Origin of the sequence: Polyangium mundeleinium (genome assembly GCF_028369105.1) — a bacterium.
GTDB lineage: Bacteria > Myxococcota_A > Polyangia > Polyangiales > Polyangiaceae > Polyangium > Polyangium mundeleinium.
In genome coordinates this window covers 1,900,459-1,958,129 of sequence record NZ_JAQNDO010000001.1, presented here as the reverse complement: position 1 = coordinate 1,958,129, position 57,671 = coordinate 1,900,459, and the positions used below count along the sequence as shown (strand labels likewise).

The window sequence follows — 57,671 nt, the reverse complement described above, 5'->3', positions numbered from 1 at the left end:
AAATGGCTCCCCGATTTCACCGGCGACGACCGCGAGCGCGTCACCCTCACCCACCTCCTGCTCCACACCTCCGGCCTCCCTGCCGGGGATGCGATCTCCTCGTACGCGGACGGCGAAGCCCGCGCCCTCGCTCGCATTCAAAAAACCAAGCTCCTCCACACCCCCGGCGAGGCCCACGTCTACAGCGACCTCGGGTACATCCTCCTCGGCGAAATCGTCCGTCGCGCCGCGGGCGAGCCCCTCGACGTGTTCGCCACGAAAAACCTCTTCGAGCCCCTCGGCATGAAGGACACCACCTTCCGCCCCGGGCCTCGGCTCGCCGCGCGCGCGGCCCCCACCGAACGGGCCCAGGACAAACTGCTCGTCGGTGAGGTCCACGATCCGCGGGCCCGCGCGCTCGGCGGCGTGGCCGGACATGCGGGGCTCTTCTCCACCGCCGACGACCTCGGCCGCTTCGTCCGCATGCTCCTCGGCGGCGGCGAATTCGAGGGCCGCCGTGTCCTCTCGAAAACGTCCGTCCGCGCGATGACCGAACTCCTCCCCTTGCCCCTCCCTGAAGGCAGCCCCGACAAACCTTCATCGCGTAGCCTCGCCCTCGGCTCGCTCTTCGGCGGGATCGGGCATACCGGGTTCACGGGCACCGCGTTCTGGCTCGACGTCCGACGCGGCGACGCCGTCATCCTGCTCGCGAGCCGCCTCCATCCCGACGGCAAAGGCGACGCCGCGCGCCTCCGCCGCGACGTGGCGAATGCCGCGGCAGCGATCCCCCAAAACCCGCCCGCGGCCCGCGTCCGCGTGGGCCTCGACGTCCTCGCCGCGCGCGGGTTCGACGTCCTCGCGGGCCGCAAGATCGGCCTCATCACGAACCACACGGGCAAGGACGCGCGCGGCGAGCGCACGATCGACGTCCTCGCCGCCTCGAAATCGTTCGAGCTCAAAGCCATCTTCAGCCCCGAGCACGGCCTCGGCGCCGACAAGGACGCCCTCGTCCCCGGCGGAAAAGACGCCCGCACCGGCTTGCCCATCCATAGCCTCTACGGCGCGGATCGCCGCCCCACGGACGCCATGCTCGCCGGCCTCGACACCCTCGTCTTCGACGTGCAGGACGCGGGCACCCGGTTTTACACGTACATCAGCACGATGGGATATGCCCTCGAAGAGGCAGCGAAACGCCGCCTCCGCTTCGTCGTCCTCGATCGACCGAACCCGCTCGGCGGAATGGCGCTGGAGGGCCCGCTCCTCGATCCCGGGCGCGCTTCGTTCGTCGCGTACCATTCGATCCCCGTGCGCCACGGCATGACCGTCGGCGAGCTCGCGCGGCTCTTCGACGCGGAGAAAAAGCTCGGCGCCGATCTCCACGTCGTGCCGCTCGAAGGCTGGGATCGTACCTTCCGATTCGACAAAACCGGCCTCCCCTGGGTGAACCCCTCGCCCAATCTGCGCAGCGTGACCGAGGCACTCCTGTATCCCGGCGTGGGCGTGCTCGAATTGACGAACGTCAGCGTCGGGCGCGGCACCGACAGGCCCTTCGAGCGCGTGGGCGCGCCGTTCCTCTCCGGCGCGCGCCTCGCCGCCGAGCTCGCGCGTTTTGGCCTCCCCGGCGTGCGCTTCTCCCCCGTGCGCTTCACCCCCGCGTCGAGCACGCACGCCGGCGTGCCTTGCGAAGGCGTCGCGCTCGACGTCACCGATCCCGCGAAGATCGAGCCCGTCCGCGTGGGCCTCGCGATTGCGGTCGTTTTGCGCAGGCTCCACCCCGAGGAATGGAAACCCTCCGGCCTCTTGACCCTGCTTGGAAACGCCCGTGTCCACGAGGCGCTCATCCGCGGCGAAGACCTGCCACGCCTCGTCGCGCTTTACGAGCAGGATCTCAAGGCATTTTCGGATCGACGCAGACCACACCTGCTCTACCCCGTGTTCGAGCAGGACAATCGGTAGGACATTTCTCAACCGCCCGATCGGTCGGACATTGTTCATCACGTCATAAGATGAAAAACCGTGACGGACGGAGGTTCCGTGTTATCATCTGGAAACGACACGGACGGCGCGCGACGGTGAATGGCCGGCGCGCCTCCGCGACCGAGGAGGAACCGATGGACAAGGTCTCGCTGACGTACTTCGTCGATTTCGTGCTGAAGTCCGGGACGCCCAAGCTCACCGGCGTGCGCGAGTACAAAGAGCGCAAGGACGAGCTCAGCACGGACTTTTATCGTCCGATCCGGGAGGCCATCGTCGAGATGCACAAGTTGGGCCTGCCGGCCTCCACGCTGGCCGAGGTCGCGCGCGCGCAGGACGACGAGAAGCGGCAGAAGCATTATCCGCTCGTCATCGCGGGATATCGCTCGTTCCTCGCCGAAGGCCCGATGAATTTCTTCGAGCCCCCGCGTGCGGGCCTCTCGCTCGGCGCGCTCGAGATCGACGTGAACCCCGAGCTCGGGCTCGTCCTCTCGGGCAAACCGCACCTGATCAAGCTTTATTTCCGCAGCGAGCCGCTCACGCCGCGCCGCACCGCCGTGATCCTCGCGCTTCTCTCGCGCGGCCTCTGCGAGGGCCACCCCGAATACGTGCCCGCTGTGCTCGACGTGCGCAATGGCAAGCTGCACACCTACGCGAACACGAGCTCGCGCATCGACGTCCTCTTGCGGGGCGAAGCCGCTGCGTTTGCCGCGATGTACGGATCCGTTTGACCTTCAACGAACTCCCTCCGCGCGCCGGATCCACACCGGCCCCTGCGGACGGAGCTCGAGCCCTTGTTTTCCCTCGCGAAGCACGAGCGCCCCATCCGGCAGCGCCTCCCCCTTCTCGGGGCGCTCGTGGATCGGGCGCATCGGAATCTTCCGCGTGTCCCACACGACGTAGGTCCACGGCAGCGTGGCCGACGAGAAGATCGCGCTCTTCTCCGCCCAGATCAGCGCCGCGTTGCAGCTCTGCTCAGGCTCCACGCCCCAGCGCTCCGACGGAGCGATCGCCTGGCTTTCGCCCGCGAACACGACCCCCGAACCGGCGACCTTGCCCCCGAACATCTCGGGCCGGAGCCGGCTCGGATCCGCGAGCACGGCATCACAATCGAGCCGCGCGATCGGCTCCCGGAGGAGCACGTGCATCTCCGGCTCGTCGGAAGGCACGTGGAGGAACACGTCCGCGAGGACCTTCGCGCGTGGCCCGGTCACGCGCACTTGATGCAGCCGCGCCACCGACGTCGCCATACAGAACACGAGGCCCACGGCCGCCGCAGCGATCTCGATCGGCCGCAGCGCGCGCCGCGGTTTGTCAGATCGAACCTCCCGCATCGAAGGCGTGAGCACCCGGTAGCCGAGCGCCACGAAAGGAAGCGCCAGCAGATCCGTCGGATCCGCCCAGGTTTGGAAAGGCAAACCGAGCGCCACGAGCGCCGCGTCCCACGCCGCGGCGAGTCCCTCCGAAAGCTCGAGCGCCGAGAACACCACTGCCGCGGCCACGTGGCAGCCGATCACGGCGCGCCGCCCTCGCGCGCGGACGAGCATCGCGAGCAGCGCGGGCGCGAGGAACAGGCCCGCCGCGTCGCTCAGCTTGCCCGTCACGAGCCCGGGAACGAGGCCGCTGCCCTTGAAAACGTGATCATTGCACGCGAGCACGGCGAGCGCCGTCCACCACGCGGGATGCGCGAGCGCGCGCGCCGGATGCCACGCGGCCTCGTCGTTTCGGGCTTCGTGCATTTTCATTCGAGCGGGAAGATTACGCGGAATCGCGACCTCCGAAAACCACCCATCGCGTACCTCGACATGTGTGCCCGCTCTCTGCAACAATGCCCACCACCATGCGACGCGCGACCTTCTCCCCTCGCCTCCTCGGGCCCGCGGCCCTCGTGCTCCTCGCAGCTTGCAGCAAAGATCCTGCGCCTCCGGCGCCCGCCGCTACGAGCGCCGCGCCCGCCGCCGCGCCTGCGCCGAGCGAGGCCGCGCCCACGCCGGGCGAGGCCGCGCCCGCGCCGGAGACGACCGCGGCGGCCGAGACTGAAAGGCCCAAAAATATCGTCCGCTCGTCGCGCCCCACGCCCCTTGAATGGTGCCAGGCCCCGGTGGCGAGGCTCGGCTGGGAGGGCTACGAGGACGGCGAGTTCATCCAGGCGTGCAAAATGCTCGAGGTCCGCGAGTGGGTGCTGATCGGCTGCCCGACGAGCGGCCAGCGCGAATACAACAAGAACCTCGGCGGCTACAACGGCGCCAGCCCCGGCGGCGGCAGCATGGCGACCCAAGAAGAGATCTTCGCGGCGAATTACGGCTGGGCCGACGCCGTGGTCATCTCGCTCCGCCCGGGGACGAAGGCCAAGCCCGCCTTCAACTACCGGCCGTACGAGCATCCCGAGTGGAGCAAGGACGAGTCGTTCTCCTTCGAACTGCCCGAAAACGCGAGTGGCCTCGAAGATCGGATCTTCAATGGCGGCAGGTGGCCCGCGTTCAAGGAGCGCGACACCTCGCGCTGCGAGGAAATGGCCGCCTCCGCGAAGGCCGAGGCCGCCGCAAAGGCCGAGGCTGATGCAAAGGCGCAAGCCGAGGAAGACGCGAAGATCCTGCCCGACGTCGAGGGCCTCGCCGCGGCGCCCGCGGACGAGGCGTTCGCCGCCGAGAAAGAGGTGCTCGTGACGGGCTCGGGCGCGGTCGGGTGCAAGACGAAGATCGTCGAGAGCTGGTTCTGGATGCGCTGCGAGGACAAGGTGAAGCTCACCGCCCTCGACATCGAGAAAGGGCGCAGGCAAACACAGACGAAAGCGAGCGCAGAGGGGGGCGTGGGCAAGCTCCTCGTGCCTTACGTCGAGGGCACGGATCTCCGCGCGAAGATCACGTTCGAAGGCGGCGAGAAGTTCCTGAAGCTCCGCTGGCCCAAGGGCAAACGGCCGTTCCAGGTCGGCACGATCGGCGAGACGCGCTGACGCTCAGAGATACATGCCGATCGCGTGCACGCGCTCCTTCGCGCCCTCCGCGATGACCTCGCCGTGCGCCATGATCAGCCGATCGAAATCGAACGCGAGCACCTCGCGCACCGACGCGTTCCACGCCGCGCGATCCTTGGCGAGGACGTGCCATTCGCGGCTCCGCCCGAGCTTGCCGCGCGTGCCCGCCACCGTGAGCACGAGCTTGGTGAAGAAGTTTTCGGGCTTTTCGACGTTGAACAGGAGATCGGAGACGACGAGCGTCCGGCTCGGCTTGTGAAGGAACACGACCTCCGCGATCGACGGCGCGCCCTCGACGAGGCGGTGATCGATCACGCCGGCCCACGCGTCGATCGGCGTCGCCGAGAGCGTTTCATCAACGCGGACCTTGGGGTACTTCTTCTGAAACCCCGGCGGCGCGAAGACACGCGCGTCGGGGAAACGCGCCGACGCTGGGCCGACGAACAGGTTGTGATAGAGGTTCGGCGCGACGAGGAAAGAGACCTTTCCGAGCTTCGTGAGCGCGGCGGCGAGCGCATCATCCATCGGAATGGGCGAATGTACCCATAGGGCTTCGTCCGGCAGGCGCGCCACGGTCATCCGCGTGTTCAAGCGAAAGCCGCCGGGCAACCGCAGCGGGTGCTCCGCGGCCCACAGGTCTTCGGCGAGGGAGATAAGCTCGGCCATGGCGGGGATTTCCTTTTTGCTCACTCGTTCACGACGGCCATGAACATGTTCGTGATGTGCGGGGGGGTTCGGGCTGCGATAGCACGGCGCGGCGGGGTTGTCGTTCTCGAAGCCGTGTCCGCAGAAATCTTCGAGCAGCAAAATTTCATCGGCGGAGGGGGGCGGCGGCGTGCCGACCGTGGTGGAGTCGCCGACGAAAACGACGGCTCGACGCCCGTGATGTCCTGGTGGTTCGTCCTCATGCAATGGGATCCGATCGTAGATCGAATTGGGCATACTCGGGGCCGTTGCTCTGCGAGTTGACGAATTGTCGGCGAAACACTTGACCGCGGTGCGTTCTCCGTCTCCGGTCGATCATTTTTGCGACGTTGGAATGGCGCAGCCCCACGCCCTCGTGGTAGACAACGGCCCCCATGCTGCCCGCATCCGCACCTGACCAGCTCGCCGCCACCAAGGGCGCGGGGATCGTGCGCCCCGCGCGCCGCCCCGCCGGCTGGGTCGCCCCGGGCCCGCAGCCGCGGACGCCCGATCGCGAGGACGTCTGGCCCGGCCCCGGCGAGGACCTCTGCTACCTGGCCGGTGATTTCCGCATTCTCCAGCGCGTCGATGGCCACCGCTGGTCGGCCGACGACCTCGTCACGGCCTGGTACGCAATCGAGCAGCTCCGCCACGCGCCCCCGCGCCGCGCCGTCGACCTCGGCTGCGGCATCGGCACCGTGCTCCTGTTCGTCACGTGGGCCTTCCAGGAGGCGCGCGTGACCGGCGTCGAGGCGCAGGACGTGAGCGCCGGCCTCGCGCGCCGCTCGCTCGCCTGGAACGGCGTCGACGATCGGTGCGCTGTGCGTTTCGGCGATCTGCGCGATCCGTTGACGACCGAGGGCCTCGAAGGCGCGGAGCTCGTGACGGGCACGCCGCCGTATCTGCCGAAGGGAACGGGGATCGAGTCGAGCAAGGTGCAATGCGGCCCGTGCCGCTTCGAATGGCGTGGCGGCGTGGAGGACTACGCCCTCGCCGCAGCGCGCCTGCTCGCCGAGGACGCGCCGTTCGTGGGCTGCGCCGCCTCGCGCCAGCGCCCGCGCGTCGAGGCCGCGGCCGTGGGCGCCGGGCTCGTGCTCGAGCGGTACCGCGACGTCATCCCGCGCGAGGGCAAGGACCCGCTGTTTTCCGTCTATGTGATGCGCCGCCCTGCCGCGGCTCGCGCCCCGGAAATCGAGCCGCCTCTCGTGTTACGCGGCAAGGATGGACGCTTCACGGCCGCGTTCGACGAGGTGCGCCGGGCGATGGGAATGCCCGTCGAGCGTTAAAAAAGTAGCAGTCGCCGCCCACTGCGAGAAAATCGAACTCCGAGCGGAACCGCACACAGGGAAAGCGGTTTTTCGTCCTTGATGCGTCCGGCCGAGGGCTGTAAGAATGTATTCTTCTTCGGTCCTCGGCGCGCGGCGCGGCGACAAGCCCTCGCACCGTGGACCGCTCGTGGAGGTCTCATGCGCAGGAACGTTTTGCTTGGGCTCGTCATTTCTTCCGGGCTTTCCGTCCTCGCGGCCGGCGCCGGTTGCGGGGATGGCGGGTCGAACACCACCGGCAGCGGCGGCACGGGCGGCAGCGGCGGCGCTTCGAGTTCGAGCTCGAGTTCGAGTTCGTCGAGCGTCGCGCAATCGGGCTCCGGCGGCTCGACGGCCGATTCGAACGTGAGTTGCGATACCGCGGCGGAGCTTTTCCTCGACGATCCTGGTTTGCAGGATACGCTCGATCCGATCGATACGGACGCGGATTTCTACAAGTTCAAGGGCGCGAAGGGCCAAGCCATTCTTCTCTCGACGGACGCAAAGCCCTCGCAGGACGAATTCGACAACACGTACCCGGATCTCGTCCTCACGCTTTACAAGAAGCAGGGCGCGCAATGGGTGCAGATCGCGGAGAACGACGATCCGTTCCCGCGTTCGAGCAACGACAGCTCGCTCTACACGATCCTCCCGGCGTCGGACGACGACGAGTACTGCATGCGGGTCACCGAGTGCAACGTGTGGGTGGGCGGGGCGCCGGGCTGCGCGCCTTCGGCCGACATCACCACGTACGACTATGCGGTCGGCGCGGGCATCCTCGACGCGAGCCTCGATAGCATCGCGGCCGAGGTGGAGCCGAACGACGCGGCCGAACAGGCGATAGCCGTCGAGTATTCGAAGAATCCGCAGAGCGGCAACTATTACCTCTCGCTCCAGTGGGGCGGCTACAACAGCGCGACGGACGTCGACATCTGGAAGTTCAACGTCCCGGCGGACGCCGTGACGGTGATGGGCGATCGCTCCGTCTGCAACTTCGACTTCTATCCGGGCGGCGACGTGGGCAGCGGCTCGACGGCCACGTCGGGCGTGATTGCGTACGTGACGACGGCCGCGGATCCCACGAAGAAGATCGCGCAGGTCGACGTGACGACGGGCCAGACGCCCGCGCAGATCGCCGTGCCCTGCGAGCTCGGGACCGATTACCTGTTCTTCATGACGCGCAAGGCTGGCTCGACGGCCGGGGAGAACGATTTCTACTTCGTGAACCACGGCGGCTCGGGCTCGAACCCGCTCGAAGCGGCGACGAACGACTCCGTCGACATGCCCGAGGCCCTGAAGGCCACGCCGAACGGCACGACGACGAGCTTCTTCGTCGACGGCGACATCGACACGGCTCCGACGGACATCGATTACTACTCGGTCGAGGTGCCCGCCGGCTCCGCCACGATCAGCGTCGCCTGCGGCGGCCAGCGCTCGGGCTCGGGCCTGCGCGGCCTCAAGGTCTCGGTGCTCGGCGCGAACAACATGGCGATCGCCGGCGGCGTCGCCACGGAGACCGAGGCGAAGGACCTCTTCCTCCAGGACGTGGCCGTGCCGAGCGGCGTCACCAGCCTGAAGCTCAAGATCGAGGCGGCCTCGCAAGATGCCGAGGTCTCGAGCACGTTCTACCGTTGCGGCGTCCACGTCTCGCCGCCGGCCGCGCCGTAGTTTTACAGGACGCACCTCCCCTCCCCGCCCTCCCGGCCCGCGTGATGCGCGCGCCGGGGGGCGCCTCCCACGAACCCAGCAGGAATTCGACGCGCGTCACGAGAACCGCCCTTTCGTGGGGATGGACCGCGCCGAACTTTGCGCGGATACTTGGCGCCCCATGCTCCCGGGCCAGGTGGTCGACGGACGGTTCGTCGTCGAAGGGGTCGTCGGCCAAGGCGGCATGGCCCGCGTGTTCCGCGCGACAGACCACACGACGGGCGAGGTCGTCGCGCTCAAGGTCCTCCTCGAAGAAGAAGCGGCGAACATCGAGCGCTTCGAGCGCGAGGCGGAGATCATGGCCGCGCTCGTGCATCCGGGCATCGTGCAGTACGTCGCGCACGGCCGCGACGGGAGCTTCCCCTATATCGCGATGGAGTGGGCCTCGGGCCAGAGCCTCGACCGGCGCATCCAGCGACAAACCTTGCCGATCGACGGCGCCGTGCGGCTGCTCCGTCACCTCGCGGAGGCGCTCGCGATCGCGCACACGCGAGGGATCGTGCACCGGGACCTGAAGCCCGGGAACGTGATCCTGCTCGACGGCGATCTGGAGCGGCCGAAGATCATCGATTTCGGGATCGCGCGCCTCGGCGGCGCCACGAAGGAGCTCACGCAGAAGGGCGTCTTGCTCGGGTCGATGGGGTACATGGCGCCGGAGCAGGCGCGCGGGGCGCAGAACCTCGACGCGCGCGCGGACGTGTTCGCCCTCGGCTGCCTGATGCTGCACGCGCTCACGGGCAAACGGCTCTTCGAGGGCGGCGACGCGCTCGCGTACCTCGTGCGCGTGGTCGTCGAGGACGCGCCGAGGCTGCGCACGCTCCGGCCCGACGCGCCGCCATGGCTCGAAGCGCTCCTCGCGCGGATGCTCGCGCGCGCGCCTGACGAGCGGCCGGCGAACGCAGGCGCGCTCGCGCTGGAGATCGAGCGGGCGCTCGAAGCGGACCTCGACGAGACCACGGTCGAGGCCGTCTCGCTGCCGGGCGGCGCGCTCGGGGCGCACGAGCGGCGTGTCCGCTGCGTGCTCATCGTGCGGCTGCCGGAAGGGCCGGGCGCGGGTTCCGAAGGAAAAACCGCGCTCGAACAGGTCGCCGCAGGGTTCGGCGGGGCGGTCGACGAGCTGCTCGACGGGCACCTGCTCGTGACGTTCCACGGCTCGGGGGCCGCGACGGACGAGGCGTCGCGGGCCGCGAAATGCGCGCTCGCGTTCGGGGATCATGTGGACGGCGAACACGCGGCGATCGTCGCGGCCGAGAGCGCGGGCGAGGCGCCGGCCTCGGCGACGATCGAGCCCTTCCTTCCCATGCTCTCGCGCGCGCCGCGCGACGCGATCGCGGTCGACGACGTGACCGCGGGCCTGCTCGGCGCGCGCTTCGACGTGAGCGGCGACGAGCAAGGCCTCTTCCTGCTCGGCGAGCGTGACGTCGGCGAGCCCGCGCGGACGCTGCTCGGCCGGCCCACGCCGTGTGTGGGTCGAGACGTCGAGCTCGGCGCGATCCAGCGCATCTTCGAGGAGGCCGAGCGCGAGCGGGCGCCGCGTGTGGTGATCGTCACGGGCGAGGCCGGCATCGGCAAGTCGCGCCTGCGGCACGAGCTTCTGCGCTGGCTCGGCGAGCGAGGCCGGCCGGTGGAGATCTGGATCGGCCAGGGCGATCCGATGGCGGCGGGTTCGTCCTTCGGCCTGCTCGCGCGGGCGCTCCGGCGGGCGGCGAACGTGATGGCGGGCGAGCCGCTGGAGGTCGCGCGGCGCAAGCTGCGGGCGCGCGTCGGCCGGCACCTCGATCCGATCCGCGCCGCGTCCGTGGCGGAGTTTCTCGGGGAAGCCTCGGGTTTGCCCTTCGAGGGCGAGGGCCGCCCGGGGCTCGTCGCCGCCCGGAGCAACGCGACGTTGATGGGCGACCGCATCCGCCGATCGTTCGAGGAGCTCGTGGTCGCCGAGGGCCGCGCCGGCACGCTCTTGCTCGTGCTCGAAGACCTGCATTTCGGTGATCTTCCGAGCTTGAACCTCGTCGACGCGGCGCTCGCGCAGCGCTTGCCGCTCGTGGTGCTTGCGCTCGGCCGACCGGAGCTTTCGCGGACGTTCCCGGATCTCTGGGGCGCGCGCGCGCCGCTCACGATCTCGCTCGCGCCGCTCGCGGACGGCGACAGCCAGAGGCTCGCCCGCGCGGTGCTCGGGCCGCGGGCGAAGAGCACGGTGGTCACGCAGATCGTGGAGCGCGCGGGCGGGAACGCGTTTTTCCTGGAAGAGCTCGTGCGCGCGGCGGCGCGGGGCCGCGATCGAGCGCTGCCGGAGAGCGTGATCGCGATGGTGCAAGGCACGCTCGAAGAGCTCGATCCCCGCGCACGGCGGGCGCTCCGCGCGGCGAGCGTCTACGGCGACGTGTTCACCGAGGCCGACGTGGCGGCGCTGCTCGGCGAGGAGACGCGCGACGTCGCAGCGCTGCTCGGCGAGCTTTGCACGCGCGAGCTCTTGGAGCTGCGCGAGGTGAGCCTGACGCGGCACGAGAACATCGTGGAGATGTACTCGTTCCGGCACGCCTACGTGCACGAGGCGGCCTACGCGATGCTCACCGACGAGGACCGCGTGCTCGGCCACAAGCTCGCGGCGCGCCGCCTCATGGCCGCCGGAGAGCCCGATCCGATGCGCCTCGCCGAGCACCTCTTCCGCGCAGGCCAGCTCGACCAGGCGATCACGCATTTCTCCCGTGCGGCCGAGCAAGCGCTCCTCGGCGGTGATCTCGGCAAGGCCCTCTCGTGCGCCGAGCGCGGCATCCATTGCGGCGCGCTCGGCGAGGATCTCGGCCGCCTGCTCGTGATCCAGGCCGAGGCGCACCGGTGGCGCGGCGAGAACGCCGAGGCCATGCGCAAAGCCGAGCAGGCGCTCACCGTCCTGCCGCGCGGCACCGACGCCTGGTGCGCAGCCGCGAGCGAGGTTACCTCGTGCGCGACGAAGCTCGGTGATCCAGGCACGCTCGATCCCGTGGCGGCGGCGCTCGCCGAGGTCGTCTCCGCGCCGCGAACCTCGCCGCGGCCGACGCAGATCGCCGCGTGTGCGCGCGTCGCCGCGGCGCTTTACGTGCTCGGGCGGCACGAGCTCGCCGAGGCGCTGCACGAGCTCGCTGCGGGGCACGAGGAGGCGCTTCGGGAGCCGTCGTCGCGCGCGCGCCTGCGCGAGGCCGACACGCTGCGGGCGCACACGATGGGGGACGCGGCGGCCGCGGTCGGCGCGGTGGAGCAGGTCATCCAGGCCTTCACGGAGATCGGCGACCTGCGTAGCGTCGCGCTCCATCGAAGCAACCAGGCCGCGCTGCTCAACGCGATCGGCGCCTACGTCGAAGCCGAGTTCGCCGCGCGCGCCGCGCTCGAAACAAGCGAGGCACAAGGACTCTCGCAGATCGTAGGCGCGGCTCAGCAAAACCTCGGGTTTTCCCTGGCGCACACGGGCCGGCTCGACGAGGCCCAGACGCTCCTCTCCCGCAGCATCCGCGAGGCCATCCTCCAGCGCAACCGCAGGCTCGAAGCCGGCGCGCGGATCTACCTCGCGATCGCCGCGCTCTACGCCCGCAAGCTCGACATCGCGGACGCCGAGGCGCGCGCGGCCGTGGACGCGCTCGCGGGCATGCCCCTCCACGCGTATGCGCAGGGCGTGCTCGCGATGGTCGAGCTCATGCGCGGGCGCACGCGCGAGGCCCTGCACATGGCGGAGAAAGGGATCAGCGCGCTCGCGGCGCGCGGCGGCGCGGCCGAGGAGGGCGAAGGGATCGTGCGACTCGCGTTCGCCGAGGCGCTCGCGGCAACAGGGGACACCGAGGGCGCGCGGCGGGCGCTCTCCATCGCGAAGCGGCGCATCGAAGAGCGCGCGGCTTCGCTCACGCGGCCTGCACATCGGCGGAGCTTCGTCGAGCTCGTCCCCGAGCATCGGCGAACCCTCGATCTCGCGGCGCACATGGGAGCGTAACGCGGAGCCAAGCGCGGCACGGAGGAGAACGAACCAGCCATGCTCGAATGGACGAGGGGCCAAGCGCTCGGCGAGATCGACACGCCCGCGCTCATCCTGGACATCGCGGCAGCCGAGCGGAACATCCGCGCGATGGCCGATCGGCTCATCCAGGGCGCGGTGCGCCTGCGCCCCCACGTGAAGACGCACAAGTGCCCGCTCCTCGCGCACAAGCAGATGGCGGCGGGCGCGATCGGCGTGACGGCAGCGAAGCTCGGCGAGGCCGAGGTGATGATCCACGCGGGGATCCCCGAGGTGCTCGTATCGACCCCGATCGTCGGGCGCACGAAGATCGAACGCCTGCTCGCGCTCTCGCGGCACGGCATCGTCCTCACGGTCGTGGACGACGCGGGCGCGGCGCGGGCGATCTCGGACGCGGCGGCGCGGATCGGGCTCAAGATCCCGGCGCTCGTCGACGTCGACGTCGGACAACGACGCACGGGGGTTTTGCCGGGCGAACCGGCGCTCGCGCTCGGGCGGCAGGTGGCGACGATGCAGGGCCTCGTGCTCGTCGGGCTCCAGGGGTACGAGGGGCATTTGCAGCACGTGCAGAGCCGCGACGAGCGCGAAACGCACTGGCGCGCCTCGATGAAGAAGCTCACCGACACGGCCGACCTCGTCCGCGGCGCGGGTTTGCCCCTCGACATCGTCTCCACAGGCGGCACGGGCACCTCGACGTTTGCCCTCGAAGCCACAGGCATCACGGAGATCCAGCCGGGCTCGTACGTGGTGATGGACGACCATTACGGCACGGTGCAAGGCGTGGGATTCGAGCAAGCGTTGTTCGTCCTGACCACGGTCGTGAGCCGAACGCGCACGACGGACGTGATCGTGGACGCGGGCATGAAGGCGCTCTCGAACGACAGCGGCCCGCCACGCGTGCGGGGCATCGAGGGGGCGCGGTATACGTTCGCCGGGGACGAACACGGTCGGATCGAGTTCGACGGCGAGGGGAGCGGCTTGCGGGTCGGCGACACGGTCCTGCTCGTGCCGAGCCATTGCGACACGACGATCAACCTGCATGACCATTACCACGTGGTCGAGGACGATCGACTCGTCGAGGTCTGGCCAATCGCGGCACGTGGCCGCATACGGTAGGAGAAAAACAATGAGCTACGGCGTCATGGCGTATGCGGTCAAGTTCGACAAACTGAAGCCCGTCTTCGGCAGCGGCGACGACAAGCTGCGCCGGCAGATTTGCGGCCGGTTCAAGGCGCACCTCGCCCAGCAGGCGAACTGGTTCGAAACCGAGATCGCGAACGGCGCGCCGACGCCGTTCGACGCGGTGAAGGCGTTGATCATGGGCACGGTCCCCGAGAAGGGGCACGGGTTCATGTATGCGTATGCGTACGAGCGGATCGTCGAGCACTTCGGCCGGTACCTGAACAACAATGCCTTTTCCTCGATCCGGTGGTCGTTCATGGAGGCCGTCGAGCAAGACTGGAAGAAATCGGGCCTCGACGAGGCGCTTCCCTTTCGCGACCTGTACATCGGCAAGGCGCTCTGCACGTTCCCGCCCCCCGACGATTTCCCTGTGCACGGCTACTGGAGCCCGGAGCAGGTCGTGGCGGGGCACAAGCGGTTCGGGGAGGTCCAGATCAGCGCGGAGACGGACGACGTGCACGATGCGATCCTGGCCGTGCAGAGCTGGATCGGCGAAGCGTCGCGGAAGGGCGAAGGGATCGTCGGATTCTATTACTGACGACTCACTCCTTCGGCAGCCGCGCGCCTTTTCGGTAATCGCCCATCACCTTCCGGATCTCGTCTTCGAGCAGGAACGTCCCCCAATACTGCTCCACCTCGCCGTCCAGCAGGAGGCCGAGGTGCAAGTGCCAGCTCCCATTCGCCACGCCGGACGTCCCGATCCGGTCGCCCCCCTCGATCCGCGTCCTCGGCGTCTTGCCCTCGGGCTGCACGTGCGCGAGCTCGGAAAGGTGCGCGTAATAGATGTGCGTGATCTTGCGGTTCCCGTACGGGATCGGCGAATCGAGCTCGATCCGCACGCAATAAGGCGTATCACGCGGCCCGGTCCAGAGCGTGTGCCCCGCCTCGGCGTAATCGACGTACCCGGACGCAATCGCGTACACCGGCTTCTTGATCCCCATCACGTCGAGCCCGGTATCGGCCCGGTACCCGGCGATCACCCCTTCCGGCATCGGGTTGAACATCCCGCTCGGCAACTTGCTCGACCTCGCCCCCTCGGGCCAAGTGGGCATGGCTACAGGTTCGTCAGGACCGGGTATCACCGGGCCCCGGGAGACAACGGCCTCGGTGGAGGTGGGAGCCGGAACGGAGCGCAGCGAAGGAAAGGCGAGCGCGCGGGAGATGCGCGGGGCTTCGGTCAGCCCCGCGTTGTTCGCCTCGTGAACCTCGCTCTGGGCGGGCCGACCGGAGCCCCCCGCCGGAACAAAACAAGCCGGGAACAAAACCAACCCGAAGGTTCCAAGGATCCGAGCGGAGGTGGAGAGCATGTCGGTCATGGCGCTTCGGGTGGATCATCGGGCGACGGACGCGTTTCGTGACAACGTCGATCGCGGAAGCGTCTCCGAGGTACCATCCGTCTCCCTCGCGATGACCTCGAAGGCCCCTCTTGCTGCGGACGCCGTTCCTGTCCCCGACCTCCTCTGTGAAGAGGCGGAAGTCCGCGTCGACCTCGACGAGCTCCACCAGACCCTCGCCTTCGCCTTCGCGCTCGGCACCTCCCTCGACGCCTTCGAGCGTGTCCTCGCGGCCGCCGCGCTCCCGTCCTCGACGTGGGATCGCAAGGACTTCGAGCGGGACATCTTCCTTGAAGACCTCGTCACCCGCGCGCTGCGCATCCGCATCGGCGGCCGGACCGTCGCGCCTTGCTTGCCCTACCTCCTCCGCGCCATCTCCGAGCCGCCGACCGACCTCCGCATCGTCGCGTTCCGCCAGCGCATCCTCGCCGAGCTCGCGGGGAGCCCCGAGCTTCGCGGCGACTTCGAGCGCGTCTACCAGCGCCTCGTCGCGCTTCGGGCGGCGTTCTGCGCCGAGGGCGGGTCGCGCCGCGGCGGCGACACCCATCGGCGCCTCGAAATCCTCCGGTCCGTGCAAGAGGTCGTCGACGACCTCGCGGGCGCCTTTGCCGGCGCCACCTCCGGCGTCGCCCGCATCCGCGCGTTTGGCCTCGCCGTGAAGGAGAGCGAGGCGTACCAGCAACTCGAAGCCCTCCTCGATCACGAGCGCCACCTCGGCACCGTCGACCTTCGCGTCCGCGTCGGCGTCGACGGCACCTTGCGCACCTTCCAGATCGTCCGCATCCGCGAGAACCAGGACAACCCCCTCCACACCTCCGCCATCGCCCGCTTCTTCTCGCGCCTCCGCCTCTTCTTGCGCGGGTATCGGGTCACGCCGGGCGAGGTCACCGAGCGCCTCCTCGACGACGTCTTCAGCGGCATGGAGCGCCCCATCACGCTCTTCTTCCAGCTCCTCGGCGACATGGAGTTTTACCTCGCCGGCCTCGGGCTCGCGGATCTCGCGCGGGACAAGGGTTTGCCCGTTTGCCTCGCCGAGCTCGTGCCCCCCGGCGAGGCCGGGCTCACCCTCGATCGCCTCTACAACCCGCTGCTCCTCGCCGGCAAATTCAAGCCCGTCCCGTCGAACCTCAGGACCACGCACGGCGACGCCGTCGTCATCGTCACGGGGCCGAACTCGGGCGGCAAGACGCGCCTGCTCCAGTCGATCGGGCTCGCGCAGCTCCTCGGCCAGGCGGGGCTCTTCGTCACGGCCGAGCGCGCGGTCTTGCCGCAGCTCGCTGGCATGTTCGTCTCGCTCATCGAGGAGGCGCGCAGCGATCAACCCGAGGGGCAGCTCGGCATGGAGCTTCTGCGGATCCGCCGGCTCTTCGAGGAGCTCGGGTTCGGCTCGCTCGTGCTGCTCGACGAGCTTTGCTCCGGGACGAACCCCTCCGAGGGCGAGGAGATCGCGCAGCTCGTGATCTCGCTCCTCCCGGAGCTGAAATCGCCGGTCTTCCTGACCACGCACCTCCTCACGCTGGCCACGCACCTCGAAGACGAGCCGCCTGTCCCGCACCTCGAATTTTTGCAAGTCGATCTCGACGAAAACGAGCGCCCCACGTATGGGTTCCGGCCGGGGGTCGCCAAGACTTCGCTCGCCCACAAGACGGCCGCGCGGCTCGGTGTCACGCGCGACGAGCTCGCGGCGCTCATCGCCAAGAAAAAGCGCGCCGAGAGCCTGGGGGAGCGGCCGTTGCCGTCGAGCCGCCGCGTCACGCGCCCGATCGTTCCAGAAAAGAGCGCCGGTGCTCCGGAACGGCGCAGGCTGCGCGTCACGCGCCGGTAATCGCGCTCTTTTCGGCTGGCACGATCCGTGTTCCCCTGAGGCGCAAACGCAAGCCTTCGGAGGAAGAGCGAGGGGTCATGGAACGGACGAGCCGAAAGATACCCGTCACCGAGCGGCAATTCTTGTGGGTTCAGGACGACGACAAGGGCGAGGTCACCTTGCACGTCGGGCCCACGATGGTCTCGCCGACCGCGGCCGATCGGGTCGTCATCGACGACGGAATGGGCGGTTTCCGCGAGGACACCACGGGCAAACCCCAGAGCATGGTGGAGCTCGGGGACAACCAGTACGCGGTCCTCTTCAACCCGCTCCTGGAGAGCGACAGTGGCCCGAACGGCCGCTTCAAGAATGGCCGGAACGAGTCGCGCCCGCTCCGCAATGGCACGCGCTCGATGATCCCGGGCCCGTGCTCTTTCTACCTGCGCCCCGGCCAGCGCGCCGACGTGCGCGACGCCCACGAGCTCGCCTCGAATCAGTACCTCGTCGTCAAGGTGTACGGCGAGGTCGACAACAACGCGCCTTACTACGAGGTGACGGCGCGATCGGCGGCGATCACGCGGGCCACGGCGGAGAACCTCGACGAGCAGCCGACGACCACCGTCGACGCCCTTTCCCCCGTGCCGCTCAAGCGCGGGCAGCTCATCGTGATTCGGGGCCTCGATACGCAGTTTTACATCCCGCCGACGGGCGTGGACATCGTGCCGGATACCTCGATCGACGACAGCGGCGCGGCCATCAGCGCGGCGATCGCGCGGCAGGTCCTCGCGCAGAGCGGCGAAGAGACGGCCGCGCTGGAGGAATACGCGGCCGACGACGAGGGAGCCGCGCTCCGGGGCCAGGCGCGCAGCAAGGTGCCGAACCAGTTCATCGATCAATCGGCGCGCATGCGAGGACGCAAGGCAGCGCCCTCCCCGCCCCCGCCGCAGGCCGCGCCCGCGCCCGCGGCGGCGATCGCGGCCGAGGCCAAGATCGGCGCCGCGGCGGTGCAGGATCTCCTCGCCTCTTCCGCGGTCCGGCGCGCGCTCGAAGCCGAGGCGCGGCAGGCCCGGCTCATTCGCCGCGCGGTCGTGCTCGGCGAAAAAGAGTATTGCGTGATCGTGGACGCCGACGGCAAGCGCGAGATCAAGGTCGGCCCCGCGCGTGTCTTCCCCGGGCCGTACGACACGTTCATGACCCTCGGCTCGCGCAACCGCGTGTACGACGCCTACGAGCTTTTGCCGCAACGCGCGCTCTGGCTCCGTGTCATCGCGCCGATCAAGCGGGCGGACCTCGCCGCGAAATTGCCGCGCGGCTTCGAGCTCACGAAGGACGAGTATTTCCCCGGCGACGAGCTCCTCCTCACGGGCGTCTCGACGTTCTTCGTCCCCTTCAACGAAATCGAGTGCCTCTCGCCCGAGACCGGCCAGGCCGTCGTCGGCAACGACCAGAGCCGCGTCTTCATCGAGGCGATCGGCATCGACCAGAAGAGCGGCATTTACGTGCGGGACCTCGCGACTGGCGAGGTGCGCCTCGTGCGCGGCAAACAATCCTACCTCGTGGATCCGCGCAAAGAGGTGCAGGTCACGCGCACGGTGCCGGCGGACGACTGGAACTTGTGGATCGCCTCGAACGAGCCGCACAAGGAGACGCAGCGGGCCATCACCACGCCGTGGGCGCTCTCGATCCTGGTGCCGAACAATACGGCCGTCCTCGTGACGAGCGCGAATTCGCGCCGCGTCGTGGAGGGGCCTTGCGTGACGCTGCTCGGCTACGAGGAGTCGCTCACCTCGCTCTCGCTCTCGACGGGGACGCCGAAGAGCGACGACGAGCCGCTCCGCACGTGTTTTTTGCGCACCGTGGGCAACCGCATCTCCGACAAGATCACCGTGGAGACGGCCGACTTCGTCAAGATCTCGGTGCGCGTCTCGTATTCGGTCGAGTTCCTCGCGGACCATAAAGACAAGTGGTTCAACCACGAGAACTACATCCAGTTCATCGTGGATCGCCTCCGCTCCATCGTGCGAGGCAAATGCCGCGCGGTGTCGCTCTCCGCGCTCTGGCCCGAGCTGCCGGCGGTGTTTCGCGACACGCTGCTCGGCGAGCGCAAAGACGGCGCGCGGCCCGGGCGGCTCTTCACGGAGAACGGCACGCTGCTCTCGGAGGTCGAGGTGCTCGGCGCGGAGATCGAGGACCGCGAGGTCGCCGCGCTCATGCAGAAGGTGCAGACCGAGAGCGTGACGCTCGCGATCGGCGATCGAAAAGCGCAGGAGGCCCTCGCGTCGGCGAAGCTCCGCGCCGAGGTCGAACGGCAAACGCAAGAGCTCCTCGCCGAGGCGCGGGTGCGCGCGGCGAAGCTCGAAGAGCTCTCGCGCAAGCTCGCGCACGAGGCGGCGCTCGCGAAGGCGCGCGAGGACGAGGCCGTGCACAAGGAGCGGCAATCCCTCGCGGACACGCGCGAGGCCGACGCGCAAAAAGCCCGGCTCACGCGGGAGAACGAGGAAAAGGCGTCGATGCTCGACGGCTTCCGCAAGGACGCGGAGGCGCGCGTCGAGGCGCAGCGGATCACGCACGAGGTCGAGCTCGCCTACGTGGCGCGGCTGCGCGAGCTCGAAATCAAGCTCATCGAGGTGCAATCGAGCGCGACCGTGGCCGAGCGCCAGGCCGTGCAGCAGCAGCTCGTCGAGGCCATGGTCGCGCTCGGCGACAAGCTGCTCCTGACCGAGGTCGCGGGAAACATGAACCTCGTGAGCCTCTTCAAGGGCAAAGACGTCGGGACGATCCTCTCCGAGGTGCTCGGCGGAACGAAGGTGATGCCCACGCTCCGCTCGATCATCGACGCCGCGGCGACCCCGGCGAAGGGCGAGCTCGGGACCGGCGCGGAGGCAGGCGTGCGGCCCGCATAGTGCCGGGCGCGCCGATCGTGTAACGTCGGGCCTCATGTTGCTGAAGACCGGCCCGCGCAGCCGCGCGCGGGCGTGGATCCTCTCGGGGGCGCTCCTCTTCGCGCCCCCCGCCTTTGCAGGTGATCCCCCGAAAGATCCGGCCCCGAACGATCCGGCGCCGAAACCGAAAGAGGAAGCCCCCAAGGACGAACAACCGTACGTCCACAAAGGGTTCGTCTACCGGAGCACGACCGCGGTCCGCTACAATCCGCTCGGGCTCTCGAGTTTCTTCCGCGTCGGCTACCAGCGCCCGCTGCTCGGCCCGCAGGACAACATCCTCCTCCAGCGCACGTACGTCGGCATCAACGCGGTCACGACGATCACGCCGGCGTTCATCCGCGGAGGGCTGCGCCTCGACGTGCAGCCGCTCGCCTTTTTGCAATTCTTGTTCGCCTACGAGGGCATGGCCCTCTTCGGGACGTACGACACGCTGCAATCGTTCAAGCGCGTCTCCGAGGATTTTGGCGACGTGAAGCAGGTCGAGCGCGGAAAGCAGGGGCTCTCCTATCGGACGACCGGGGGCATCTTCACGGCCGACGTGATCCTGCAGGCCAAGGCGGGGCCGTTCCTGCTCGTGTCGGACACGCAGTTCATCCACACCGATTTCACGATCACGCCCGGCGACCGATTTTATTTCGATCTCCCGTTCAGCATGCTCGCCATGGACGACGGCTGGATGGTCTCGAACGAGACGGACCTCCTCTTCGTGACCTCGTTTGGCCTCATGGCGGGCGCGCGGCACGGGGTGTATCACACGTTTTTCCCGGCCGAAGTGATCGTCGGGGAGGAGGCGCGGGCCGAGCAGATCACGCCGATCGAGTTCGCGGGCCCGCTCCTCGGCTGGCAATTCCCCGAGCACAATGGGCCGAAACGTTTCAATGCGCCCGGCATCTTCTTGAACGTGAGCTGGTGGATCCGCAATCCCTATCGAACGGGGCAGGAGGTCGCCGCGACCGTGCCCTACATCGTGGGTGGATTCACGTTCAAGGGGACGCTCTGAACACGCGGTTATCCTGCGTCAAAATTCCGGCGATTCTCGCGCTAGGACGCGCCCGCAAACCCTGGCATCATGGGTGCAGGGTCCCGAAACCCTCGGCGCCGGGAGCTCGTCTGCCATGACAAACGAATCGACGGAACGCCTCACCATCGGCCCGCACATCGTGACCTTCGTGCCGCCGGACCTGCTCGTCCTGGAGTTCGGGGTTCCCCTCGAGGTGGACAACTTCAGCCGCGTCCTCGACTACATGTACCGGACGGGGGCCGAGCGAGGCCCGTGCAAGGTGCTGATGGACATTTCCCGCATCAGGAGCGTCCCCCGCGACATCCGGGAAGCCGTCCGCGCCCGCAAGGACGCCTCCAAAAACACGGCCGTGGTCTTCGTCGGCGCGCCGTTCGGCGTACGCGTCGCCCTCGAGATGATCATCGCCGCGATCCGGATCCTGAAGCCCGAGCGGCCGCGTTATCCCTTCGCATTCTTCGATCACAAGGAGGACGCGCTCGCCTGGCTGCAATCGCAGCCGAGCACCACCGCCTCGAACCACGCCGCTTGAAGGATCGAGGCCCGGCGCGATACAAGCCTCTTTCCATGTCGCCCGCCCCCCCGCCCACGGTCCTCCACTTTGGTGACCATTGCGTCAGATTCGTGGCGCCCGACATCGCCATCGCGGAGTTCAAGACCTTCACCAACACCGAGGACGTCGTCGCTCTCACCGACGTGCTCCGGGCCGTGAAGGAGCGGGAGGGGCAGCTCTTCACCCTGGTGGACCTCTCGGGCGTGACGACGGTGCCCCAGCGCGTGCGGATGACGGGGGCCCGCATCGTGCCGGAGTACGACGCCCTCGCGTTCGTGGGCGCTGGTTTCGGCCTGCGCGTGATCACCGAAATGGTCATGCGCGCGACGAAAGCGCTCTCGCCAAAGTTGTCGTTCCCTTATGCATTCTTCAACGATTCCGCGGCCGCGCTCGCCTGGCTCCAGGCGCAGCGGCGCGCCCGCGAGGTCCCGGCCGAGGCGACCGGCCTGCGCTGAACGAGCGGCCTTTCAGGGCGCCGGCGCGCTCACGTGCTCCTCGATCGCCTTCAGCACGAGGAGCGAGCGCCGCAGCACGCCGAGCCCCACCTCGTAAGGCATCGGCTGCGGCCGCGCCATCGCCGCTTCGTAGCTCGATTCGAGCTCGGCCGTCCGGTCCGTGAGGTCGTTCGTCGCGCCGTCGTACGGGCCGTGCGCGAGCGCGAGCAGCGTCTCCACGCCGACGGAGAGGCCGTGCACGAACGCCTCGCGCCGAGGCGGCGAGCCCGGCAGGCCCGGGCCCCGCATCGCCACGGCCGCCTGTTGCATTTCCGCCGCCGCGAGGCTCGTCCCCACCTGCTCGCCTTCGGGCACTTCTTCGAGCGTGAGCGCGAAGAGCCGCAGCAAAAGCTCCATGTCCGCGTCGCCCGGCGGAATCCCGCTGACCTCGGAGCGACGCAGGTTGATGCTGAAATCCGAGAGGGGCCGGGCGAAGCGCTCGAGGGCGACGTAGATGTCGGGCGGCGGGGACGCCCGCAGCGCGGCCTGCTGGATCTGGCGCACGAGAGGCAGATACGCGGGTGGCGCGTTCTCCCGCACGACGAGCACGCACCCGCCGAGCAGGAGCAGGCCTCCGCAAAGCGCCCCACGCACCATGGCTCCTCCTCCCGCCGTCCGGGGCTGCAAACCGCGCGCCGGTGACGCCGCGCCGCCGTTCTGTTAAGCCGGAACGCATGACGCAGACGCAGACGTCGCTCGCCCTTGCCGCGCTCGCCCTCGCGCTCGCGCCCTTCGCCCTCGGCTGCGAGGACAGCACGCCTTCGCCCTCCCCGGCTGCTTCGGCCGAGCCGCTCACGGCGCCGAAGCCCATGGACGTCGTGCCCGCGAGCCCGCCCAAGGTCGACCTCGGCCCGCTGCCCGTGCCCGCCATGTCCGCCGCCGACCTGCCCCCCGATCCCGCGTCCTCGGCGGCCCCGAAGCCCACCGGGACGACCCCGCCCGCGGCCCAGGCCCCGGCCGCGACGACCCCGACCGGCGCGGCCAAAGGCGGCGCGGCCCCCGCGGATCTGCGCGCTCCGACCCGCACCAGCCCCGGCCCGATGGTCCCGCGCGCCTTGCCCACCGAGTAGCCCGGACGCACGGGCCCGAGCGGGACCATGACGATGGGGGGATCCCTCGCGCGTGAACCTGTGGCAAACTCGTTCACCGTTCGAGGGAAGGTTCATGAACGACACCGCGCGCCGCGAGCAGATCCTGCAGGCCGCCGATCGATTGCTCCGGCATTACGGGCCTCAAAAAACTACGGTGGCGGACGTGGCGCGGGAGGCCGGCGTGGGCGTGGGTACGGTGTACCTCGAATTCACGTCGAAGGAGGCGATCGTCGAGGAGCTGTCGCGCGCGCGGTACGAGGTCGTGCTCGACGCGATGCGCGCGGCCGCCGCGGCGGACGGGCGGTCGTTCGGCGAGCGGCTCGTGGGCGCGCTCGACGCGCGGCTGCGAGCGTATTTCACGCAGGCCGACGGCGGCGCGCACGCGTGTGACCTCTTCCATTGCGGGAGCCCTGCCGTGAAGAGCGCGTCCGAGCGGTTTTACCAGGAAGAACGGGCCCTGCTCGCCGACCTGCTCCGTCGAGGGACGGAGTCCGGCGAGCTCGACGTGGCCGATCCGGATCTCACGGCGCGGGTGATCCTCCGGGCCTACAAGAGCTTCACGCCGCCGTGGATCTTCATGGAAGAGCGCGACGAGGTCGGGCGGCTCTCCGCGGCGATGCATGCGATCGTGCTTGGAGGCGTGGTCGCGCGGAAGTAACCCCGAGCCGCCGGAGATGGGGGCGCCCTCCGGCTTCCTCCACGACGACCCAGGGATCCTGCGGATCGTAGGCCGTGACGCCCCAGATCGGGAGCGGCGGGGCCTGGTCGATCGAGGAGAGGCCGTCGCGCAGGAGGGCGCGGCCGGTGGCGGTGAGCGTGTAGCGCGCGCGCCACATGTGGGGCTGTCCATGCAGATCGGCGATGAACGCGGCGGGTTCGTGCTTCGACCATTGGACGAGACGCTCGAAGAGGATGACGTCTCCGGTGCGGTCCATCCACTTGAGTAGCTCGCCCTCTTCCCCCTCGCGCGTAATGATTTCCGCTGGCGTCGCGGGGGTCTCGCCGACCGAGCCCAGCAAGAGCGCGTCCAGGGTCGAAAGGGAAAGGCCACACTCGCCTAGCCGGGGAAAAAAAACCGCTTGATAGGCGCCCATCTCGAAGAGCTCCTTGCGTGATGGCGTCTCGCGGAGGGTTTTTCCTGAGAGGATCGGCGAGGAAGCCGTGAGCTTTCTCCAGAAGAGCGCCTTTTCGCGGACCTCGCGGAGCGATAGAGGACGCACGGTCTCCCACGCGCGACGAGCCCCCGCGGGCTTCAGGCTGACATAACCGATGCCGAAGCTGATGTCCGGGTTCCGCTCCTTGTGCTCGGGCACCACAACGAGCGAGAGATCCGGCTGGGTGGGCCTTTGCTGAAGCCGGCGGAAGCAGAGCGCCCAGAGCGCGATCCGGTCGTCCCACGAGGGAGACGTCCAGAGAACGACAGGCTCGTCCGCGGCGAGGGCCTTGAGGGCCCGGCGGTATGGCGCGAGAAACCTCGCGCGATCCGACCCCCGGTACTTCCAGAAATCTGCGCGCATGCGCATCTGGACATCGAGATCCCGAACGCAGGGACCCACGAGCCAGCCATCGGAGACCAAGCTCACGGAAAAACGCATCCCGCGGCGAACGACGAGGCCGACATCTTTGGAGGTAGCGATGGGAAGGGGCATGGCGCGCTCAGAATCCGCAAGTTCGACAATCTGGTGAGGGATACCGTAGAGACCCGTTGCATACGAGCTTCCTCAACCATGCGCGACCTGCACTTGGGTGATCTGGACGGCGATGCATGCGATCGTGCTTGGAGGCGTGGTCGCGTGGCGGTGAACGAAACTACTCCACGCCCGTAACGCTCACTTCGCCGCGCCTCGTGGCATTCGCAGCCATCCAATCGAAGGGCTTTGCATGGTCACGCCGGGGCGGGGCCAGCGGAAGGCTCCTTGGGCTTCCATGCCGTGCGCCGTCCTCCGTGCGTGCGTCGCTGCCCTGGATCGTGGCAATGCTTCGCGGCTCGTCCCGCCGGACGACGTCGGCGCAGGTGGCTTGACTTGCCGTGGTCGTGCCCGGCATGGCCTGGGGTTTCCCCCCGGAGGGCCATGCGCCCACGGCCACGCCCACGACCACGCTGCCCATGACGCGCAGCGGGGAGCGCGTGAACGACGCGGAGAACCGCCCGAAAACGGCGGCGATCCCTGCCTGCGCCACGCGCGCGACCACGGTGAGGAGCAGGAACGGGAGGGCCACGACGCGCCGCCCGACACCACGCGAATGCTCCTCCTCGAGGGATTCGAGCCTCGCGTGGAGGAGATCGATGCCACGAGAATAGCGGACGAAGACGGTGGTCGGGGCCAGCTTCGTCTCGGCGGCGATCTCCCGTATGGATTTTCCTTCGATCGCGTGTGCGCCGACGATATCGCGCATCTCGGCCGGTAGCGCGTGATAGGCCATTCGTACCGCGGCGTCGTGCTCGTCGTCCCGCGGGCCGGCGATCCGCTCGTCAAGGTCGCCCAGCGGCGCGAGGAAATCGTACGTCCGCCGGCTCTTCGGCTTGAGGTTCGTCATGGCCGCATATTGAGCGAGCTTGCACATCCACGCCACGAACTCCTCCCATTCGCGTGTGCTCGGCCGCTCCGCAATGGGCTTGCACAATGCGATCATCAATGCATCATGCACGACATCCAACACATGCACATGCGCCCCGAGCCCGATCCGATGCACGTGCGCCTCCATTCGCTCGACGAGCTCCCGATAGGCGGGAACGGTGAGCTCGAACGGCCTCGCCAGGGGCTCGCCGCTCTTGGGTGGCTCCGTGCCCTCGTCCGGTCCGTCCATCGGTTCGTCCTCGCGCGCCAAAGCAGACCCCATGCATGTAAAGGCCGCGAGCGGCCCTGTTGTTCAGAAAAATCGACACGCGCCTAACGAGTCAGGACGTGGCCGCCCGGCAACATACCGTTGCGGGTTTGTCAAGGGTCAATTCGCCGACGACCTCGCCGCCGCTCGGGGCACAGATGCCCTTCGTATAGTTGAGGAGCTCGGCCGTCTTCCCACTGAGCTGGGTGCCGGGCATGATGTCGTAACAGGGTGCGATCATCCCCTCGCTGACGTTGCCCCCAACCTCGAACAGGGAGCACGCTGGCGCGCTGTAGACAGATGCCAGCACGGTGCACGTCCCGCCCATCGGCGCCTCGCACGTGCACGCCGAGCACTCCCGCTCGTCCTTCACCATTCCGTAGAGGACGTGCCGCTCCCCGCCCCACCCCTCCGGGCAGAGGTGCTCCCCCTCCCGATAGATACAAGAGGAGTCGTCGCCCGCTGGCCCGCAGACCTTCCCGGTCTGCCCGGGGCAGCCCGGCCAGGGCTCGGCGCGCGTGCACACCCGGCCGAGGGGCGTCTCGGGTCCACCATTCCAGAGCTTGGGGATCTTCGGCTCCGGATCTCCTTTTGTATGAGCCTTGCACGGCTGCTCCTCGATCACCGGAGGCGAGATGGTGATCGACCGAACGCACGGCACGCCCCCACAGAGCGTGGCGGAGGGTATTGCTTTGTCCTGGGTGCAGGTGCCGTCCCAGTTTGTCGGCGGGTCGAAGTTTGTCTTGACACCACCACCCGGATCATTGCAGGCGGCGGAGCTGACCGTCCACGTCTCCGGGTGCCTGCATGTCCCCTCGGGCTCGTCGCACGAGCACTCGCCACAAAAGAGAAGAGGAGGCGGCGCGGGCGTACCCTCGAACGCGAGAATCGGCGCGTCGTCCGTGCACGACCGCTGCTCGCCCCAGTCCGAGAAAAAGGCCACGAGCCCCCAGTCTCCCGGGGCCTCGTCCACGCATGCGCCGCCACCCGGACAGAGCGACGACATTCCGCCGTCCGCACCACCGTCGAAGCACTTGGGGGGCAACGGAGGCGGCCCGTCACATGCGTTCGGGCAGTGCCAGGGGATGGGTTTTGGCGTCCACACCCCTTTCTTGACGGGGTCTGGGCAGTACTCCGGAAAAGGACAGGGACAACACTCGGTCCCGACAACCTCCGGCGGGCAGTCGCTTCCGATGTCCGAGCCGCGCCCGCACCCGGACGCCCCGCCAAACGCCGCCCCCCATCCCGCCGCGATCACGAACCCGATTGCCTTGCGCATGCTGCAAGCCTACCGGGTTTCGTCGCCGGCGAGGCAACCCGATCCACAAAAAAAGTTCGTCCCGGGATCCCGGGACGAACGAGGTACGATGGTCTTAAAAAACGGAGGACCGCACTCCCACGAGGTCCGCGCAATTTGTTTTGGGTTTTACTCGGTCCCGTCTCCCGGTGCTACCGGGTGGGTGTTCGCGAGTCTCAGGTGCGCGGAGCGTGGGCCCGTCCTCCTGCGAAAAGGTTTGCCCGAGGAGAGGGGGAAAGGCAAGAGGAAAAGTGGACGTGCCCAGAAAAACTCGTTTCTGGCATGGGCGGGTGGGGACAAACCGGGAGGGGTTGCCTGGAGAGATCCCTTTTCCACGCCAACGCACGCCCCTGCACGCGCTCCGTTCCCCCGCGGTGACCAGGCGACCGCGCGCCGACGAAGCCGCTCGCGATCCCGGCTCTGATGATGTAAGGTACGCTCCTCGTGAGAGCTTCGAGCCCGAAGACACGCCGCGCAGCCTTCGCCGCCCTCGTCATCGCCGCCGCCGCAGCGCTCATCCTGGGGGCGCGTGGCCCGGACGAGGACGACTCGATGTACAAGCACTGCGAGGATGACCTCGGGTACGTCTTCGAGGGCTGCCATGGATGGGACGTCTGTCCGTACGTGGACGAAGAGTTCGTGGACGCGTGCGTCGCTGGTTGCGTGAGCACGATTTGCCCGGAACAAGCCGAGTGCACGGGCCTCGACCCCATGTTCTGCGCCCCTTGTGACGACATGCAGGGCGCCGCCTTCTGGCGCAACGTCGATGAGGCTGGGTCCCGGTGCGGACACAAGGCCGGGTTCTTTGTGTTGGTGGAGGAGCCCACGGAGGCGAAGTATCAGGCGATGTATCGTGCCTTCGATGAATGCTTCCCCGTAGATGTCGAGCAACACTGCCCGGCTCTCGCCCGAACCGATTGGTTGACCCACTTCGACGCCGTCACGCCCTTCCCCCGCAAACGCACCCTCCCTGCACGCGCTCCCGCTCCAGGCGCACAATCATCTTCGCCTCGGTGAAGGCTGGACCTCAGATCCCGCCGTGACCTCCCTCACCGGGGTGGGCATCGAAGCCCCCTTCTCCGCCTGCCCCCTCCTCGTCCTCGTCGAACCAATAGTCCCCGGTGCCAGCGCCCACCCCAACGGTGACGAGGGTCCCGCCGGTCGGCCCCGTGTAGTCGGGCCCGTTCGAAGAACCAGCTCCGTCGAGACAGATCAACGCGGGAGCGGCATCGAACTCGCATTTTATCTGTTTCTCGTAGGGCCTTATTTTCATGGCTGCCCCCTTGCACAGGTCTCGATTCCCGGAGCCATGATCGCGGATGACGGGATCCACGAGACCCTCCAAACGCTCCACGGAGTCAGGACGCCCTGCCTGGTTCGGGCACATAATGACGACGTTACACTGAATGGCGGGGCCTTCGAGCCCACCAAGTTCACGGTGTATTTTCGGGTTTCGGCACTTGCTCTCACACCCCACCGCGACCACCAAGCTCCACGCCACCAAGAACCCGACCACGACCCTCTGCATACACATCCCCTGTCCGACGCGGCCTACGGCCTCCCGGGCCGCTCACGCGTCGCCCACGCGCAGCCGTGATCCCCCTTGCCAGACCCCTCCCCACCGGGCCAACTATCCCCGCGCGCCCCCCCGAGGCCCAAAGCGGGTTGTCCCCGGATCCGTGGGGGAACGCGGGGCGGGAGGGGCGTGGGGACAAATGGGACAGAAAGCTTTGAACGCTGCCAGGGGAGATGTGGGTGCCAGCGACGACGGGTTACTGGGTTGTGCTGGATGTCCGGGGAGAGGTGCCTTCTTGGGTCACCTCTTGGGCAGTCACTCCCTCCCGTTTCCACCTCTCAAAACACGCGGGGCACAGTGCTTTCATTTCTGCGTCTGCACAGCCGCGATAGGCGCGGTCTTCTGATGGCTCCCATTCGCCATCGCCATCGATATCACCACTCAGGTGGCCACAACGGTCCCCCAGGACGGCCAAGTTGCGCCAGAAGGTTGCACCTGTCGGGTCCTCACAAGGAGTTCCACACCACATCGGATCGATCTCGGTGCACGTGATTTGCTCCGGGCAAAGATGCATCACACAGCCGGCTTGAAAAGCGGCCACGTGGCCTTCAAAGATATACTTACGCGGCCAGCGCGCCGGACTCTCGCACCAGTCGAAGACGAACCAGAGATCCGTCTTGCAAGACTCCGGGCCGCCAGCGCCCTGCTCGTGGAACCAGTAGTCCCCGCTGCCAGCCCCAACCCCCACCGTGACAAACGTTCCGCCTGTGGAGCCGGTGAAGTCGGGTCCGTTCGATGAGCCGGGTGCATCGAGGCAGATCCGCTCCGGTGAAGCCTCTCCCTTGCATCCGCTGTCAATGAGCTCGAGCCGCTGCGCCTTGTGTATGCAGGAGTCCCTGTTGTCATTTGCGTACCCGCGGTCGATGATCTTGGGGTCTACCAGCGGCGTCAGTGCCTCTCTCCGGATGGGGCGACCCTGGCCGGGATCGCAAACTTTGACGATGTTGCACGGCATCGCAGGCCCCTCGATCCTGCCGCGACCCTTCACCTCGTCCCAGGTCAACGCCGGATTCTTACACTCCTTCTCGCACCCCACCCCGACCACCAAGCTCCACGCCACCACCCACCCGACCACCACCCTCTGCATACACATCCCCTGTCCGCCGCGGCCCACAGCCTCCGCCCTGCCCACGCATCGCCCACGCGCAGCCGTGATCCCCCTTGCCAGCCCCTTCCCCACCGGGCCAACAATCCCCGACCCGAGGCCCCCACCCACAAAGCCCACCAACCCACCCCCGAATCGCATCCGCACATCCGTGGAGCCCACCGCCCAGGGCCCCCACGCCACCGAGATACCCTCCAACGGTCGGCGCCGACCCTCCAAGCCCATCCCCCTGCCCTCCAGGGCTCGCCCATGGCCCCGGAGCATGCCCTGATGGGCCCCAGGGCCCTCGGCCGACCCTCCAAGGCTATCCCGAACCCCTCCACGGGCATCCGCCGCCTCCGTCCGCCAAGCCGCGCAGACGCGGAGCTGCGGGCTCCTCTCGCGCGGACTCGGCCCGTCCTCCCCGCGCACATCCCCCGAGCCTCCAAGGTGGCCGCCCTCGCCTCCACGGCTCTGGAACTTCCGCTTCCGTTGTGCGATCGTTCACCCTAGGCGGCCGGGAGCCGCCAAAAGGGAGGCGATTCATGAGCGATCCGAAGCACCCCGCGGTGGGCGATCTCGTCATCGACGCAAGCGATGTCAAAGTAACGGATATCACGCCGGAACAAATTCAAAAACTCACGAAGGTACGCGACGGATTCGAGGACGCGGTCCATAACTTGCTCGGCCTGAAGTCCGAAGACGCCGACCGCGCGGGGCTCAACGAGAAAGACAAGGCGCGGCTCGCCGCGGCGTTCGCGCGAGATCAGCGAATCGGCGAGCTCCTGCCCGCCGCGCAGAAGCTCACGGAGCTGCTCCACGAGACGCGCCAGACGACACGGCACGAGATCGCCACGATCCTCGCCGAGAATGCCGCGCAGGCCAAGCGCAGGGCAGACCGCGCGCTGAATGGAGCCGAGGTGCTCGGTCCCCTCGCGCCATTGATGGACTACCAGTATGCGCCGGCCAACAAAGCCGCGGCCACGAAGGAAAAAGCCAAGGAGCCGAAGCAGGAAGGCTGAATCAAGCCGCGCCGAGGCACCCGAACTCGGCGCGCCTGCGCCGGAGCCGCTCGCTCATCACATTCGGAATCCGCGACGCCGCGGCGATCGCCTTGTCGAGCTGGCGCATGGCGCGCTCGCGGTGGCCATGGCGCGCGGCATGGAGGGCCCGCGCCTCCAGGACCTCGATGTGCTCCTGCCCCACGCTCGCGCGGGCCGAGCGGGCTTCGAGCGCCTCCCACGCAGAATCGAGGTCGGAGAAGCCGCCCTCGGCGTCCCCCGTCGCGAGCTCGATCATCGCGCAAAGCACGTCCTCCGAGGGCGACATCTCGGCCGCGTCCGCGCGCAATGCGGAAGCAATGGCGCGCGCCGTGCGCGCATCGCCGCGGACGAGGGCGATCCGCGCGTCGAGCAAGGCGAGCAGGGCCGGGCGTACGCAGCCCACGAGCCGCGCCGCCACGGAGCTGGCCGCGCGGGCCATGGGCTCGGCGGCCTCGACGTCGTCCATCCAGTACAGATGCTCGGCGAGGTTGTAATGGCCCGCGAGCTCCAGCGTGGGCTGGCCGAGCTCGCGGCCGAGGTCGCGCGTGCGCTCGAAATCCTGGATCATGCCCTCGCGATCGCCGCGGAAGGCCCGCACCATCGCGCGGGAGTTCCACGCGGCGCCGAGGTGCAGGAGATCGCCGCGCTCCTCGCAACGACGAATGACCTCGTCGAGCATGGCGGCGGCCTCGTCGACCCGGCCGAGCAAGGGCAAGTTGTAGCCGAGCAGGAGCCGCGCAATGACATAGGTCTCGTAGGCCTCGTCGCCGAGGCGGCTCGCGAGCTCGGCCGCGCGCGAAAGCTCGGCCGCGGCCTCCTCCCCGCGTTCGGCCCGCAACGCCGATCGCCCGACGCCGAGCAAGAGGCGCGCTTCGAGGAGCGCCGAGCGCTCGCACGGGCCGACGTCGGCCTCTCGCGCGGCGAGCACGCGGCGCTCGGCCTCGCGATATTCGCCCATCCAGTCGAGCACCATGGCCTCGTCGAGGAGGAGATCCACGACGAGCGACGGCTCGCCGCGCCGCGCCGCGCCGGCCCGCGCCCGCGCGAGCGCATCGAGCGCGTCGTGATACCGGCCGAGGCGCATACGCGAGAGGCCACGGCCGCGCTGCGCGGGCGTCGGCAGCTCGCCCCAGAGCGCCTCGGCCTTGCCATAACATCGCTCGGCGTCGAGGTAATCCTTGCGGGCCGCCGATTGCTCGGCCGAGGCCAGGTAAAACGAGGCCGCCCGCGCCGCCGCGCCGCCACGCTCGAAATGTTCCGCGAGGACCAAGGCATCGGCCTCGCCCTTCTCCTCCAACCATTCGGCCGCGAGGTGATGTCCGAGCGCGCGATCCTCGTCCGTCAGCATCGCATACGCGCCCTCGCGCCAGAGCGCCTGGCGGAACGCATATTGAGCTTCGCCTGGAATGCCGCTCTCGCGCTGGCGCAGGACGATCTCGTGCGTGACGAGGGCCGCGAGATCCCGCGCGACGGCTTCGTCGTCATCACCCGCGAGGCGCGTGACCGCGCCGCGCCAGAAGACCGGCCCGAGGATGCTCGCGGCGCGCAAGGTGCGGCGGGCGCTCGGCTCGAGCCGTTCGAGGCGCGATTGCACCATGGCCACGACCGTCCCGGGCGGGGTGCCCCCGCGGCCCTCGGCCTCGGCGCGGATGAGCTCTTCCAGGAAAAACGGGTGCCCCTCGGACGACGCGACGAGGCGCTCTTCGAGCCCCTGGGCCCGTTCGCCGAGCGCGTGCCGGACGAGGCGAACACACGCGCGGGGCGAGAGGTGCCGAAGGCGGACGTCCTGCCGGCCACGGCTCGACCAGAGGCCGGGGACGTGCTCGTCGATCTCGGGGCGCGCCGAGGCGACGAGGAAGATCGGCTCGAACGCGAGGCCCTCGAGCGCAGCGTCGAGCGCGAGCAGCGAGGCGCGATCGCCCCAGTGCACGTCTTCGAGCAGGAGCACGAGCGGTTTGTCTGCGCACTCGGCGCGCAGGAAGTCGCGGAGGGCGCGCTGCATCTGCTCGCCGCAAAGCTCGGGGTCCTGGCGCGCGGCGCGGAGCGGCAAGTCCTCGTCGTCAGGGAAGGGCACGCCCGCGAGCTCACCGAGGAAGTGCGCGACGCGGCGGCGATCCCGCTCGAGGACGCGGCGCGCGACACGCGCGAAGAGCAGCTCGCGGCGGCGCGCGAGGGGCTCGCCGCCGCGGATGCCCGAGGCGCCGCGCAGGACCTCGGCGAGCAGGCCAAAGCTCGAAGCGACGCGCAAAGGATCGCCGCGGCCGAACCAGATCTCGGCGGGCTCGACCGCGGCCCGCTGGCGCTCGACGAACTCGTGGAGCAGGCGCGATTTGCCGATGCCGGCGGGGCCGGAGACGACGACGACACGCGCAGCCGGCTCGTTCTTGCAGGCGCCGAAGGTGAGGTCGAAGAGGCCAAGCTCGTGCTCGCGGCCGACACAAGGCGTGGCCTTGCCGAGCAGCGGCCGGGAGACCTCGAAGCTCGCGCGCTCGCCGAGGAGCGCGAAGCCGCCGCCTTCGAGGGCCTCGACGTCGAAACGCGCGTCGAGCAGGCCCGCCGTGGTCTCGTCGAGGGCGATCCGCGCCTCTCCGCTCCGCGCGTGGAGGAGCCGCGCCGCGCGGTCGATGGCCTCGCCGACGGGCACGCCGCGCGAGCGCTCGCCGAAGCCCGAAGCGACGGCCATGGCCGCGCCGAGCGCGCGCTCCGAGAGCGCGAGCGCGCAGCGGGCGACGTGCGCCGCGACGTCCGTGGGCACGCGCGTCCTGTCGATCACCACGGCCGCGGTGCCGTCCGCGAAGACCTCGAGGTGACCGCCGAAGCGCTCGGCGATCGGGCCGAGATCGTCCATCGGCGAGGCGCAGGCGAGCGTGGTCGTTGGGACAAACGTGTGGGACGCGCCCTCCCTGCGGCCGCAGAGCACGACGCCGAGGAACCTTCGTTCGCCCTCGCCGAGCGTCGATCGGGGCGCAGAGGAGCGCGGGGCCTCCGAGATCGGGGGCTCGAGGTCCTTCTCGGCGGCGAGCGCGAACGCGACGGCCGCGCCGTCTTGGGGCCTCCCGAGCGGCTCCTTGGCGAGCATACGAGCCATGAGGACGTCGAGCCACGAGGGCACGGCGGGCGCGCGCTCGCTGAGGCGCGGCGCGTCCTCGAAGATGATCTTCGCGAGGACGGCGATCGTGTGATCGGCGCGGAAAGGCGGCCCGCCGGTGATGCACTCGAACATCAGGCAGCCGAGCGAGAAGACGTCGGCGCTCGCCTTGACGATGCTGCCGCTGCGGACCTGCTCGGGCGCCATGTAGCTCGGCGTGCCGATGACGGTGCCGGTCTGCGTGATGCGCGAGGCCTCGCCGCAATGCGCGATGCCGAAGTCGAGGATCCGCGGCTCGCCGACGGACCCGTTCACGAGGAAGACGTTCTGCGGCTTGAGGTCGCGGTGCACGATGCCGGCGTCGTGCGCGACGGCGAGGGCCTCGGCGAGGCGCTGGCCAAGCGTGACGGTCTCGCGGAGGGTGAGCGGCCCGCGGTCGAGCCTGCGCCCGAGGTCCTCGCCTTCGAGCCATTCCATCACGAGCAGCGGGCCCGACGCCGAGGACGTGTCATACGCGACGTAGCGGACGATGCCCGGGTGGGAGAGGCGCTCCAGGATCTGCGCCTCGCGACGGAAGCGCTCGAGGCTCTCGGGGGAGACGGCGACGAGGATCTTCGCGGCGACGACGTGACCGGTCACGAGGTCGATGGCGCGAAAGATTTCGCCCATCCCCCCTGCATTGACGCGCGCCTCGACGCGGAAGCGCCCACCAAGCACGTCTCCCGGCCGCACGAGGGGTAGCGTAACCCTAGGATTTCCGGCGTCCAGGGACCATCGGAAAGGAAACGACAATCGCAATTCGACCGGGTCGAATCGAAATGGCGCGGTGGCCGCCTGGAACGGAGGGCGGCGTGGTGGTCAATGGCGTCTTCGGGGTGGTCTCAGGGCAATCCAGTCGTGATCACGAACTTCGTCGTCGTCCCGCTCTGCCCGGGCCTTTCGATGCAGGACGGATAGTACTGGCCCGCGCCGTTCAAGCTCTGGCAGACGTTCGCGCAGGGGCCGACGATGTCGATGATCCCGCACTCCTCGACGCCACCGCCGTCGAGCAGGTGTCCCACGGCGCAATCGCGCTTCCAGGCGCGCGAATTCGTCACCGTGGCGTTGTTGTAGCAGGCGTGAAGGAACGGCGTGGGCGCCCATAGGTTGCCCCAGAATGCGCCTTCGACGTCGGGATACTGGGCGAGCTCCGGGCTCCCGGTGAGCGTCTTCAAGGGCTCGGTGAGCGATCGGATCGAAATGGTGACGGGCACTTGGTAATAATTGACCCGGGCCGCCAAGCAGGCGCTCACCATGTATTTCCCCTGTGTATTGAGCGGCCCCGTGGCCCAGCAGGGCGCGACGCCGAGTTCGCCCTTGTACACCTCGTCGTGGTCGACGTCGTTCACGTCGGTCCAGGTGAACGCGAAGCTCTGCGCGGGGGTGAAGGCGCAGCCGATGGCATATTTGAGAAAGGCGCGGACGAGGGTGCCTTGGGCCCCCGGGTCCTCGATCGCCACGAGGGCATGGGGATCGAGTGTGTTCAGGGCGAGCGCATTCAACGCGAGCGCGTTCAGGGCGAGCGCATTCAAGGCCAGCGCATTCGACCCGAGGTGGTTCCCCTGGACGAGCGCGACCTCGGCCTCCATGACGTCATCGGAACGCTCGTCGGCAACCTCGGCGCAGCCCGGGGCCAGAGCCACGAGCGCCATCCACAACGACCAGGCTCGCATGTGCACCTCCAAGGGACATTGCTCTCCCGGGGTGGTCCGTCCGCGGGCGAACCCCGTTGGACGGACACCGCGGGGGCGGTCGGTTCGATGGGCGTTCGTGGGAGGGCGTTGCGCGATTTTGGTGCTACGCCGCGCGAGGGTGTCCGCGTCGGAACGACGGTCAGGGGAGCGCGGTCGTGATCACGAGCTTCGTGTTCGCATTCCCGGCTGCGTAGGGTTTTTCGACGCAGAATGGGTAATACTGGCCGCCGCCATTCAAGGACGCGCACACGGAGCTACACGGGCCGACGACGTCGATCATGCCACACTCCTCGATCGTGCCGTCGTCACGCAGATGGCCCGTGGCGCAGTCCCGGCTCCACGCGCGGGAGTTCTCGACGGTCGCGCTGTTATAGCAGGCATAAATGGCCGGGGACGCGCCCCATAGGTTGCCCCAGAACGCCCCCTCGACGTCTGGAAACTCGACGAGCTCCCGGGCCCCGGCGAGGAGCCGGAGAGGGGCCTCCATCGACCGAAGGGAGACCAACACCGGCACCTGATAATAATTGACGCGGGCAGCCACGCAGGCGCTCACCATGCGCTGGCCATTGAGATCGAGCGGGCCCGCGGCCCAGGCCGGGGCGATACCGAGCTCGCCCGGATAGGTCTCCTGATGCACGACCTTCGCCGCGTCGGTCCAGGAGAACGAGACGCTCTGCAGGGGCGTGAGGGCGCATCCGACGGCATACCGGACAAACGCGCGGGCCAGCTCGCCCTGGGCCGTCGGAGCGCGGATCGCCGCGAGCGACTGTGCATCCAGCTTGTTCGGGGCGATCCCGTTCAACGCCAGCGAGTTCAGCGCCAGCGAGTTCAGCGCGAGGGAGTTCGACGACAGCCTGTTGCCGTCCATGAGCGCGTCCTCGCCTTCGAGGACGTCCTCGGGGAGGTCGACATCGCCCCCCCCACACCCCAATAAGATAACAGCGGAAAATCCCATCATCCAAAGCCCGAGATGCATACATTCCTCCTACGACGTTCGCCGGCGCCATGAACGACACACGGAAAAACACGCGTGGGTCGGATCGCCGACGGGTTCGTGCTTGGATGCGCAGCAGGCGCAACGCGTTGCGCGGCCGAGCATCGAGCTAGCCGCGCGCGAAGGAGGGAATATGCGGGGGCGGGACCGGAGGGAGGGCCCGTTCAGGGCAGCGCGGTCGTGATGATGTGCTCGGTCACGGCCGGATCCTGGTCCGGCTTCCGGATGCAGGACGGGAACGCGCCCGTCTCGTCGTTCACCGGCTCGCAGACCGTGTCGCAGGGCCCGACGATGTCGATGATGCCGCACTCCACGACGGAGTTGTCGGGGTTCAAATGGCCCGCAGCGCAGTCGCGGGAATGGGTGCGGGAGTAGGCCACCATGGCGCTGTTGTAACAAGAATGGAGGTAAGAGCCCTCCTCGTCCCATAGGTTGCCCCAGAACGCGCCCTCGATGTTCGGATACGAAAGGAGCTCGTTCGGGTCGACGACCTTCAAGGGGGCCTCGGGAGCCCGCATCGAGATCGTGACGTGCGTGCCATAGTAGTTGGTGAGCCCCGCCAAGCAGGCGCTCACCATGCGCTGGCCCGCCAGATCGAGCGGACCCGCCCGCCAATCCGGGGCGAGGCCAAGCACGCCCGGGTACGCCTCGGCATGCTCGACGTTTTGCTCGTCGATCCAGGTGAACTCGAACGTCTGACCCGCGTGGAACGAGCAGCTCACAGCATACTTGACGAACTCGCGGGCAAGGTCGCCGTTCGCCCCAGGATTCCGGATTGCCGCGAACGAATTCGGGTCGAGCGCGTTCACGTTCAGCGCGTTCACGTTCAGCGCGTTCACGTTCAGCGCATTCACATTGAGCGCGTTCACGTTCAGCGCATTTTGCTTGACGATCGCGCCTTCCGCAACCCCGACCGCATCCTCCTCCGGACCCACCTCCGCGGTGCACCCCCCAAGAGCCGCCGCAAGAACCACGAGCTGAGCCCCTCGACCGAGAACACGCATGATTGACCTCCGTTTCTGCCGCAAGGAAACGACGGAGCCGAACGATGCAGGGATTCCGGACATTCCATTATGTCTATATGCGTTCTTGGAACGGCGCAAGCACAAAAATGGCGGAAATCGCTGCGCCGAGTTTGCTCAACATGAGCAATCCCCGCGCGGCGACGATAGGAAGGGTGCGTCGGCGCACGAACCCGACGCATTGGCGTACCGTAAAAACCTGATGCGGCCCTTACGGAACGACAGGGCGATCGCTGTCAGGACTTTGCAACGGCGAGCGCACGCCGGAGCCGCGGCGTCATGACGTTCGCGACCCGTGACGCAACGTCGAGCGCGACCTCGAGTTGCCGCGCAGCGTCGTCGCGGCGGCCCCGGCGCAACGCCGAAAGCGCCCGCGCTTCGAGGACCTCGATCCGCTCCTGACCCACCGAGGACCGCGCCGAACGCTCTTCGAGCTCGTCCCAGCGCTCGGCCGGCGCGTCGGTCGTGGCAAGCTCGATCATCGAGCAGAGGACCTCCTCGGAGGGCACCAGAATCTCGGCCCCCTGCACCCGCGCCTCTGCCTGCTCCTTGCGAATGGCCACGACGATCGCCGCAGCGCAGGCCTCGTCGCCGCGATAAAGGTGCACGCGGGCCTCGAGCAGTTGGACGATGGCAGGGTGCGCCCCGATGTTCGGCCGCGAGAACGAGGCCGCTGCGGAGCGAATGTACGGCTCGGCGGCGGGGATGTCGTCCATCAGGTAAAGATATTCACCGAGGTTGTAATACCCGATGAGCTCCAGCGTGGGCTGGCCGATCTCCCGGCCGATGGCAATGGTGTGCTCGTAATCGGCGATGAGCCCCACCCGATCGCCGCGGCAGGCCCGGACGAGGCCTCGGTTGGCAAGCGCGCCGCCGAGGTGGAGGAGGTCGGCGCGGACCTCGCAGCCCCGAATGACCTCGTCGAGCACCGAGGCCGCCTCGTCGAGCCGCCCAAGCCCCGGCAGGATGAACCCGAGCAAAAGGAGCGCGATCGTCCGCGTCTCGTAGCCCTCCTCCCCGAGCCGCCCCGCCTTCTCCGCGGCGGCCGAGAGCGCCGAGGCCGCCTCTTCATTGCGATCGGCGCGGTGCGAGGACCGCCCGAGCCCGAGCAAGAGGCGCGCGTCGACGAGAGGCGACGTGCCCTCGACATACCGCGCCTGCGCAGCGAGGACCCGATCCTCGGCGCGCTTCACGTCGCCCATCCAGTCGAAGACGATGCCCTCGTCGAGCAAGAGCTCGACCTGCAAGAGGACATCCCCCGCAGCCTCGGCCTGGGCCCCGGCCGCCGCGAGCTCGGTGACCGCGTCCTCGTACCGACCCCGCTTGAACCGCGCGAGCCCGCGCGCCCGCCGCGCCACCACGGACAACCCCGAGAGCAGCTCGTCGGCGCGGGCGAAGTACCGCTCGGCGTCCTGGTAATTGCGCCGCGCGCTCGCCCGCTCGGCGCCGCGAATGAACATCGTGCCCGCCCGATCGAGCAGGCCGCCGCGCTCGAAGTGACCCGCGAGGACGAGCGGATCCGACTCGCCCGCACGTTCGAGCCATTCGCCGGCGAGCCTGTGGCCAAGCGCCCGATCGTCGTCCGTGAGCAGCGCATACGCGCCCTCGCGCAGGAGCGCGTGGCGGAACGCGTACTCTTCGTCCCCGGAAAAACGGCTCTCGCGGTGCCGCTGGCAAATCTCGCCGGAGACGAGCGCGGCGAGCGGATCGTTTCCGGGATCGCCCTCGCCGACCATGTGCACGACGGCGCCGCGCCAGAAGACCTCGCCGAGGATGCTCGCGGCGCGCAGGGCCCGGCGCGCGCGGGGCTCGAGCCGTTCGAGGCGCGTCTGCACCATCGCGATGATCGTGCCCGGCAAGGATTCGCCGAGCGAGCCCTCGGACGCGGCCCGGACGAGCTCTTCCAGGAAAAACGGGTGCCCCTCGGAGAGCGCCACGAGCCGCTCGACGAGCGGAGCCTCGGCCGCGTCGCCGAGCACCTTGCGCGCGAGCCGGGCGCTCGCCTTCACGGAGAGGTGCTTGAGGCGGATCTCCTGGCGGCCACACGCGACCCATAGCTGCGGGAAGACCTGCTCGACCTCGGGGCGCGCCGTCGCGACGAGCAAGATGGGCTCGTCCGCGAGCTCGCGCAGCGCCGCTTCGAGCGCAGAGACGGAGGCGCGATCCCCCCAGTGCACGTCCTCGACGACGAGGAGCGCGGGGCGCTCGGCGCAAAGCGCGCGCAGGAAATCACGAAATGCGCGTCGTATCTGCTCGCCGCAGAGCTCGGGGTCCTGGCGCGCGGCGCGGAGCGGGAGGCTGTCCTCGTCGGGGAAAGGGATGCCCGAGAGCTCGCCGAGAAACTCGGTCACGCGGCGCAGGTCCCGAGCGGGGACGTGGCGCGCGACAAACGCCGCGAGGCGCTCGCGCCGCACCTCGATCGGCTCGCCGCCCTTCACCTCGGCCGCGCGCCAGAGCACGTCCGCGAGCAAGCCAAACGTGGAGCCCGCCCGCTGCAGATCGCCTCGACCCCACAAAATCTCGACGGGCGCGGCCGCGCGCTTGCGACGCTCGATGAACTCGTGGACGAGGCGTGATTTGCCGATGCCCGCCGATCCCGTGATCACCACGGCGAGCGCCGCGGGTTCGTCCTCGGCGCTCGCGAAGCTCTGTTCGAGCAAGGTGAGCTCGTGCTCACGACCGACGCACGGCGTGAGCTTGCCAAGGAGCGGGCGGAAGGCCTCGGCCGAGACACGCTCGCCGCGCAGCTCGAAGCCGCCGGGCGCGAGGTCGACGATGTCGAAGCGCCGGTCGAGCAGGCCCGCCGTGGTCTCGTCGATCGCGACGCGCGGCCCGGGGATCGAGCCCTCCATGTGCAAGAGCCAGAGCGCTCGCTCGATCGCCTCGCCGACGGGCAAGCCACGCCCGAGCTCGCACCAGCCGGTGGTCACGGCGATGGGTACCCCCGGAAAAAACTCGCGGAGCGCGAGCGCGCAGCGAGCGACCTGCGCGGCGATGTCCGTGGGCACGCTCGTGTGATCCAGGATCACGACGGCCGTGCCGTCCGCGAGCAGCTCGAGGTGCGCGCCGAACCGCGTGACGACCGAGCGCATCGTGTCGGGCGTGGAGACCGCGAGCGTCTTCGAGGTCGACGTGATGGGCGGCGCGGACGCGGGCGGGCCGAGCAGCACGACCCCGAGGAAGCGACGCTCGCGCTTGCCGAGCGAGCGCGGCGGCACGTCGTTGGGGTCGTCGTCGAGGAGCGTCTCGGCTTCGAGGGCGCGGGCGAGCACGGCGCCGTCGCGCGGCCGCCGCGTGGGCTCCTTCGAGAGCATGCGCGCGACGAGCTCGTCGAGCCACGGGGGCACGACGACGCCGAGCTCGAAGAGCCGCGGCGCCTCTTCGAAGATGACCTTCGCGAGCACCGCGACGAAGTGATCTCCCTGGAAAGGCGGCCTGCCCGAGAGGCACTCGAAGAGCAGGCATCCGAGGGAAAACACGTCGGCCGAGGCCTCGACGATGCCGCCGCTGCGCGCCTGCTCGGGCGCGATGTAGCTCGGCGTGCCCATCATCGTGCCGGTCGCGGTGATGCGGGCGCTGCCTCCGAAAAACGCGATCCCGAAATCGAGGATCTTCGGCGACTCGATTCGTCCACCAACGAGGAAGACATTGCCGGGCTTGAGATCGCGGTGGACGATGCTCTGCGCGTGCGCGACGCCGAGCGCGTCGGCCACGCGCGTCGCGAGCGTGATCGTCTCGGGGACCGTGAGGTGCGTCCGCGCGAGCCGGTGCGCGAGATCCTCGCCTTCGAGCCACTCCATCACCAGGAAGGGCTGCCCGTCCGGCATCACGTCGTACGCCACGTAGCGGACGATGCCGGGGTGCGAGAGCCGCGCGAGGGCCCGGCCTTCCCGCTCGAAGCGCGCCACGGTCTCGGCGGACGTGTCGTTCAGGATCTTGGCGGCCACGACCTCGCCCGTGGAGAGATCGAAGGCACGGTAGACCTGCCCCATGCCACCGCCTCCGACCTGGGCGTCGATGCGGAATCGCTGCGCGAGGACCTGCCCGACTCTCATCCGGAAGGCGGTTGGCGAAGACCGTGGTTCGACGACGTCGAGGTCCATCTTGCCCGCACCGTGACCAGCATACGCGTCGCCTGCGCGCGAATCATCATCTCTACGCGGTCAAGACGAACGTCACGCGCGCAGCGCCCCTGTCCGGAAGGAGCCCCACGAGCCTCCCGTACCGTCCCGTCACCTTCTTGCACGTCCCCCCGTTGACGGAGCGGTGAACGGATTTATGGTTCGTTCACGCCTCGGGCCACCGGACCGGCGACGCCGACCGTGGCGAGGCGCTCTTTCCTGAAGTGCCAAGGAGTCCCACGATGACGACGCTCCGCGACGGGGCCCGCGTGCCCTCTTCTCCGTTTCCCGTGCTTCCGCTCCGCAACGGGGTGCTCTTTCCCGGCGCGGTGATCGCTCTCCCCATCGGCCGCGAGCGCTCGGTGGCGCTCGTCCGGACGCTGAGCAAAGGGGACGTGATTGGCGTCCTCACGCAAAAAGACCGCAACGTCGGCGACCCGTCCGAGGCTGATCTCTATCGCCTCGGGACGTTCGCCAGGGTCGTGGAGACGGGGAGGCTGCCGAGCGGCGACATGAAGCTCGTCATCGAGGGCGTGGGCCGCATGCGCCTCGATCGAATCGTGCGTCGCGATCCCTTCTGGCTCGTGGAGGGCGAGGTCGCCGCGGAGGCGAGCGAATCGAGCGCGGAGGCCAAGCTCTTCGCCCGCGCGCTCTTCGATCAGGTGCGCGAGCTCGGCCGCGGAATCGAGAATTCGATCGATCCTTCGCTCGCCGAGGAGGATCCGGGTCTGTTCGCGGATCGGGTCTCGGCATTGCTCGGGCTCACGTCGGACAAGGACATGCGCGTGCTCGAAGCGCTCGACGTGGTCGAGCGGCTGCGCATCGTGGCCGGCTTCGTCATCGAGCAGAAATCGCTCTCCGAGGTGAAGCGAAAGATCGAGCAGGACGTGCGCCGCGAGATCGGCAATCACCAGCGCGAGGCGATCCTGCGCGAGCAGCTCCGGGCGATCAAGAAAGAGCTCGGCGACGAGGGCGAAGGCGACGAGACGGGCAAGCTGCGCGAGCGGCTCGACAAGGCGAATTTGCCGGACGAGGTGCGCGCGGTGGCCGATCGCGAGCTCAAGCGGCTCGAAGCGCTCTCGCCGCAGCAGGCCGAATACAACGTGATCCGGACGTACCTCGACTGGATCGCGGAGCTGCCCTGGACCGAGCGCGCGGACGCGAAGGACGACATCGACGCGGTCGGCAAGAAGCTCGACGAGGACCATTACGGGCTCGGCGACGTGAAGCGCCGGATCCTGGAGCACATCGCGGTCCTCAAATTGAAGGGCACGGCGAAGGGGAGCATTCTCTGCCTCGCGGGCCCGCCCGGCGTCGGCAAGACTTCGATCGGGCAATCGATCGCGGACGCGACGGGCCGGCCGTTCGTGCGCATCGCGCTCGGCGGCGTGCGCGACGAGGCGGAGATCCGCGGGCACCGGCGCACGTATGTGGCGGCTTTGCCGGGCCGTATCGTCCACGGGATGAAAAAGGCGAAGGTGAAGAACCCGGTCGTCCTGCTGGACGAGATCGACAAACTCGCGGTGGGCTGGGCCGGAAACCCCGAGGCGGCGTTGCTCGAGGTGCTGGATCCGGAGCAAAACAAGACGTTCCAGGACCATTACCTGGAGCTGCCGTTCGACCTGTCCGAGGTGCTCTTCGTTTGCACGGCGAACGATCTCGGCACGCTGTCGGCGCCGCTCCGCGACCGGCTGGAGATCATCGAGGTGCCCGGGTATACGCCGGACGAGAAGGCGCAGATCGCGCGGCGGCACCTGATTCCGAAGCAGCTCGCGGCGCACGGGATCCCGGACGGCACGTTGACGATCACGGACGACGCGCTCCGGGCCATCGTGCGCGATTACACGCGCGAGGCGGGCGTTCGTCAGCTCGAACGGGAGATCAAGAAGCTTTGCCGGGCGATCTCGCTGGAGGTGGCGCGGGCGAAGGACGAAAAGCCGAACTTGCACGTGGAGGAGAGTGATCTCGGGAAATACCTCGGCAAGGTGAAGTTCTTCGCGGAGGTGGCGGAGCGGACGGCGTCGCCGGGCGTGGCCACCGGAATGGCGTGGACGCCGGTGGGCGGGGACATCCTGTTCATCGAGACGAGCCGGATGCCGGGTCGAGGCCGCGTGGAAATCACGGGGCAGCTCGGCGACGTGATGAAGGAATCAGCGAAGGCCGCGCTTTCCTATGTGAAGAGCCACGCAGCGGAGCTCGGCGTGGATACGGCGAAGCTCGAAGAGGAGGACCTGCACATCCACGTGCCCGCGGGCGCCGTGCCCAAGGACGGGCCGAGCGCGGGCGTGACGATGTTCACGGCGCTGACGTCGCTGCTCTCGTCGCGGCGGGTGCGCAGCGACACGGCGATGACCGGCGAATGCACGCTGCGCGGGCGCGTGCTTCCGGTCGGCGGGATCAAGTCGAAGGTGATGGCGGCGCATCGGGCCGGCATCAAGCGGGTCATCCTCCCGCAAAAGAACGCGCGCGACGTGGAGGAAGTGCCGGAGGAGGTGCGCAGCTCGCTGACGTTCGTGTTCGCCGAGGACATGAGCCAGGTCATCCACGCAGCGCTGGAAGAGCAGCCGGCCGAGGAAGAGACCGTCCCGCTCGGCAGCGACGCGGCGTCGGCCGGCGGCGGCGCGCAAGCGGTTCATTGAGGATCAACGCGCCGCAGCAAGGTGTAGGCGGATATCTGCCAAAATCCTGATCTGCGGCGCGTCGACACTTCTCCAGCCATTCCACGCGTGCTACGTTCCCGCCCCACGGCTTTCGAGCGGAGGAATGGCAATGACCTTATCGAATTACGGGCGCACGCTCGCGGGGATCTTTCTCACGGGCGCGCTCGGTCTTTTGGGCTGCAAGGGGACGGTCGTGATCGGGGGCGGCGGCGACGACCCGCCCGGCCAGCCCGGTCCGGGTGGACCGGGCGACGTCGTGGTCCCCGCCCCCGTCTGCGGCTCCGAGCTGCACCTCATCGGCATCTACGAATCCCACGGCAATCACGGCGGCGGCGTCCATCCGGCCGGCGCCGCGTCGGTGCACGTCGAGCGGCAATCGAGCTCGATCCTGGTGCTCTCGTCGTACGAGCCAGTGCACTGGACCGTCACCGCGGCCGAGGGCGTCACGATCGAAAAGGTGATCCTGAACGGGTATCACGATCAAACGGCCGACGTGCCCGCGGGCGTGCCGGTCGAGATTCACGACGGCCCGGACGGCTCGCTCGGCGCGTATGCGTATGCATGGCCGCACGCCGAGGGCGGCAGCGATACGCAGGCGCTCGTCGCGGCGGTGCAGAACCTGACGGGGCGCGCGTTGACCTCGTTCCACGGCTGCTACCAGGCCACGCAATTCACGCTGCACGACGATCTCCAGGCCGACTCGAGCTGCGCGGTCGAGGCGGGCTACACGCAGTCGAGCCACGTGGCCGAGAGCGTGCTCGAATGCGACGACGAGCCGCCGACCGCGGATCCGTGCGCCGGCAAGGACGGCGTCGGGAATTACCAGTTCAAGTCCTGCTCGGAAGAGCAAGGCGGCGGGGGGTTCTTCCCGGGGCTCTCCTGCCAGGAAGCGCTCGAGAAATGCCTGATCAATCCGGACCCGCAGATCAGCAAGATCTGTCGCTTCGACGGCGAGATCATCCACAAGATCGAGCTTGTGCCCGGCGCCTGCGACGCGTATTGACGACATCCCAGGGCTGACCCCACGGCCCTGCGCGCTCTCGTCGTCCTACCCGCTTGATTGACGCGCGCAGGGCTCGCCCGCCCGCAGGCCCACGCACACTTCCGTCCGCACAAACGCGCGGCTCCGGGACCGACGCTCGGCGGGCGGGCTTTCATGCTGCGTCGCGACGGTCGATGAGAAAAATCATTCGCAGCAGAGGCACATAGCCCACGCGCGGCCTCCATGGTAGAGGCCGGGCGTGAGTCCTGTCACCCCCCAGCTCCGCCGTCTCTATGCGACCACGTTACCGTTCGGGATTGCGTGCGGCATCTCGATCGGGCTCACGGCGGTGCACCTGAACCGGGTGGGGTACTCGAAGGATTCGATCGGCTTTCTGGCCCTCTTCTTCGGGGCGGGGCTCGTGCTCTTCGCGCTCCCGGTCGGGGCGATCATTCGACGGTTTTCGGCCGAGCGCGTCCTGGCCGCGTCCCTCGTCGGGTACGCGGGCTGCCTCGCCGCCTTCCCGCACGCGCATACCTTCGCCTCGGTCGCGGGCGTCCGCTTCATCGACGGCCTGTTCACGATCGGAATATGGGTCAGCTCCGAGACGGTCCTGCTCGCGCAGGCACGGAAGGAGCACAAGGCCTACCTCACGACCCTTTATGCAATATGGCTCGCGAGCGGATACGTGGCCGGCCCGCTCATGGCGACGGGCATGGACCGGTTCGTCCCGGCGACCGTCTCGTTTGGTGTGGCAGCTCTGTTCGCGCTCAGCGCCGGCCTTTACGTCGCGCTGAAGATGCCGCCGGCACCGCCGGTCGAGGGCGCGAGCGCGGATGAGGAAAAGAACGGCGAAAAGAGCTCGGAGCTCTCGGCCGCTACGATCCTGTGGCGCATCAAGACCTCGTGCTTCGCGTCGTTTTCGTACGGCTACTTCCAGGCGGCGGTGGTGATTTTCCTGCCGCTCTACCTCATCGAGTCGAAGGGGATCCCCGAGAACCGCACGATCGTGCTGCCGGGGCTCTTTTGCCTCGGAATGATGCTCTTCTCGAACGTGGCCGGCCGGATCGCGGACCGCGTGGGGCACCTGCTCGCGGTCCGCGTGCTCTCGTTCCTCGGGCTCCTCTGCGTGCTCGGCTTCGTGTACGCCGACAACTACTGGCTCATGCTCGCCATCGTCTTCGGGTCAGGCGGGTCGTTCGCGTCGATGTCCCCCATCGCGCTGGCCCTCACGGGCGTCATCGTGGAGCCGCGCGATTACGGCCGCGCGAACTCGATTTACAACATGTTTTACGCGGCGGGCATCCTCACGGGCCCGCTCGTGGCGAGCCAGATCTTCCAGCGCTTCGGCGGAATGGCGATGCTTTACCACCACGTGGCGATGTGGGGCGCGTTCGTGCTGTTCACGGTGATCTTCATGTACGACGACCCGGCGGCGCGGCGGCGGCGCGACCCCAAAGACGCTGACGACCCGGACCCGACGGGGCTGCCGGGCGGGGCCGCGGGTTAGCAGGGCCTTTACGAGCCCGGTGTCGCTGCGCGGACGAGCGCGGGCGCCGGGGCCTGCGCGAGGCGCATCGGCGGCAGCTTGCCGTACGTCGCGGCGCGCCACAGCCACTCGAGCGGGCCATAACGGAACCGCGCGAGCCAGAGCCGGCTCCAGACGACCTGCACGGTGAAGATGGCCATCGTGATACCGAGGCAGGCGAGCGGCCCGACCTTCCCGAACCACGCGAATCCGTAACTGTAAAACAGCGTGGTCGCGATCAAGCTCTGCGTGAGGTAATTCGTGAGCGGCATGCGCCCGGGGCTCGCGAACACGAGCAGCACGCGTTTGCCGCGCTCCGTCTGGAGCAGGAGCGCAATCGCCGCGATGTAGGCGACGCAAAGCAGGGGCCGGTTCACCTTGAACAGGAGGCCGATGACGAAGCCACGCCAGGTCGGCCCTTCCGGCGGAGGCATCGGTCGAAACGCGATGAGCAGGGAAAACCCCACCGACGCGGCGATTCCGAGGCCCAGGCAGGTCCAGAGGATCTTGCGGATCCGCGGGAGGTTTCCCGCGATGTCCCCGAGCAGCCGCTTCCTGCCGGCGTAAAACCCGAGCAGCATCGTGATGCTCACCGAGAAATACCACCAGATCATCCCGTGGCCGCGCCTGATCATGCCGTAGCCATCCGCGAACATGTCGAGGCGCGCCGCGATTTGCTCGGCATACGTCCCCGTCGAGAAGATCCGCATGTGCTCGTGCGCGACGGCAACCCAGTAGGAACGCGGGTGGGGAAGCGCCTCGTGAAGGAGGAGCCCGAGCACGCTGCGTAGGCTCGGCGCGACGAGGGCGAACACGATGAGCCCGAGGACGAGCCGATCGGAGGCGCGACGCAAGGCGAGCAGCAAGAGCCCGAGGATCGCATACGTATGCAGCACGTCCCCGTTCCAGAGGAAGATCGCGTGCGCCGCGCCGATCAGGAAAAGCACGGCAACACGTCGCAGGTAGAGCGGCGTGAGCCGCGCGCCGCTCGCCTCCGCGCGCTGCATCTGGATCGTCAGCCCGAGGCCGAACAGGAACGAGAAGATGGAGTTGGCCTTGCCCGCGAACAGGATGCTCGCCACGGTCTCGGCCGCCCGGTCGTACCAGCGCGGGAAATAGTGCTCGTCGAGCGCGCCAATGCCGTCGGGCAGGCTGAAGCTCGGCATGTTCATCACGAGGATGCCGAGCAGGGCGAAGCCGCGGAGTACGTCGAGGAGCGGGTTGCGCTCCTCCGGGGTGACGGGCGTGAAGGACGGAGCGCTCTCCGTCCGGTCTTGCTCCTCTGCCATGGTGGGACCTCCACCAAGGTAGCGTCACACCGAGGGCCGATGTGAACTCAAAAGCGCGCCCGGTCGCGAGGAGGCGCCGGCTGGCTCTCAGCTATGCTGAAACGCGGATTGGCCGGCGAGCACGCGCTCGGCCTCGGCCTCGTCGAGCAGGATGTAGCCGCCGCGCTCCTTGTCATAGACGTGCACGTCGCCGGTCGCGACGTCGAACCACCAGCCATGCAGGGTGATCGCGCCCTCGTCCACGAGACTGCGGACGTTCGCGTAGCTCGCGATGTGCTCGAGCTGCTGGAGCACGTTGGCCTGGGAGAGGCGATCGACGGCCGACAGCTCGGGCTTGATGAACGGCGAGCGCACGAGGCGCGCAAAGGCAGCCTCGCCATGCGCGAGCCAGGCCTTGAGGTTCGGCAAAGAGCTGTAGTGCTCGCGTCCGTTGAGGATGGCCTCGATGGCGCCGCAGCGGGAATGGCCGCAGACGACGATGTGCTTGATCTTGAGCTTGGCCAGGCTGAACTCGATGGCCGAGGCTTCGGAGACATCGCCGACCGAGATGCCCTCCGCATTCGCCGGCGCGACCAGGTTGCCGACGCTCCGGACCACGAAGAGATCCCCCGGGTCCGTGGACACCATGAGGTTCGGGACCACACGGCTATCCGCGCACGCGAAGAAGAGGACGTCGGGCTTTTGCCCGCGTTCCGCGAGTTCCTTGAAGAGCGGAGCCAGCCCGGGGAGCTTGTTCTTACGAAAGTCGATGAGGCCGCGGATCAACTTTTCCATCACCGCCCACGATAGCCCGGCCTCATTGGTGGGCAAACGAAAATAGTTGGCAACGCAAACTATTTTCGTACGAGGTCGGGGGGGTGCGCCTCCTCCGCGAGGCAGGCCGCGAACCCCTCCCGGTAGGTGGGGTAATCGAGGGAAACCCCCAGGCTTCTTCGAATCTTCCCGGCGTCGACGCGGCGATCGTTCCGAAGGGTCGGGGGAAGGTCGGCCCTCGGGACCTCGGCGGGCCGCGGGACGCCGAGCCGGGCGCAGAGCCAGTCGATGACCTCGGCCTGGGGGACGGGGGCGTCGTCGGCGACCACGAAGACCTCGCCTTTCGGAGCGCGATCGAGCGCGGCGAGGGCGAAACGCGCGAGGTCCTGCACGTGGATGCGGCTGATCACGCTCTGCCCGCCTTCGGCGATCTTGTGTTCGCCCCGCGCGAGCCGGACGTGCAGGCCACGGCCCGGTCCATAAATGGCCGCCGCGCGGAGGACGACGCCGCCAGCCGCGCGCACGAGCGCCTCGGCCCGCAGGCGCGCGGCGGCGCGGGGTTCGCTGGGATCCACAGGGGTCTGCTCGTCGATCCGGCCCGCCGCGTTGCCGTAGACGCCCGTCGAGGAGAGGTAAACCGCGGACGCCGCGCGGGAGAGCAGGGGCAAGAGGGCAGCGTCGGTCGTGTCGTCGGGCGGGTATGTAACGAGGACACGGGTGTTCTCGTGGAGGAGCGGCGCGACGAGGTCCACGTCGAGGCGCGGCGCGAGGCGGACGTCGACGCCGAGCCGCGACAAGAAGGCGGCCCGCTCGGGGGAGCGGGTCGTGCCCACGACGCGGGTGCCCGCCGCGAGGGCGAGCTTGGCGGCGTACGTTCCTGTAAAACCACAGCCGAGGAGGACGAGGGGTTCGGATGTATCCACGATTCGCTCCTACCGCAGAAACAACGCGCCCAGGAGGGCCTGCGTGACGAAACCGGCGAGCGTGGCGAGGAAGGCCGTTCGCGTGGCAAGCGGGTGCGCCCGGGAAAACCCCATCGTGCCGAGCACGAGGCAAGCGGCCGCGGCGAGGGGCGCGTAATATCGCATGGCCTTTCCGATGGCCGGGAAGCCAAACGCGAGGTAGACGGCGATATCGGGGACGATGAAGAAGAGCGTCATGGGCACGGCATACGAGACGCCAAAGACGGCGAGCGACGCGCCCTCCCGGCTCCCCTCCCCGCCCGGAGCCGCCCCGCGACGCGCGACGGCATGCGCGACGCCGCCGCCGATCCGCCAAAGGACGAGGTACAGCGGCACGGCGAGGACCGCTTGGAGCAGGTAATGCCAATCCCGTCCGAGCCCCGGTATGCCAAACCGCGGCGCATACCCCGAACCATAGAGAAGAAGGGAAAACGCTCCGTGCAAGGCGCCGAGCACGAGCATGGCCGCCCGCCCTTCCCGCGCGTCCGCGCGCGCCGCGACGCCGGCCATCGCGGCGCGGGGTCCACGGAGGACGTCGAGGAAAAGCGACCAGGCAGGGCGTGAATCGGGCACGACGCCCATGCGATAGCGGAAAGGGTGGGCGGGGGAAAGGGCCCGCGTCGATCAGGAGGCGAGCGCGTCCTCGGCGTCGTCCTCGGGAGGCGCGGCATGTGCGGGCCTGCGGGGCCCGGAGGCGGGCGCGACGTCGCTGGCCAGGACGACCTGGAGCGAGCCGTCGGACGGGGCGAGGAGGTCCTCGATGCGCCGGAGGCCGAGGATGTCCCGCGCCGCGAAGAGGCCGGACGTGGCCGCGCCCGCGACGCCGTGGCTGAGCGTGCTCGCGCCGACGCTGTAGAGCCCGGGGACGCTCGATCGAATGGGGAACGAAAAGGGGCCGAGCTGGGCGGGGATCTTCGCCGTGCCATAACTCGCGCCGCGGTGGGTCTCGCAATAAAAATCGTTCGTGAGGGGCGTGCCCACGGCGCGGAAGGTGAGGTTCTTGCCGAGCCCCGGAATCACGCGCTCGGCCGCGGCGATCATGGCGTCGCCGAGCCGCTCCTTGAGGTCGTGGTATCCCGCGGGCCGCGCCGCGGCGTTGCCGGCCCAGCGTTCGAAGGGTTCGTAGGGGACGAACGTGAAGAGCTCCAGGGTATGGTGGCCCTTCGGCGCGTGGCCGGGGTCCTTCAAGGTGGTGACCGTGAGGAAGAGGCCCTCGACGATTCCGTGGGGGAGCGCGTGGAGGGCGCGTTCGTAGACGCCGTTCACGTCGAGGGTGCGATAACACCAGCAATTGCCCGAATCGAGGCCCATCGCGGAGAGGTCGAGGTCGGTGGCGCAGAAGACGCTGAGCAGGCCGACGGAGTATTCCATGCGGCGGATCTTCCGGCGCTCGCGCTCGCCGTGCGGCGATTCGAGGAGCGCGCCGAAGGTGATCGCGGGGTCGGCATTGGAGACGACGGCGCGGGCGAGGATACGCTCGCCCGAGGCGAGCTCGACGCCGGCCGCGCGGCCGGATTCGACGAGGATGCGGCGGACGCGGGTGCGGAGGCGGATCTCGCCGCCGCGCTTGCGGAGGGCCTTGATCATGGCCGACGGAATGCGCTTGGCGCCGCCGCGCGGATAATACCCGCCGTCGTAGTAATGGGTGATCATGCGGGCATGGAGGGGGAGCGAGACGCGCGAGGGAGGCAACCCATGGTTGCCCGATTGCGCGGCGAGGATGCCCCGGAGGAGCGGGTCGCGAACAGTGCCGTCGAGGAGGGCGCGCTGGGTGCGGAGGCCCCAGGTGACGAGGCTTTTTCCGCGAAACGGGAGCGCGAGCGCGCCTTGTGGCGAGGCGAGGAGATCCTCGCAGCGGAGCGTGTCGGAGACGATACGGCCGACGACGTCGAAGTATCGTTCGAGCCCTTTGCGCTCGTGGGGGAAGCGGGAGACGAGGCGCTCGAAGTAGCGATCGAAGCCACGCGGGACGTCGAAGCGCTCGCCGCCGATGACGAAATGGTCGAAGCCGTCTGGGTTGAGTTCGTGGAAGACGAGGTCCGAGGAGAGGCCGAGGCCCTCGTACAACGCCCGGACGGACTGGCCTGGGCCGAGTTCGCCGATGTAATGGACGCCCGGGCTGAACCGATATCCGTCGAGCGCGAAGCTGTGCGTCCAGCCGCCCGGCAAATAATGCTGTTCGAGGACGAGGACGCGCTGCCCCGCCCGCGCGAGCGCGACCGCGGCCGTGAGTCCCCCCGAACCCGATCCAACGACGACCGTGTCCCAGCGCTCCATTGGAAGATCCTCCTCGATCGTGGTTTCGATGTCGGAGGGGGAGGCGGCGTTGCGGGGCGGAGGGGCGGGGTGACCGGAGCGTTATCTCCTGGCCTTCGCCTCGAGCCCGGCGGCCCAGGAATGCGTGATCCGGCGCGTGATTGCACGCCCCCGCCCCCGCGCGGCAACCCCCTCCCCCACGGATGCATCCCCCCACCCCGCCAAGGCACGCCGTCCACGTGGGACGGCACACCCTCTCCCCGCGAAGGCACGCTCGCCCCACCCCAAGGCAGGCCCTCGACGTGTGGCGGCACACGTCGCTGCCATGGAGGCACGCGCCGACCGCAGGAATGCAGCGCGCCGACGTGAAAATGCACACACTCGCTCCGCCGCGGCAGACGTCGCCGTCACGAAGGCACAAGGCCGCCCCATGAATGCACACGCGGCTTCGTGCAGGCGCGGAGCTCGGGCGTTGCCCCATACTGCACCCCAGGCCAGCGAGGCGCTCATCTGCAAATCCGGCGGGCACGAGGTGCGCGGGGCCGTGTTCAGTTGATGTCGAGGTAAAACGGCCCGAGGCAGCAGAACGTCACCGCGCCGGTGGCGTCCCGCGTCGCCGCCCCGGTGGGCGTGCCGCCGCTGCTCGCGCATTCGCCAGGCACGTAGGCGAGATCCGTGATCGCTTTGGCTCCGAGGGCCCGGCCGGGCGCGACGATGTTGATGCACTTCTCGTAGCCGGAGGCGAGGCCGCCCTGCTCGAACTGCGACGCGCAAGCGGCGTCGTTGTAGAGCCGGACCGAAGCCACACAACCACTCCCCGCGACGGGCCCGCACGCGCACGCCTCGCACCCGCGATCGTCCACTGCTTTCTCTGGATACCCCACATACCACGCATAGCGGTAGTTCATCGGGCAATCCTCCAGCGTGAACTTCCCTTCCCGGTGCACACATTGCAGGTACTCGAACCCCGGATCCGCGACGCAAGACTTCTCGCGCGAACCGCATGAATCATCGTCCAGGTTGGCCGTACACCCGAGCGCTGCCGTCTGCCATTCGGTCTTCGTCGTGAAATCCGGCACCGCCTTCACGGGCTGGCACGGCTCCTCCATCTGTAGAGGCGGAATTGCTCGCTCGATGTGCCCTTCGGACACACGAGCGGCGGATCCCCTTCCTTGGGCGTCGGACCCACCCATAACGCGATCGGCTCCTTGCTCCACAATCCCGCATGTTCCCCGCCGCTCGGCACCGGGACGCAACGACCGCCACCGTGCTCACAGCTCGTCGACTGGGGATCCGCACCAGGGGTGCCAAGGCCAGCGTCGCTATCGGCATCGGCGTCGGTGCCAGCATCTTGCGGCTCCGGGCACAGCTCGCTCGGGGAAAACGGGTCCGGATCGCACTCCCCGCGCCAGAAGCCGTCTGGCGCCGAGCATGCGCCCCCTCCCACGCCCGAAGCCCAAGGACATCCACCGGCGAGACGAAGCGGTGTTCCTCGGCGCTACGACGTCGGCCCACCCGTCCAGAACGACCGCCCGATTTTGAAGGGCAGGTCATCACAATCGAGGAGGTTTTCCGACGCCGGAGCCCAGCCCTTCGGCAGCATGCTTTCGTAGGTCGCTCGCGCCAGGGCGAGCCCGTCGAGAGCGGCCTCGATGAAGTCCGCTCCGGTGCCATGGCGAATGGGCGCGGTCTCGGATGGACCGAAGGCGAAGGCGCATTTCCACGTGTCGCCCTCTGCCTGGTAGGGCTTGAAAACGGTGAGGAGAAGCTCCGTGGCTGCGCCGGTTTCGTCAGGACAGCCGAGCCTCCGGGTCGCAAAGACCTCGAGGGTTCCGGGGTTGTCTTCGGGTGGTGGGATTTCGGGCGGCTGATCCGGCCAGGGACCCTTGTTCATGGGCAAGCCGCAGTCGCGTAATCCTTGCCAATGGCCGGTCCTCGACCAGCGTGTGGTTTCGAAGGAGAGGCGCGCAAAGATCAGGCAGTGGACGAATGCCTGGATGATGTCGACGCCGCACCCCTTCATGAACCTTGGCTTGATGGGCGGTTCGAAATCGAACACGCACAACCATTGCCCATCGTCTTGTTCGAAGGGCACGAAGATGGTGAGAACCACATCCTCCTCGGTCCCGCCGCCCTCGTCGGTGTACCGCAGGGTTCGTGTCGTCAGGATGTCCATCAGGTGCGCCGTGGCTTCAGTTCGGAATCTTTTTCATGCACTCTGTATTCTTGTCCGAGCACTCCTGATTGCAACGCCGCAGCGCAGCACTGCCGCGCTTGTGCGCCTTCCCGCACCAATCGTAGCAGTGCTCGTACAACGTTGCGCATTCCTCTCTCCGTCGCTCCTTCTCCTCATCGCTCATTTCCTGGAGCATTACGGGCCGCCGTCCTGTCGAGCCCGCCGCCTGCACCGCCGCGCCCCCTTCGGGCACAACTCCTGTGGGCGCGGCTCCCATCGTTGTCAACGACATGGGCGGCGGCGGTTCTTGCTGGATGTCACCCACGCCCGACGCGACACCGAGCGAACCGTACAGAAAAAGCGCTCCGAGACCTGCGAGCAGCTTCATAGGTCCTCCCTCCGCACTCCGACATACAGGTCCACAACGTCTCTCGTCAAATTCCTCGGCTTTCCCAGCCTGTAGACCCGACACGCTCTTCGCTCGCTCCGCGCGTCCGCGGGGCCGGAGGTCTCCCACCTTCTGAGACCGAACGGCTTTGCCCGGGCGTGCCCATCTCCACGAGCAGCACGCCGAGCCGGCCCGCGACGAGCGGATCGTTCCGCACCTCCAGCGCCTGCCCATACGCGATGGCAGCTTCCCGGAGCCGCCCTGCGGCGCGCGCGCGGTCCCCCATCGTCGCGAGGGCCTCGAATCGCACGGCCGCGGCAGCGTCCGCGTCGGTGCCGGTCTCCGCCCTCGCAACGCCGCCGAGCGCCACCAACAACGAAAGGCCCCCGAACGCTCGAATCATCCCCGCATGGTACACGCGGCGCGACGCATGCTGCAAGGCCGTCCATTACCGGGACGAACCCCCTTCGTCTCCGGGCGTAATGCCCTGGATGTGAAAAAGGAGCCGAGGCCGGGCCTCGCGGCGAGGCGAAGGAGGCGTCGGCGTGCGGCGTTCGGTGGCAAGGGAGAGCGCCGGAAGGGCGAGGGCCTCTGCGTGCGGCGTCTCCGCCTGCGCCGCCACGTGGACCGCAGGAACGTGAAGGCCAGCGCGCGCCAGGGAAGGCGGCACCGGGCGCGCGCCGGCGAGGAGAAACGCCCATAGGGCGGTGCTTGGAAGGGCCCAGCGGCACGTGTGCTCGTGGAGCGTTCGCCACCCTTGAAGCCGACGCGGCTCCGGCGGCGGTTCTTCACCACATTCATCGCGACGCCATGCGCCCACGGCCGGAGCGCGCCGAGCTCGGGACGATAGGTCGACGCGCTACCGAGGAGCGTGATGACGATCTCCTGAATCAGCTCCTCGGCGAGGTCCGGATCCGCCCCCTGGCGCCGCAATGCACCCATGACGAGCTGGCGAATGTCCGGGACGAGGGCCGCAATGGCCGCGGGGAAGTCGGTCGACTGCGAACGAGGCGTCATGCTCGGGATCTTTGCCGCAGGGGGCAGGAGGGTGACACGGTTTTTCCAGGGAACGCCCCCCGTGCCCGTGCCACGCGATCCGCCCCGAAGCGCGCTCGTTTTTCCCGGCGGGCGCGTGTAGGCTCACCGGGCCCAGGGGAGACAGCCATGAAACGCCGCCGATCGATGCTATCCGTTGCCGTCGCCGCCGTCGCGCTCGTCGCCGTAGGGCTGGGGGCGTATCGGGGGGAAGTGCCCTACACGGGGGAAGAGAGTTGCCTCTCGGACCTCGATACCGCCATCGAGATGTGCGAGCAGGGTGCTCATCTTGGCCATTGTATGGCGATTACGGAAGACTTCGCCGACGCTTGCGAGGCGGGTTGCTTGATGACGTACTGCCCGGACTACGCCCCATTGCTACCCCGCAACGCCGACCCGATCTGGCGAGCGCCGTGCGAGGACCTGCACGGCGCCCGCTTCTGGCGCGACGCGAACAACGCAGAAACGCGGTGTAGCAACGAGCTCAAAGCGCCCGTCGCTCACGAGAAGGTCCCGGCCCCCAGCCGAGAGGCATGGGTCACCTGTTTCAAGACTGAGACCGAGCGGCGTTGTCCGGCGCTCGCCGGTACCGACTGGCACGCGCGGATGCTGACTGCGCTGGGGCAATGAGCTCTCCCGTGCTTCGCGGCAAGATGCTCGTCTTTCCCGGTGGATTGGTGTAGGCTCGTCGGGGCCCAGGGGAGACAGCCATGAAACGCCGCGGATCGTACATCGCCATCGCCGTCGCTGCCGTCGCGCTGGTCACCGTGGGGCTGGGGGCGTATCGGGGGGAGCCCAGGGGCACGGGCCAAACCCGTGAAGAGATTTGCGAGGACCTCGCAGAGCTGACCGAGGGGTACTGCACGCACGTTGATTGTCGTGTCGTCACCGAAGAGTACATGGACGCATGCCTGGCGAGCTGCGTCCTGTCGTTCTGCCCGGAGAAGGTGCCTTGCACGGGGCTTGACCCGGTCTTTTGCGCCTCGTGCGAAGACATGCAGGGGGCTCGCTTCTGGCGCGACACCGATATCGCCGGGACTCGCTGCCAGGATTCGCTGCAACAAAAGCACCAGTCGAGGAACATCGACCAGCAGGAATTCCTGGCTTGTTTTCGTACCAAGACGGAGTCGCTTTGCCCCGCGCTCACGGGCACGGATTGGTACGCCAGGTTGCGGGAGGCCACGGGACAATCGCCACTTTCAGGCTCGTCCGGCGCGGTTCCTGAGCGGTGATTACTCTCCGCCGTGCCCAGCCTCCCCGGGCTCTTCGCTGAACCCTCCAGCGCCGCCCACGCCCCCCGCGCCACCCACCCCCTGCTCGGTGATCCAGTAGTCCCCGCTTCCCGCTCCGACGCCGACCGTGACCAGGGTCCCTCCCGTGGGCGTGGGCCCAGGCGCACCTGATCCCCCATCCACATCGAGGCAACTGATCGCCGGAGACACCACGACCGTGCACTCGGGGTTCCACCACGGCTGGTCCCAGACCTTCTGCTTGCAATGGCCCTCGTTCCAGTCATCGCGATGCTGGTCGATGGTGGTGGGATCCTCAAGGCCCTGAAGCGCAAACCTGTTGTCCGGGCGCCCGCCATGACCGGGGCAGGTCACGACCGCGTTGCACTTGATCGCATCCCCATCCCTCCAGATGTTTCTGATCCGGTCGCTGCTCTTTGCCGGATTCTTGCACTTGTCCTCCGTGCACCCAGGCGCAGGCAGAGCGATCGAAACGAGCAGCACCCCGATGACGATCCGTTTCATGCGCACCCTCCCACGCCCAAAGCCCCAAGGACATCCACCAGCGAGCCCATGAGGCGCTCGCATCTTCACGATACAGCCAAGCCACGCC

At 68.5% G+C, this 57,671-nt stretch carries 47 protein-coding genes (1 of these 47 running past the window's edge); 22 read left to right on the top strand and 25 right to left on the bottom strand.

Annotated elements, in window-relative coordinates:
- Positions 1-1,935: the 3' portion of an exo-beta-N-acetylmuramidase NamZ domain-containing protein gene (locus POL67_RS08035; RefSeq protein WP_271916510.1), read on the top strand. Its footprint begins 468 nt before the window's first position; the window shows 1,935 of its 2,403 coding nt (coding positions 469-2,403); its start codon lies off the left edge, out of view; it ends in the stop codon at positions 1,933-1,935.
- Positions 1,936-2,090: 155 nt separating this feature from the next.
- Positions 2,091-2,684, top strand: coding sequence for a hypothetical protein (locus POL67_RS08030; RefSeq protein ID WP_271916509.1), 594 nt, complete (start codon positions 2,091-2,093; stop codon positions 2,682-2,684).
- A 3-nt stretch (positions 2,685-2,687) separates the two neighbouring features.
- On the opposite strand, the gene POL67_RS08025 is transcribed toward POL67_RS08030, so the two are convergent.
- Positions 2,688-3,692: a hypothetical protein gene (locus tag POL67_RS08025; RefSeq protein WP_271916508.1), complete on the bottom strand. Its 1,005-nt coding sequence runs from the start codon at positions 3,690-3,692 to the stop codon at positions 2,688-2,690.
- 101 nt (positions 3,693-3,793) lie between these two features.
- On the opposite strand from POL67_RS08025, the gene POL67_RS08020 reads away from it, so the two are divergent.
- Positions 3,794-4,906 carry a hypothetical protein gene (locus POL67_RS08020; RefSeq protein ID WP_271916507.1) on the top strand — a complete coding sequence of 371 codons (1,113 nt, stop codon included), beginning with the start codon at positions 3,794-3,796 and terminating at the stop codon, positions 4,904-4,906.
- Between the two features lie 3 nt (positions 4,907-4,909).
- On the opposite strand, the gene POL67_RS08015 is transcribed toward POL67_RS08020, so the two are convergent.
- Positions 4,910-5,593 (bottom strand): DUF4336 domain-containing protein, encoded by a 684-nt coding sequence (locus tag POL67_RS08015; RefSeq protein WP_271916506.1) that lies wholly within the window; start codon positions 5,591-5,593, stop codon positions 4,910-4,912.
- Positions 5,594-6,006: 413 nt separating this feature from the next.
- On the opposite strand from POL67_RS08015, the gene POL67_RS08010 reads away from it, so the two are divergent.
- From POL67_RS08010 to POL67_RS07990, 5 genes are all read left to right on the top strand, one after another.
- Positions 6,007-6,897 (top strand): tRNA1(Val) (adenine(37)-N6)-methyltransferase, encoded by an 891-nt coding sequence (locus POL67_RS08010; protein WP_271916505.1) that lies wholly within the window; start codon positions 6,007-6,009, stop codon positions 6,895-6,897.
- 180 nt (positions 6,898-7,077) lie between these two features.
- Positions 7,078-8,583, top strand: coding sequence for a hypothetical protein (locus tag POL67_RS08005; RefSeq protein ID WP_271916504.1), 1,506 nt, complete (start codon positions 7,078-7,080; stop codon positions 8,581-8,583).
- A gap of 160 nt (positions 8,584-8,743) precedes the next feature.
- Complete coding sequence (locus tag POL67_RS08000; RefSeq protein ID WP_271916503.1) at positions 8,744-12,577, top strand: serine/threonine-protein kinase; 3,834 nt, start codon at positions 8,744-8,746, stop codon at positions 12,575-12,577.
- 39 nt (positions 12,578-12,616) lie between these two features.
- The gene (locus POL67_RS07995) at positions 12,617-13,714 is read left to right on the top strand and encodes a DSD1 family PLP-dependent enzyme (protein WP_271916502.1); all 1,098 of its coding nucleotides are present in this window, start codon (positions 12,617-12,619) and stop codon (positions 13,712-13,714) included.
- A 10-nt stretch (positions 13,715-13,724) separates the two neighbouring features.
- Positions 13,725-14,318 (top strand): DUF7691 family protein, encoded by a 594-nt coding sequence (locus tag POL67_RS07990; RefSeq protein ID WP_271916501.1) that lies wholly within the window; start codon positions 13,725-13,727, stop codon positions 14,316-14,318.
- Positions 14,319-14,322: 4 nt separating this feature from the next.
- Here the strand turns inward: POL67_RS07990 and POL67_RS07985 are convergent, their stop codons facing one another.
- On the bottom strand, positions 14,323-14,832 hold the full coding sequence (locus POL67_RS07985; protein ID WP_271916500.1) for a M23 family metallopeptidase: 510 nt from the start codon (positions 14,830-14,832) through the stop codon (positions 14,323-14,325).
- Between the two features lie 253 nt (positions 14,833-15,085).
- On the opposite strand from POL67_RS07985, the gene POL67_RS07980 reads away from it, so the two are divergent.
- From POL67_RS07980 to POL67_RS07960, 5 genes are all read left to right on the top strand, one after another.
- Positions 15,086-16,939, top strand: a complete 1,854-nt coding sequence (locus POL67_RS07980) for a MutS-related protein (protein ID WP_271916499.1) — start codon at positions 15,086-15,088, stop codon at positions 16,937-16,939.
- Between the two features lie 77 nt (positions 16,940-17,016).
- Positions 17,017-19,821 carry a hypothetical protein gene (locus tag POL67_RS07975; RefSeq protein ID WP_271916498.1) on the top strand — a complete coding sequence of 935 codons (2,805 nt, stop codon included), beginning with the start codon at positions 17,017-17,019 and terminating at the stop codon, positions 19,819-19,821.
- A gap of 34 nt (positions 19,822-19,855) precedes the next feature.
- Positions 19,856-20,860 (top strand): hypothetical protein, encoded by a 1,005-nt coding sequence (locus POL67_RS07970; protein ID WP_271916497.1) that lies wholly within the window; start codon positions 19,856-19,858, stop codon positions 20,858-20,860.
- 115 nt (positions 20,861-20,975) lie between these two features.
- The gene (locus tag POL67_RS07965; protein WP_271916496.1) at positions 20,976-21,410 is read left to right on the top strand and encodes a hypothetical protein; all 435 of its coding nucleotides are present in this window, start codon (positions 20,976-20,978) and stop codon (positions 21,408-21,410) included.
- Between the two features lie 35 nt (positions 21,411-21,445).
- A complete protein-coding gene (locus POL67_RS07960; protein ID WP_271916495.1) occupies positions 21,446-21,886 on the top strand; it encodes an STAS/SEC14 domain-containing protein in 441 nt (146 codons plus the stop codon).
- Positions 21,887-21,898: 12 nt separating this feature from the next.
- On the opposite strand, the gene POL67_RS07955 is transcribed toward POL67_RS07960, so the two are convergent.
- On the bottom strand, positions 21,899-22,522 hold the full coding sequence (locus tag POL67_RS07955) for a hypothetical protein (RefSeq protein WP_271916494.1): 624 nt from the start codon (positions 22,520-22,522) through the stop codon (positions 21,899-21,901).
- Positions 22,523-22,599: 77 nt separating this feature from the next.
- Between POL67_RS07955 and POL67_RS07950 the strand changes: the two genes are divergently transcribed.
- A complete protein-coding gene (locus tag POL67_RS07950) occupies positions 22,600-22,995 on the top strand; it encodes a hypothetical protein (protein ID WP_271916493.1) in 396 nt (131 codons plus the stop codon).
- Positions 22,996-23,089: 94 nt separating this feature from the next.
- Positions 23,090-23,674 (top strand): TetR/AcrR family transcriptional regulator, encoded by a 585-nt coding sequence (locus tag POL67_RS07945; protein WP_271916492.1) that lies wholly within the window; start codon positions 23,090-23,092, stop codon positions 23,672-23,674.
- Here the strand turns inward: POL67_RS07945 and POL67_RS07940 are convergent.
- The 3 genes from POL67_RS07940 to POL67_RS07930 all read right to left on the bottom strand — a co-directional run bounded on the left by POL67_RS07940 (position 23,592) and on the right by POL67_RS07930 (position 26,848).
- Entirely contained in the window at positions 23,592-24,599 is a 1,008-nt protein-coding gene (locus tag POL67_RS07940; RefSeq protein ID WP_271916491.1) for a hypothetical protein, read from the bottom strand. The genes POL67_RS07945 and POL67_RS07940 overlap by 83 nt on opposite strands.
- Positions 24,600-24,825: 226 nt before the next feature.
- On the bottom strand, positions 24,826-25,824 hold the full coding sequence (locus POL67_RS07935) for an RNA polymerase sigma factor (RefSeq protein ID WP_271916490.1): 999 nt from the start codon (positions 25,822-25,824) through the stop codon (positions 24,826-24,828).
- A gap of 91 nt (positions 25,825-25,915) precedes the next feature.
- The gene (locus POL67_RS07930; RefSeq protein ID WP_271916489.1) at positions 25,916-26,848 is read right to left on the bottom strand and encodes a hypothetical protein; all 933 of its coding nucleotides are present in this window, start codon (positions 26,846-26,848) and stop codon (positions 25,916-25,918) included.
- A 735-nt stretch (positions 26,849-27,583) separates the two neighbouring features.
- Here POL67_RS07930 and POL67_RS07925 point away from each other — a divergent pair.
- On the top strand, positions 27,584-28,156 hold the full coding sequence (locus tag POL67_RS07925) for a hypothetical protein (RefSeq protein WP_271916488.1): 573 nt from the start codon (positions 27,584-27,586) through the stop codon (positions 28,154-28,156).
- Between the two features lie 10 nt (positions 28,157-28,166).
- On the opposite strand, the gene POL67_RS07920 is transcribed toward POL67_RS07925, so the two are convergent.
- Complete coding sequence (locus tag POL67_RS07920) at positions 28,167-28,667, bottom strand: hypothetical protein (RefSeq protein ID WP_271916487.1); 501 nt, start codon at positions 28,665-28,667, stop codon at positions 28,167-28,169.
- 244 nt (positions 28,668-28,911) lie between these two features.
- Positions 28,912-29,802 (bottom strand): hypothetical protein, encoded by an 891-nt coding sequence (locus tag POL67_RS07915; RefSeq protein WP_271916486.1) that lies wholly within the window; start codon positions 29,800-29,802, stop codon positions 28,912-28,914.
- A 542-nt stretch (positions 29,803-30,344) separates the two neighbouring features.
- On the opposite strand from POL67_RS07915, the gene POL67_RS07910 reads away from it, so the two are divergent.
- The gene (locus POL67_RS07910) at positions 30,345-30,821 is read left to right on the top strand and encodes a hypothetical protein (RefSeq protein ID WP_271916485.1); all 477 of its coding nucleotides are present in this window, start codon (positions 30,345-30,347) and stop codon (positions 30,819-30,821) included.
- Between the two features lies 1 nt (position 30,822).
- On the opposite strand, the gene POL67_RS07905 is transcribed toward POL67_RS07910, so the two are convergent.
- The 5 genes from POL67_RS07905 to POL67_RS07885 all read right to left on the bottom strand — a co-directional run bounded on the left by POL67_RS07905 (position 30,823) and on the right by POL67_RS07885 (position 41,734).
- The gene (locus POL67_RS07905) at positions 30,823-34,647 is read right to left on the bottom strand and encodes a serine/threonine-protein kinase (protein WP_271930766.1); all 3,825 of its coding nucleotides are present in this window, start codon (positions 34,645-34,647) and stop codon (positions 30,823-30,825) included.
- Between the two features lie 164 nt (positions 34,648-34,811).
- A complete protein-coding gene (locus tag POL67_RS07900; protein ID WP_271916484.1) occupies positions 34,812-35,642 on the bottom strand; it encodes a hypothetical protein in 831 nt (276 codons plus the stop codon).
- Between the two features lie 160 nt (positions 35,643-35,802).
- Entirely contained in the window at positions 35,803-36,639 is an 837-nt protein-coding gene (locus POL67_RS07895; protein WP_271916483.1) for a hypothetical protein, read from the bottom strand.
- Positions 36,640-36,821: 182 nt separating this feature from the next.
- Positions 36,822-37,661: a hypothetical protein gene (locus tag POL67_RS07890; protein WP_271916482.1), complete on the bottom strand. Its 840-nt coding sequence runs from the start codon at positions 37,659-37,661 to the stop codon at positions 36,822-36,824.
- Positions 37,662-37,915: 254 nt separating this feature from the next.
- Positions 37,916-41,734, bottom strand: a complete 3,819-nt coding sequence (locus POL67_RS07885) for a serine/threonine-protein kinase (RefSeq protein ID WP_271916481.1) — start codon at positions 41,732-41,734, stop codon at positions 37,916-37,918.
- A gap of 308 nt (positions 41,735-42,042) precedes the next feature.
- Here POL67_RS07885 and lon point away from each other — a divergent pair, with 308 nt between their 5' ends.
- From lon to POL67_RS07870, 3 genes are all read left to right on the top strand, one after another.
- Complete coding sequence (gene lon / locus POL67_RS07880; protein WP_271916479.1) at positions 42,043-44,439, top strand: endopeptidase La; 2,397 nt, start codon at positions 42,043-42,045, stop codon at positions 44,437-44,439.
- Positions 44,440-44,569: 130 nt separating this feature from the next.
- On the top strand, positions 44,570-45,463 hold the full coding sequence (locus POL67_RS07875) for a hypothetical protein (protein ID WP_271916478.1): 894 nt from the start codon (positions 44,570-44,572) through the stop codon (positions 45,461-45,463).
- A 238-nt stretch (positions 45,464-45,701) separates the two neighbouring features.
- Entirely contained in the window at positions 45,702-46,952 is a 1,251-nt protein-coding gene (locus POL67_RS07870; protein WP_271916477.1) for an MFS transporter, read from the top strand.
- A gap of 8 nt (positions 46,953-46,960) precedes the next feature.
- Here the strand turns inward: POL67_RS07870 and POL67_RS07865 are convergent, their stop codons facing one another.
- The 10 genes from POL67_RS07865 to POL67_RS07820 form a co-directional block, all read right to left on the bottom strand.
- Positions 46,961-48,259, bottom strand: a complete 1,299-nt coding sequence (locus POL67_RS07865) for a DUF418 domain-containing protein (protein ID WP_271916476.1) — start codon at positions 48,257-48,259, stop codon at positions 46,961-46,963.
- An 87-nt stretch (positions 48,260-48,346) separates the two neighbouring features.
- Positions 48,347-49,033: a carbonic anhydrase gene (locus tag POL67_RS07860; protein ID WP_271916475.1), complete on the bottom strand. Its 687-nt coding sequence runs from the start codon at positions 49,031-49,033 to the stop codon at positions 48,347-48,349.
- A 59-nt stretch (positions 49,034-49,092) separates the two neighbouring features.
- Positions 49,093-49,935: an NAD-dependent epimerase/dehydratase family protein gene (locus tag POL67_RS07855; RefSeq protein WP_271916474.1), complete on the bottom strand. Its 843-nt coding sequence runs from the start codon at positions 49,933-49,935 to the stop codon at positions 49,093-49,095.
- A gap of 9 nt (positions 49,936-49,944) precedes the next feature.
- Positions 49,945-50,547 (bottom strand): hypothetical protein, encoded by a 603-nt coding sequence (locus POL67_RS07850; protein WP_271916473.1) that lies wholly within the window; start codon positions 50,545-50,547, stop codon positions 49,945-49,947.
- A gap of 51 nt (positions 50,548-50,598) precedes the next feature.
- The gene (locus POL67_RS07845) at positions 50,599-52,251 is read right to left on the bottom strand and encodes a phytoene desaturase family protein (RefSeq protein WP_271916472.1); all 1,653 of its coding nucleotides are present in this window, start codon (positions 52,249-52,251) and stop codon (positions 50,599-50,601) included.
- Positions 52,252-52,778: 527 nt separating this feature from the next.
- Entirely contained in the window at positions 52,779-53,318 is a 540-nt protein-coding gene (locus POL67_RS07840; protein WP_271916471.1) for a hypothetical protein, read from the bottom strand.
- A gap of 410 nt (positions 53,319-53,728) precedes the next feature.
- Complete coding sequence (locus POL67_RS07835; RefSeq protein WP_271916470.1) at positions 53,729-54,406, bottom strand: DUF6968 family protein; 678 nt, start codon at positions 54,404-54,406, stop codon at positions 53,729-53,731.
- A gap of 16 nt (positions 54,407-54,422) precedes the next feature.
- On the bottom strand, positions 54,423-54,794 hold the full coding sequence (locus POL67_RS07830; protein WP_271916469.1) for a hypothetical protein: 372 nt from the start codon (positions 54,792-54,794) through the stop codon (positions 54,423-54,425).
- Between the two features lie 46 nt (positions 54,795-54,840).
- Positions 54,841-55,197, bottom strand: a complete 357-nt coding sequence (locus POL67_RS07825; RefSeq protein ID WP_271916468.1) for a hypothetical protein — start codon at positions 55,195-55,197, stop codon at positions 54,841-54,843.
- A complete protein-coding gene (locus POL67_RS07820; RefSeq protein ID WP_271916467.1) occupies positions 55,194-55,811 on the bottom strand; it encodes an RNA polymerase sigma factor in 618 nt (205 codons plus the stop codon). The genes POL67_RS07825 and POL67_RS07820 overlap by 4 nt, the downstream gene beginning before the upstream one ends.
- Positions 55,812-55,958: 147 nt before the next feature.
- On the opposite strand from POL67_RS07820, the gene POL67_RS07815 reads away from it, so the two are divergent.
- Both POL67_RS07815 and POL67_RS07810 read left to right on the top strand, forming a co-directional pair.
- Complete coding sequence (locus tag POL67_RS07815) at positions 55,959-56,459, top strand: hypothetical protein (RefSeq protein WP_271916466.1); 501 nt, start codon at positions 55,959-55,961, stop codon at positions 56,457-56,459.
- Positions 56,460-56,539: 80 nt separating this feature from the next.
- The gene (locus POL67_RS07810; protein ID WP_271916465.1) at positions 56,540-57,061 is read left to right on the top strand and encodes a hypothetical protein; all 522 of its coding nucleotides are present in this window, start codon (positions 56,540-56,542) and stop codon (positions 57,059-57,061) included.
- Here the strand turns inward: POL67_RS07810 and POL67_RS07805 are convergent, their stop codons facing one another.
- Positions 57,062-57,583, bottom strand: coding sequence for a hypothetical protein (locus POL67_RS07805; RefSeq protein ID WP_271916464.1), 522 nt, complete (start codon positions 57,581-57,583; stop codon positions 57,062-57,064).
- Positions 57,584-57,671 lie beyond the last annotated feature (88 nt).

Excerpts from the sequence above, each read along its gene's own strand:
- POL67_RS07945 (WP_271916492.1), top strand. The coding sequence starts at position 23,090 with ATGAACGACACCGCGCGCCGCGAGCAGATCCTGCAGGCCGCCGATCGA.
- POL67_RS07810 (WP_271916465.1), top strand. The coding sequence starts at position 56,540 with ATGAAACGCCGCGGATCGTACATCGCCATCGCCGTCGCTGCCGTCGCG.
- POL67_RS07915 (WP_271916486.1), bottom strand. The coding sequence starts at position 29,802 with ATGCAGAGGGTGGTGGTCGGGTGGGTGGTGGCGTGGAGCTTGGTGGTC.
- POL67_RS08030 (WP_271916509.1), top strand. The coding sequence starts at position 2,091 with ATGGACAAGGTCTCGCTGACGTACTTCGTCGATTTCGTGCTGAAGTCC.
- POL67_RS08010 (WP_271916505.1), top strand. The coding sequence starts at position 6,007 with ATGCTGCCCGCATCCGCACCTGACCAGCTCGCCGCCACCAAGGGCGCG.
- POL67_RS07815 (WP_271916466.1), top strand. The coding sequence starts at position 55,959 with ATGAAACGCCGCCGATCGATGCTATCCGTTGCCGTCGCCGCCGTCGCG.
- POL67_RS08025 (WP_271916508.1), bottom strand. The coding sequence starts at position 3,692 with ATGCACGAAGCCCGAAACGACGAGGCCGCGTGGCATCCGGCGCGCGCG.
- POL67_RS07985 (WP_271916500.1), bottom strand. The coding sequence starts at position 14,832 with ATGCCCACTTGGCCCGAGGGGGCGAGGTCGAGCAAGTTGCCGAGCGGG.
- POL67_RS07950 (WP_271916493.1), top strand. The coding sequence starts at position 22,600 with ATGACGCAGACGCAGACGTCGCTCGCCCTTGCCGCGCTCGCCCTCGCG.
- POL67_RS08000 (WP_271916503.1), top strand. The coding sequence starts at position 8,744 with ATGCTCCCGGGCCAGGTGGTCGACGGACGGTTCGTCGTCGAAGGGGTC.
- POL67_RS07830 (WP_271916469.1), bottom strand. The coding sequence starts at position 54,794 with ATGAAGCTGCTCGCAGGTCTCGGAGCGCTTTTTCTGTACGGTTCGCTC.
- POL67_RS08015 (WP_271916506.1), bottom strand. The coding sequence starts at position 5,593 with ATGGCCGAGCTTATCTCCCTCGCCGAAGACCTGTGGGCCGCGGAGCAC.
- POL67_RS07980 (WP_271916499.1), top strand. The coding sequence starts at position 15,086 with ATGTCGGTCATGGCGCTTCGGGTGGATCATCGGGCGACGGACGCGTTT.
- POL67_RS07970 (WP_271916497.1), top strand. The coding sequence starts at position 19,856 with ATGTTGCTGAAGACCGGCCCGCGCAGCCGCGCGCGGGCGTGGATCCTC.
- POL67_RS07975 (WP_271916498.1), top strand. The coding sequence starts at position 17,017 with ATGGAACGGACGAGCCGAAAGATACCCGTCACCGAGCGGCAATTCTTG.
- POL67_RS08020 (WP_271916507.1), top strand. The coding sequence starts at position 3,794 with ATGCGACGCGCGACCTTCTCCCCTCGCCTCCTCGGGCCCGCGGCCCTC.
- lon (WP_271916479.1), top strand. The coding sequence starts at position 42,043 with ATGACGACGCTCCGCGACGGGGCCCGCGTGCCCTCTTCTCCGTTTCCC.
- POL67_RS07805 (WP_271916464.1), bottom strand. The coding sequence starts at position 57,583 with ATGAAACGGATCGTCATCGGGGTGCTGCTCGTTTCGATCGCTCTGCCT.
- POL67_RS07900 (WP_271916484.1), bottom strand. The coding sequence starts at position 35,642 with ATGCGAGCCTGGTCGTTGTGGATGGCGCTCGTGGCTCTGGCCCCGGGC.
- POL67_RS07935 (WP_271916490.1), bottom strand. The coding sequence starts at position 25,824 with ATGGACGGACCGGACGAGGGCACGGAGCCACCCAAGAGCGGCGAGCCC.
- POL67_RS07995 (WP_271916502.1), top strand. The coding sequence starts at position 12,617 with ATGCTCGAATGGACGAGGGGCCAAGCGCTCGGCGAGATCGACACGCCC.
- POL67_RS07885 (WP_271916481.1), bottom strand. The coding sequence starts at position 41,734 with ATGAGAGTCGGGCAGGTCCTCGCGCAGCGATTCCGCATCGACGCCCAG.
- POL67_RS07820 (WP_271916467.1), bottom strand. The coding sequence starts at position 55,811 with ATGACGCCTCGTTCGCAGTCGACCGACTTCCCCGCGGCCATTGCGGCC.
- POL67_RS07860 (WP_271916475.1), bottom strand. The coding sequence starts at position 49,033 with ATGGAAAAGTTGATCCGCGGCCTCATCGACTTTCGTAAGAACAAGCTC.
- POL67_RS07865 (WP_271916476.1), bottom strand. The coding sequence starts at position 48,259 with ATGGCAGAGGAGCAAGACCGGACGGAGAGCGCTCCGTCCTTCACGCCC.
- POL67_RS07965 (WP_271916496.1), top strand. The coding sequence starts at position 20,976 with ATGACAAACGAATCGACGGAACGCCTCACCATCGGCCCGCACATCGTG.
- POL67_RS07930 (WP_271916489.1), bottom strand. The coding sequence starts at position 26,848 with ATGTCGTCGCTCTGTCCGGGTGGCGGCGCATGCGTGGACGAGGCCCCG.
- POL67_RS07955 (WP_271916494.1), bottom strand. The coding sequence starts at position 22,522 with ATGGTGCGTGGGGCGCTTTGCGGAGGCCTGCTCCTGCTCGGCGGGTGC.
- POL67_RS07990 (WP_271916501.1), top strand. The coding sequence starts at position 13,725 with ATGAGCTACGGCGTCATGGCGTATGCGGTCAAGTTCGACAAACTGAAG.
- POL67_RS07825 (WP_271916468.1), bottom strand. The coding sequence starts at position 55,197 with ATGATTCGAGCGTTCGGGGGCCTTTCGTTGTTGGTGGCGCTCGGCGGC.
- POL67_RS07890 (WP_271916482.1), bottom strand. The coding sequence starts at position 37,661 with ATGCGTGTTCTCGGTCGAGGGGCTCAGCTCGTGGTTCTTGCGGCGGCT.
- POL67_RS07845 (WP_271916472.1), bottom strand. The coding sequence starts at position 52,251 with ATGGAGCGCTGGGACACGGTCGTCGTTGGATCGGGTTCGGGGGGACTC.
- POL67_RS07910 (WP_271916485.1), top strand. The coding sequence starts at position 30,345 with ATGAGCGATCCGAAGCACCCCGCGGTGGGCGATCTCGTCATCGACGCA.
- POL67_RS07895 (WP_271916483.1), bottom strand. The coding sequence starts at position 36,639 with ATGCATCTCGGGCTTTGGATGATGGGATTTTCCGCTGTTATCTTATTG.
- POL67_RS07920 (WP_271916487.1), bottom strand. The coding sequence starts at position 28,667 with ATGCAGAGGGTCGTGGTCGGGTTCTTGGTGGCGTGGAGCTTGGTGGTC.
- POL67_RS07835 (WP_271916470.1), bottom strand. The coding sequence starts at position 54,406 with ATGGACATCCTGACGACACGAACCCTGCGGTACACCGACGAGGGCGGC.
- POL67_RS08005 (WP_271916504.1), top strand. The coding sequence starts at position 7,078 with ATGCGCAGGAACGTTTTGCTTGGGCTCGTCATTTCTTCCGGGCTTTCC.
- POL67_RS07960 (WP_271916495.1), top strand. The coding sequence starts at position 21,446 with ATGTCGCCCGCCCCCCCGCCCACGGTCCTCCACTTTGGTGACCATTGC.
- POL67_RS07875 (WP_271916478.1), top strand. The coding sequence starts at position 44,570 with ATGACCTTATCGAATTACGGGCGCACGCTCGCGGGGATCTTTCTCACG.